General features: G+C 68.0%; 48 protein-coding genes and 2 tRNA genes (1 of these 50 only partly in view). 20 read left to right on the top strand and 30 right to left on the bottom strand.

The annotated features are described in order from the left end of the window. Positions 1 to 302: the 3' portion of a thiol-disulfide oxidoreductase DCC family protein gene (locus AC07R7_RS25520; RefSeq protein ID WP_494637138.1), read on the top strand. It extends 130 nt beyond the left edge of the window; only the last 302 of its 432 coding nucleotides appear in the window; the start codon falls outside the window, past its left edge; it ends in the stop codon at positions 300 to 302. Between the two features lie 119 nt (positions 303 to 421). On the opposite strand, the gene AC07R7_RS25515 is transcribed toward AC07R7_RS25520, so the two are convergent. Then, a complete protein-coding gene (locus tag AC07R7_RS25515; protein ID WP_494637136.1) occupies positions 422 to 2,956 on the bottom strand; it encodes an HWE histidine kinase domain-containing protein in 2,535 nt (844 codons plus the stop codon). After that, entirely contained in the window at positions 2,925 to 3,512 is a 588-nt protein-coding gene (locus tag AC07R7_RS25510; protein ID WP_494637134.1) for a biliverdin-producing heme oxygenase, read from the bottom strand. The genes AC07R7_RS25515 and AC07R7_RS25510 overlap by 32 nt, the downstream gene beginning before the upstream one ends. A 161-nt stretch (positions 3,513 to 3,673) precedes the next feature. Between AC07R7_RS25510 and AC07R7_RS25505 the strand changes: the two genes are divergently transcribed. After that, entirely contained in the window at positions 3,674 to 6,553 is a 2,880-nt protein-coding gene (locus AC07R7_RS25505) for a M16 family metallopeptidase (protein ID WP_494637132.1), read from the top strand. 35 nt (positions 6,554 to 6,588) lie between these two features. Then, on the top strand, positions 6,589 to 7,818 hold the full coding sequence (locus AC07R7_RS25500; RefSeq protein WP_494637130.1) for a flavin monoamine oxidase family protein: 1,230 nt from the start codon (positions 6,589 to 6,591) through the stop codon (positions 7,816 to 7,818). Here the strand turns inward: AC07R7_RS25500 and mscL are convergent. The 6 genes from mscL to aroA all read right to left on the bottom strand — a co-directional run bounded on the left by mscL (position 7,811) and on the right by aroA (position 14,736). After that, positions 7,811 to 8,230, bottom strand: a complete 420-nt coding sequence (gene mscL / locus AC07R7_RS25495; RefSeq protein ID WP_492841402.1) for a large-conductance mechanosensitive channel protein MscL — start codon at positions 8,228 to 8,230, stop codon at positions 7,811 to 7,813. The genes AC07R7_RS25500 and mscL overlap by 8 nt on opposite strands. Positions 8,231 to 8,312: 82 nt before the next feature. Further along, on the bottom strand, positions 8,313 to 8,603 hold the full coding sequence (locus tag AC07R7_RS25490) for an integration host factor subunit beta (protein WP_010921415.1): 291 nt from the start codon (positions 8,601 to 8,603) through the stop codon (positions 8,313 to 8,315). Between the two features lie 175 nt (positions 8,604 to 8,778). Continuing rightward, the gene (locus AC07R7_RS25485; RefSeq protein WP_494637128.1) at positions 8,779 to 10,740 is read right to left on the bottom strand and encodes a DUF3857 domain-containing protein; all 1,962 of its coding nucleotides are present in this window, start codon (positions 10,738 to 10,740) and stop codon (positions 8,779 to 8,781) included. A gap of 158 nt (positions 10,741 to 10,898) precedes the next feature. Further along, positions 10,899 to 12,608, bottom strand: coding sequence for a 30S ribosomal protein S1 (gene rpsA / locus AC07R7_RS25480; RefSeq protein ID WP_492888807.1), 1,710 nt, complete (start codon positions 12,606 to 12,608; stop codon positions 10,899 to 10,901). A 150-nt stretch (positions 12,609 to 12,758) separates the two neighbouring features. Further along, positions 12,759 to 13,403: a (d)CMP kinase gene (gene cmk / locus AC07R7_RS25475; protein ID WP_492888806.1), complete on the bottom strand. Its 645-nt coding sequence runs from the start codon at positions 13,401 to 13,403 to the stop codon at positions 12,759 to 12,761. Position 13,404: 1 nt separating this feature from the next. Continuing rightward, the gene (gene aroA / locus AC07R7_RS25470; protein ID WP_494637125.1) at positions 13,405 to 14,736 is read right to left on the bottom strand and encodes a 3-phosphoshikimate 1-carboxyvinyltransferase; all 1,332 of its coding nucleotides are present in this window, start codon (positions 14,734 to 14,736) and stop codon (positions 13,405 to 13,407) included. A gap of 117 nt (positions 14,737 to 14,853) precedes the next feature. Here aroA and AC07R7_RS25465 point away from each other — a divergent pair, with 117 nt between their 5' ends. From AC07R7_RS25465 to AC07R7_RS25450, 4 genes are all read left to right on the top strand, one after another. Further along, positions 14,854 to 15,318 (top strand): TIGR02300 family protein, encoded by a 465-nt coding sequence (locus AC07R7_RS25465; RefSeq protein ID WP_492888804.1) that lies wholly within the window; start codon positions 14,854 to 14,856, stop codon positions 15,316 to 15,318. A gap of 231 nt (positions 15,319 to 15,549) precedes the next feature. Beyond that, positions 15,550 to 15,625, top strand: a tRNA-Ala gene (locus AC07R7_RS25460). A gap of 188 nt (positions 15,626 to 15,813) precedes the next feature. Beyond that, the gene (locus tag AC07R7_RS25455; RefSeq protein ID WP_494637123.1) at positions 15,814 to 16,242 is read left to right on the top strand and encodes an Hsp20 family protein; all 429 of its coding nucleotides are present in this window, start codon (positions 15,814 to 15,816) and stop codon (positions 16,240 to 16,242) included. A gap of 84 nt (positions 16,243 to 16,326) precedes the next feature. Continuing rightward, positions 16,327 to 16,599, top strand: a complete 273-nt coding sequence (locus tag AC07R7_RS25450) for a DUF1150 family protein (RefSeq protein WP_492888802.1) — start codon at positions 16,327 to 16,329, stop codon at positions 16,597 to 16,599. Positions 16,600 to 16,633: 34 nt separating this feature from the next. Here the strand turns inward: AC07R7_RS25450 and ptsN are convergent, their stop codons facing one another. The 9 genes from ptsN to AC07R7_RS25405 form a co-directional block, all read right to left on the bottom strand. Continuing rightward, positions 16,634 to 17,098: a PTS IIA-like nitrogen regulatory protein PtsN gene (gene ptsN / locus AC07R7_RS25445; RefSeq protein WP_492841417.1), complete on the bottom strand. Its 465-nt coding sequence runs from the start codon at positions 17,096 to 17,098 to the stop codon at positions 16,634 to 16,636. Positions 17,099 to 17,184: 86 nt separating this feature from the next. Beyond that, positions 17,185 to 17,817: a ribosome hibernation-promoting factor, HPF/YfiA family gene (hpf, locus tag AC07R7_RS25440; RefSeq protein ID WP_492841419.1), complete on the bottom strand. Its 633-nt coding sequence runs from the start codon at positions 17,815 to 17,817 to the stop codon at positions 17,185 to 17,187. A 63-nt stretch (positions 17,818 to 17,880) separates the two neighbouring features. After that, positions 17,881 to 18,492, bottom strand: a complete 612-nt coding sequence (locus tag AC07R7_RS25435; RefSeq protein ID WP_492888801.1) for an exopolysaccharide biosynthesis protein — start codon at positions 18,490 to 18,492, stop codon at positions 17,881 to 17,883. A 37-nt stretch (positions 18,493 to 18,529) separates the two neighbouring features. Further along, on the bottom strand, positions 18,530 to 20,041 hold the full coding sequence (gene rpoN / locus AC07R7_RS25430; protein WP_494637120.1) for an RNA polymerase factor sigma-54: 1,512 nt from the start codon (positions 20,039 to 20,041) through the stop codon (positions 18,530 to 18,532). Positions 20,042 to 20,261: 220 nt separating this feature from the next. Next, a complete protein-coding gene (gene lptB / locus AC07R7_RS25425; protein WP_492841425.1) occupies positions 20,262 to 21,020 on the bottom strand; it encodes an LPS export ABC transporter ATP-binding protein in 759 nt (252 codons plus the stop codon). 8 nt (positions 21,021 to 21,028) lie between these two features. Further along, on the bottom strand, positions 21,029 to 21,601 hold the full coding sequence (locus AC07R7_RS25420) for an LptA/OstA family protein (protein WP_492841478.1): 573 nt from the start codon (positions 21,599 to 21,601) through the stop codon (positions 21,029 to 21,031). 61 nt (positions 21,602 to 21,662) lie between these two features. After that, positions 21,663 to 22,283, bottom strand: coding sequence for an LPS export ABC transporter periplasmic protein LptC (gene lptC / locus AC07R7_RS25415; RefSeq protein WP_494637118.1), 621 nt, complete (start codon positions 22,281 to 22,283; stop codon positions 21,663 to 21,665). Between the two features lie 8 nt (positions 22,284 to 22,291). Beyond that, positions 22,292 to 22,909: a ribonuclease D gene (locus tag AC07R7_RS25410; protein ID WP_494637116.1), complete on the bottom strand. Its 618-nt coding sequence runs from the start codon at positions 22,907 to 22,909 to the stop codon at positions 22,292 to 22,294. Between the two features lie 155 nt (positions 22,910 to 23,064). Further along, positions 23,065 to 23,151: transfer RNA gene (locus tag AC07R7_RS25405), tRNA-Leu, on the bottom strand. 169 nt (positions 23,152 to 23,320) lie between these two features. Here AC07R7_RS25405 and AC07R7_RS25400 point away from each other — a divergent pair. Next, complete coding sequence (locus AC07R7_RS25400) at positions 23,321 to 24,280, top strand: complex I NDUFA9 subunit family protein (RefSeq protein WP_494637144.1); 960 nt, start codon at positions 23,321 to 23,323, stop codon at positions 24,278 to 24,280. An 82-nt stretch (positions 24,281 to 24,362) separates the two neighbouring features. On the opposite strand, the gene AC07R7_RS25395 is transcribed toward AC07R7_RS25400, so the two are convergent. Further along, a complete protein-coding gene (locus tag AC07R7_RS25395) occupies positions 24,363 to 25,166 on the bottom strand; it encodes an undecaprenyl-diphosphate phosphatase (protein ID WP_492841431.1) in 804 nt (267 codons plus the stop codon). 227 nt (positions 25,167 to 25,393) lie between these two features. Between AC07R7_RS25395 and AC07R7_RS25390 the strand changes: the two genes are divergently transcribed. Both AC07R7_RS25390 and gltB read left to right on the top strand, forming a co-directional pair. Beyond that, complete coding sequence (locus AC07R7_RS25390; protein ID WP_494637114.1) at positions 25,394 to 26,842, top strand: NAD(P)-dependent oxidoreductase; 1,449 nt, start codon at positions 25,394 to 25,396, stop codon at positions 26,840 to 26,842. An 18-nt stretch (positions 26,843 to 26,860) separates the two neighbouring features. Continuing rightward, a complete protein-coding gene (gltB, locus tag AC07R7_RS25385) occupies positions 26,861 to 31,384 on the top strand; it encodes a glutamate synthase large subunit (RefSeq protein WP_494637112.1) in 4,524 nt (1,507 codons plus the stop codon). On the opposite strand, the gene AC07R7_RS25380 is transcribed toward gltB, so the two are convergent. Beyond that, complete coding sequence (locus AC07R7_RS25380) at positions 31,381 to 31,812, bottom strand: PaaI family thioesterase (RefSeq protein ID WP_494637110.1); 432 nt, start codon at positions 31,810 to 31,812, stop codon at positions 31,381 to 31,383. The two genes, gltB and AC07R7_RS25380, sit on opposite strands and share 4 nt — an antisense overlap. Before the next feature lie 119 nt (positions 31,813 to 31,931). On the opposite strand from AC07R7_RS25380, the gene AC07R7_RS25375 reads away from it, so the two are divergent. Both AC07R7_RS25375 and AC07R7_RS25370 read left to right on the top strand, forming a co-directional pair. Next, positions 31,932 to 33,560, top strand: coding sequence for a cisplatin damage response ATP-dependent DNA ligase (locus tag AC07R7_RS25375; RefSeq protein WP_494637108.1), 1,629 nt, complete (start codon positions 31,932 to 31,934; stop codon positions 33,558 to 33,560). 58 nt (positions 33,561 to 33,618) lie between these two features. Further along, positions 33,619 to 35,391: an ATP-binding protein gene (locus tag AC07R7_RS25370; RefSeq protein WP_494637106.1), complete on the top strand. Its 1,773-nt coding sequence runs from the start codon at positions 33,619 to 33,621 to the stop codon at positions 35,389 to 35,391. On the opposite strand, the gene AC07R7_RS25365 is transcribed toward AC07R7_RS25370, so the two are convergent. Together AC07R7_RS25365 and AC07R7_RS25360 are read right to left on the bottom strand one after the other, a co-directional pair. Continuing rightward, positions 35,388 to 36,638 (bottom strand): multidrug effflux MFS transporter, encoded by a 1,251-nt coding sequence (locus tag AC07R7_RS25365; protein WP_494637104.1) that lies wholly within the window; start codon positions 36,636 to 36,638, stop codon positions 35,388 to 35,390. The two genes, AC07R7_RS25370 and AC07R7_RS25365, sit on opposite strands and share 4 nt — an antisense overlap. 93 nt (positions 36,639 to 36,731) lie before the next feature. Beyond that, positions 36,732 to 37,892, bottom strand: a complete 1,161-nt coding sequence (locus AC07R7_RS25360) for a DegT/DnrJ/EryC1/StrS family aminotransferase (protein ID WP_494637102.1) — start codon at positions 37,890 to 37,892, stop codon at positions 36,732 to 36,734. A gap of 144 nt (positions 37,893 to 38,036) precedes the next feature. Between AC07R7_RS25360 and AC07R7_RS25355 the strand changes: the two genes are divergently transcribed. After that, positions 38,037 to 39,026, top strand: a complete 990-nt coding sequence (locus tag AC07R7_RS25355) for a mechanosensitive ion channel family protein (RefSeq protein ID WP_492841445.1) — start codon at positions 38,037 to 38,039, stop codon at positions 39,024 to 39,026. On the opposite strand, the gene AC07R7_RS25350 is transcribed toward AC07R7_RS25355, so the two are convergent. Next, positions 38,956 to 40,131: a trans-sulfuration enzyme family protein gene (locus AC07R7_RS25350; RefSeq protein ID WP_494637100.1), complete on the bottom strand. Its 1,176-nt coding sequence runs from the start codon at positions 40,129 to 40,131 to the stop codon at positions 38,956 to 38,958. The two genes, AC07R7_RS25355 and AC07R7_RS25350, sit on opposite strands and share 71 nt — an antisense overlap. 9 nt (positions 40,132 to 40,140) lie before the next feature. Beyond that, entirely contained in the window at positions 40,141 to 41,535 is a 1,395-nt protein-coding gene (locus AC07R7_RS25345) for a pyridoxal-phosphate dependent enzyme (protein ID WP_494637098.1), read from the bottom strand. A 138-nt stretch (positions 41,536 to 41,673) separates the two neighbouring features. On the opposite strand from AC07R7_RS25345, the gene AC07R7_RS25340 reads away from it, so the two are divergent. Continuing rightward, positions 41,674 to 42,108 carry a MarR family winged helix-turn-helix transcriptional regulator gene (locus tag AC07R7_RS25340; RefSeq protein ID WP_494637096.1) on the top strand — a complete coding sequence of 145 codons (435 nt, stop codon included), beginning with the start codon at positions 41,674 to 41,676 and terminating at the stop codon, positions 42,106 to 42,108. Further along, positions 42,105 to 42,341, top strand: a complete 237-nt coding sequence (locus tag AC07R7_RS25335; protein WP_492888789.1) for a zinc ribbon domain-containing protein — start codon at positions 42,105 to 42,107, stop codon at positions 42,339 to 42,341. Before AC07R7_RS25340 ends, AC07R7_RS25335 begins: the two co-directional genes overlap by 4 nt. 2 nt (positions 42,342 to 42,343) lie before the next feature. Here AC07R7_RS25335 and AC07R7_RS25330 read toward each other — a convergent pair whose 3' ends face one another. From AC07R7_RS25330 to AC07R7_RS25315, 4 genes are all read right to left on the bottom strand, one after another. Continuing rightward, entirely contained in the window at positions 42,344 to 42,577 is a 234-nt protein-coding gene (locus AC07R7_RS25330; RefSeq protein ID WP_492841455.1) for a hypothetical protein, read from the bottom strand. A gap of 151 nt (positions 42,578 to 42,728) precedes the next feature. Next, entirely contained in the window at positions 42,729 to 43,382 is a 654-nt protein-coding gene (gene fsa, locus AC07R7_RS25325) for a fructose-6-phosphate aldolase (RefSeq protein WP_492816370.1), read from the bottom strand. A 73-nt stretch (positions 43,383 to 43,455) separates the two neighbouring features. Beyond that, positions 43,456 to 44,340 carry a dTDP-4-dehydrorhamnose reductase gene (gene rfbD / locus AC07R7_RS25320; protein ID WP_494637093.1) on the bottom strand — a complete coding sequence of 295 codons (885 nt, stop codon included), beginning with the start codon at positions 44,338 to 44,340 and terminating at the stop codon, positions 43,456 to 43,458. Continuing rightward, positions 44,337 to 44,882 carry a D-glycero-alpha-D-manno-heptose-1,7-bisphosphate 7-phosphatase gene (locus tag AC07R7_RS25315; protein ID WP_494637091.1) on the bottom strand — a complete coding sequence of 182 codons (546 nt, stop codon included), beginning with the start codon at positions 44,880 to 44,882 and terminating at the stop codon, positions 44,337 to 44,339. The genes rfbD and AC07R7_RS25315 overlap by 4 nt, the downstream gene beginning before the upstream one ends. Positions 44,883 to 44,980: 98 nt before the next feature. Here AC07R7_RS25315 and AC07R7_RS25310 point away from each other — a divergent pair, with 98 nt between their 5' ends. Further along, positions 44,981 to 46,138, top strand: coding sequence for an AGE family epimerase/isomerase (locus AC07R7_RS25310; RefSeq protein ID WP_494637089.1), 1,158 nt, complete (start codon positions 44,981 to 44,983; stop codon positions 46,136 to 46,138). Here the strand turns inward: AC07R7_RS25310 and AC07R7_RS25305 are convergent. Both AC07R7_RS25305 and AC07R7_RS25300 read right to left on the bottom strand, forming a co-directional pair. Then, positions 46,122 to 47,432, bottom strand: coding sequence for a mannose-1-phosphate guanylyltransferase (locus AC07R7_RS25305; RefSeq protein ID WP_494637087.1), 1,311 nt, complete (start codon positions 47,430 to 47,432; stop codon positions 46,122 to 46,124). The genes AC07R7_RS25310 and AC07R7_RS25305 overlap by 17 nt on opposite strands. A gap of 94 nt (positions 47,433 to 47,526) precedes the next feature. Further along, positions 47,527 to 49,563, bottom strand: a complete 2,037-nt coding sequence (locus tag AC07R7_RS25300; RefSeq protein WP_494637085.1) for an NAD(+) synthase — start codon at positions 49,561 to 49,563, stop codon at positions 47,527 to 47,529. Positions 49,564 to 49,751: 188 nt separating this feature from the next. Here AC07R7_RS25300 and tkt point away from each other — a divergent pair, with 188 nt between their 5' ends. Beyond that, on the top strand, positions 49,752 to 51,713 hold the full coding sequence (tkt, locus tag AC07R7_RS25295) for a transketolase (RefSeq protein ID WP_494637083.1): 1,962 nt from the start codon (positions 49,752 to 49,754) through the stop codon (positions 51,711 to 51,713). A 55-nt stretch (positions 51,714 to 51,768) separates the two neighbouring features. On the opposite strand, the gene AC07R7_RS25290 is transcribed toward tkt, so the two are convergent. Continuing rightward, positions 51,769 to 52,956: a carbohydrate porin gene (locus tag AC07R7_RS25290; RefSeq protein WP_494637081.1), complete on the bottom strand. Its 1,188-nt coding sequence runs from the start codon at positions 52,954 to 52,956 to the stop codon at positions 51,769 to 51,771. A gap of 308 nt (positions 52,957 to 53,264) precedes the next feature. On the opposite strand from AC07R7_RS25290, the gene AC07R7_RS25285 reads away from it, so the two are divergent. From AC07R7_RS25285 to adhP, 3 genes are all read left to right on the top strand, one after another. Then, entirely contained in the window at positions 53,265 to 54,233 is a 969-nt protein-coding gene (locus AC07R7_RS25285; RefSeq protein ID WP_492888778.1) for a GAF domain-containing protein, read from the top strand. A gap of 187 nt (positions 54,234 to 54,420) precedes the next feature. After that, a complete protein-coding gene (adh, locus tag AC07R7_RS25280; protein ID WP_492888777.1) occupies positions 54,421 to 55,938 on the top strand; it encodes an aldehyde dehydrogenase in 1,518 nt (505 codons plus the stop codon). A gap of 68 nt (positions 55,939 to 56,006) precedes the next feature. Further along, positions 56,007 to 57,041: an alcohol dehydrogenase AdhP gene (gene adhP, locus AC07R7_RS25275; protein WP_492888776.1), complete on the top strand. Its 1,035-nt coding sequence runs from the start codon at positions 56,007 to 56,009 to the stop codon at positions 57,039 to 57,041. Positions 57,042 to 57,198 lie beyond the last annotated feature (157 nt).

The raw sequence follows: 57,198 nt of genomic DNA, 5'->3' as shown, positions 1-57,198 counted from the left end.
CCTATGGCCGTGAGCTCGCCCTGGCGCATGGCGTCGATCCTGAAACGCCCGAAAGCTTCCTGTTCCTCGACCACGGCCGCCCCCTGGCCAAGACCGCCGCCATCGGCGCCCTGCTGCGCCGGCTGGACGCCCCCTGGCGCTGGTTCGCGTTCATCGACCACCTGCCGCGCGGCCCGACCGACGCGGCCTATGACTGGATCGCGAGGAATCGCTACCGGCTGATGGGCAGGAGGGGCCGCTGCATGGTCCCGACGCCGCAGCAGCGAGGGCGGTTCGTGCTGGAATTGGATCCGCCGAGCTGACGGAAGGGGCGCTTCAGCGGGCCGCAATGGGTTGAAGGCCGCCGCCTCCTAGTGTCCCGATTCCGAAGTTCGCAAGCGCTTGAGGCAAGCTCCGACGAACTTCGGAATCGACAAGCACACTAAAACAACGCCGCCACACTTTCCGCGCTGTAGGGCTTCTGCAGCACCGGCGTCTCCTTGAACCGGTCTGGAAACGCAGCGCTGTCGCCGAAGCCTGTGCCGAAGGCGAAGGGCACGCCGGCGTCCTGCAGGGCTTCGGCCACCGGGAAGCTGGTCTCCTGGCCCAGATTGACGTCCAGGATCGCGAATGGCGGCGTCTCGTTACTCAGGGCCTCGAAAGCCTGGGCGACGCTGGAGGCGACGATGACCTGCTTGACGCCCAGCCGGACCAGCATGTCCTCAAGGTCGAGGGCGATGATCATGTTGTCCTCGAGCACCAGCATCCGCTCGGGGGCCCGCACCGGCGTGTCGGCGCGGCGCGGCTGGCTCACGGCCGCGGTCACGCCCTCGCTGGAGACGTAGCGGCCGGGGATGCGGATGCGGGCCCGCAAGCCCTCGGGCCGGTAGTCCAGCGCCACCTCGCCGTTCAGATCGTGCGGGATCGAGTGCTCGATGATCGTCGAGCCGAAGCCTCGGCGGGTCGGCGGCTTGACCGGCGGGCCGTCGCGCTCGCGCCAGTCGATGATCAGGTCGCCCTTGGCGTCGCGCGCCCAGTCGATCGCCACGTGGCCGCGCTGATCGCACAGGGCCCCATACTTGGCCGAGTTGGTCATCAGCTCATGGATGACCAGGGACAGGATCGAGAAGGCGTCCGGCGCCAGGGCGGTCGGCGCGCCCTTGAGGCGCACGCGTTCGGCCTTGCTGGACAGATAGGCCTCGGCCTCGGCGGTGATCAGGTCGCTGAGCGCGCCCGGTCCCCACTGATGGCGGGTGATCTGGTCGTGGGCCCGGGCCAGGGCCTGGACGCGGCCGCCGACCACCTCGGCGAACGCCTCGACCGTCGAGACCCCGGCCTTGCTCTGGCTGATCAGGCCGCGGATCAGGCCCAGGATGTTGCGCACCCGGTGGTTCAGCTCGGCGATCAGCAGTTCCTGGCGCTGGTTGGCGCGCTGGCGCTCCTCGTCGGCGAGATCGGTCAGGCGGAAGACGATCTCCAGCAGGCTGGTGCGCAGGCTCTCGGCGAGCGAACGTTCGACCGTGGTCCACGGCCGGCTCTGGCCCCGCACCGTCTCTTCCCAGGCCTCGAAGCTCTTGCGCGGGGTCAGGCGGTCTCCCAGGGGGCCGACCTGGACCAGCTTGGCCGGCTTGCCGGCCCAGACCAGGGTCTTGGCCTCCTCCTTGCGGAAGAAGATCAGGTAGTCGCGCGGCGCGCGCGACAGCGGCACGGCCATCATGCCGGCCGCCTTCTGCGACCAGACGGCCGCCGAGGGCAGCAGGCCGGCGATCTCGTTCGTCGCGAACACCGAATGGGTGTCCTTCTCCCGCAGCACCCGCAGCAGGGTGTGGACGTCGCTGGCGTCGGGCGTGGAGTCGCGCAGGGTCAGTCGTCCCTCGAGCCACAGAGCCAGGCCGTCGCAGCCGACCAGCCGGCACAGGTCGTCGAGGAACGGGATCAGACTGTCCGCCCCCTGGGGAGCGCTGACCACGGCGCTCATCATCCGATCGTGCAGATTGCGCGCCTCGGCCATGCGCCGGGTCTCGATCTCGCGCTCGCGGCTCTCCAGCGTCAGGGAGAACAGCTGGCCGAACAGCTCGGCGGCCGTGCGGCGCTCGTAGCTGATGTGCTTGGGCGCGTAGTGGTGGCAGGCGAACAGGCCCCACAGCTTGCCGTCGCGCAGGATGGAAATCGACAGCGAGGCGGCCACGCCCATGTTGCGCAGGTACTCGATGTGGATCGGGGAGACGGCCCGCAGCATGCTCATCGACAGGTCGACGGGCTCGCCGGCCGGGCTGGTCGGCGGGATGATCGGCGAGACCTCGGCGTCGACATCGGCGATGATCCGCAGCCAGTTGCGCTCATAAAGGGCGCGGGCCTGCACGGGGATGTCCGAGGCCGGGTAGCGCTGGCCCAGGAACGAGCCGACGCCCGGCCGCACCGACTCGGCGATCACCTCGCCCGCGCCGTCGTGGGCGAAGCGGTAGACCATCACCCGGTCGAACTCGGTCAGGGCCCGCACCTGGCGGGCGGCCTCGTGGCAGAAGTCCTCGAAGGTCGGTCGCGCGGCGATGCGGGTCGTCATCGAGCGCACGGCCGAGGCGGCCTCGATCAGGATATCGGGATGGCTGGGCTCGCCCTCGACGATCAGCAGGCGGCCGGAATAGTGCAGGGCAAGGTCGAAGTCCTCGCCGCCGTCGACCAGGGGCTGGCCGAACATCCGCTCGATCGCGTCGGCGCCGCGCATGATCTGCAGGCGGCCGCGGATGTTGTGGATGGCGTGACCGTCCAGCACCTGGCTCAGGGGCTTGCCGATCAGGTCGGCGGGGGCCAGGCCCAGATAGCGCAGGCTGGTGGTCGAGGCGTGAACCACCAGCCAGTCGGAATTGACGGCCAGCAGGAAACCGAACGGCTGCACCGAGCCGAGGGTGTGGATCGGCTCCCGGTCACAGTTGGTCAGATCGACCTCAAACCCCGACATGGGCGCCGGTTCGGACATTCAGGGCTCCAGGCGGGGCTATCGTCTCGAACGCGTCCGAGAAACACTGGAAGCCATATCGCGCCCCGGCCTCCACCTCGTCTGTCCGAGTCCCGACATTGGGTTTCTCAAGCCAGGCCAGAAATGATCGCCAGAGGTCGTCGCTCTCGCCCTGGGTCAGATAGGCCAGCGGCAGGCCGTGGCCGGAGGCGCGGACCTGACGGGCCAGGAAGCGGGCGCCCAGACGCGAGCCTTCCAGGACGTAGAGCAGGCCGGCCCCGAAGTCCGGCGATGGAACGAGGGCGGCGGCGAATGGCGGCGTGTCCAGGCCGAGGACGGCGAGATCTCGGGCCAGGGCGGTGCGGCGGACGCGCCCGGGCCAGTCGGGCAGCCATTCGGCGACCCCGGCCCGTTCCAGAGCCCGTTCCAGCGGCGCTATGGCCAGGGCCGAAGCCGAAAGGAACGCGCCATATCCCACGGTCGTCTCGATACGCCAGGCGGCGACCTGGGCGTCCAGGGCGGCATGGCTCTCGGAGGTGGCCGCGCGCAGGCGGTCGCGAAGCGAACTTTCGGACAAATTTCCCCCAGCCGGATCGAACCCGTCACGCGGAAGGGGCGACACAATCCGTCGTAACACTGACGTCGCCGATTGGTTCCGCCCACATGACAGGACAGTAAGGTTTACCACGTTGGGCGCGATGCTAGGGTCGAGCCCGACCGTTCAGGAGACCTTCGCGCATGATCCGCACCGCCAAGCTGGCCCTCATGGCCGCGGCCCTTTCCACCACGGCCCTCTCCACGCTGGGATGGGCGCCGATGGCCATGGCGGCCGCGAAGGCGAAGCCCCAGGCCAAACCGGCCGTCGCCGCCGCGCGTCCGCCGATCACCGTGCCGCCGATCGTCTACCAGCAGCGCGTGCTGGCCAACGGCATGAAGGTCTACACCTCGCGCGATGCGACCACCCCGAACGTCTCGGTGCAGGTCTGGTACGGCGTCGGCTCCAAGGACGACCCGCGCGGACGGTCGGGCTTCGCGCACCTCTTCGAACACCTGATGTTCAAGGCCACCCGCAACATGCCCAGCGAGACGCTGGACCGCCTGACCGAGGACGTGGGCGGCTTCAACAACGCCTCCACCTGGGACGACTTCACCAACTATTACGAGGTCGCGCCGGCCAACCACCTGGAGCGTCTGCTCTGGGCCGAAAGCGATCGCCTGAAGTCGCTGGTCATCGACGAGGCGGTGTTCGCCTCCGAGCGCGACGTCGTGAAGGAAGAGCTGCGCCAGCGCGTGCTGGCCGACCCCTATGGGCGCTTTTTCGCCCTGTCGATTCCGCAGCAGTCGTTCACCACCCACCCCTATCAGCGCCCGGGCATCGGCTCGATCGAGGAGCTGGACGCGGCGACGGTCGATGACGTCCGCGCCTTCCACGCCACCTACTATCGGCCAGACAACGCGGCCCTGATCGTCGTCGGCAATTTCGATCAGGCCAAGCTGGACGCGATGATCGACCAGTATTTCGGCTCCCTGAAGACGCCGGCCGGAACCATCCCGAAGGTCACCGTGGTCGAACCGCCCCGCACGGGGCCCAAGAGCGTCAACACCTACGGTCCCAACGTGCCGCTGCCGGCCCTGGCCATCACCTGGCTGGCCCCGGCCGCCGCCGACAAGGACACGCCCGCCCTGACCGTGCTGGACGCGGTGCTGTCGGCCGGCAAGTCCTCGCGGCTCTATGACAGCCTGGTCTACGACCAGAAGATCGCCCAGTCGGTGTTCTCCAGCGCCCCGAACAACGCCCAGCCGGGCCTGTTCTACGTCGGCGCGGTGATGGCGGGCGGCAAGACGGTCGCCCAAGGCGAAGCCGCGCTTCGCGCGCAAGTCGCCCGCGTCCGCGACGGCCTGGTCACGCCGGCCGAACTGGCCGAGGCCAAGGCCGGCCTGCTGGCCGACGCCGTCCGCCGCCGCGAGGAGATCGACGGCCGCGGCTTCGCGATCGGCTACGCCCTTGAAACCGAGGGCGATCCGGCCGTCGCCAACACCGCCCTGGCCAAGCTGCAGGCCGTCACCGCCGCCGACATCCAGCGGGTGGCGAAGAAGTATCTGGCCGACGATCGCCGCACGGTGATCCGCTACCTGCCGGAAAAGGACCGCCCGGCCGGCGAGAAGGACGCCACGCCGCCGATCCCCAAGGTCGCCTCGGTCAAGTTCGACGGCGCGGTCACCACGCTCGCGCCCGAAGGCGAGCGCGAGAAGCCGCCGGCCATCGGCGCGCCGGTGCCAGCCGTGATGCCCAGCCCGGCCGAAAAGACCCTGGCCAACGGCCTGCGGGTCATTGTCGCCAAGTCCAGCGACCTGCCGCTGATCACCGCCGACCTGACCGTCAAGGGCGGGGCCAGCTCGGATCCCGCCGGCCTGGCCGGTACGTCGAACCTGACCTCGGAGCTGCTGACCGAGGGCACCACCACGCGCTCGGCTACCCAGGTCGCCCGCGAGACCGAGGCCCTGGGCGCCAATCTCGAAGCCGGCTCGGGCTGGGAAGCCGCCTCGCTGACCCTCAGCGTCACGGCCAACAACGCCGCGCCCGCCATGGCCATCATGGCCGACGTCGCCGAGCACCCGGCCTTCTCCGCCGAGGAGCTGGACCGCGTCCGCACCGAGACCCTGGACGGCCTGTCGGTCTCGTTCCAGCGTCCGGGCACGCTGGCCGCCTTCGCCACCGCGCCCGTGCTCTACGCCGGATCGGCCTATGGCCACGTGGCCGGCGGCACGCCCGGCTCGCTGCCGAAGATCAAGCGCGCGGACCTGGCCAAGACCCACGCCGCCTACTGGCGTCCGGACAACGCGGTGCTGGTGCTGACCGGCAACCTGACGCCGGAGGCCGGCTTCGCCTTGGCCGAAAAGGCCTTTGGATCGTGGAAGAAGCCGGCCGCGCCGCCGCCGGCCCCGCCGGCCGCCCCGACCGGCTACGCGCCGCGCAACGTCGTCATCGACCTGCCCGGCACCGGGCAGGCGGCCGTGGTGCTGGCCAAGCCGGCCATCACCCGCGCCGACCCGAACTACTACCAGGGCGTGGTCGCCAACACGGTGCTGGGCGTCGGCTTCAGCTCGCGCCTGAACCAGGAGATCCGCATCAAGCGCGGCCTGTCGTACGGGGCCGGCTCCAGCCTGACGCCGCAAGGCCGTTTCGGCGGCTTCTCGGCCCGCGTGCAGACCAAGAACGCGTCGGCCGGCGAGGTCGTCACCCTGACCCGCGCCGAGCTGACGCGCCTGGGCGCCGAACCGGCCTCGGCCGGCGAACTGGCCGCGCGCAAGTCGGTGCTGGTCGGTAACTTCGGACGGGACCTCGGCACCTCGGAAGGCCTGGCCAACATTCTGGGCAACTACGCCGTCTACGGCGTGCCCCTGACCGAGATCCAGAGCTACGCCGCCAAGGTCGAGGCCGTGACGCCGGAGGAGGTCCAGGCCTTCGCCAAGGCCAAGCTGGACCCGGCCCAGATGAGCGTCATCGTCGCCGGCGACGCCAAGGCCATGGGCGCGGACCTGACCAAGGCCGCGCCGAACGCCACGGTGATCCCGGCCGACAAGCTGGACCTCGACGCGTCGAGCCTGACCAAATAAGGGAACGGCTGGTCCCACGATCCGATTGAGGTCTCATGGACGAGGTCGACATCGCGATCGTGGGCGCCGGCGCCGCCGGACTGGCGGCCGCCGAGGCCGTGGCCGCCAGCGGTCTGACGGGCGTGCTGCTGGAGGCCCGCGACCGTCTCGGAGGCCGCGCCCATACAATCCACACATCCGTCGGCCCCATCGACCTTGGCTGCGAATGGCTGCACTCGGCCGACGTGAACCCGCTGGTCGCCAGGGTCGGGGCCCTGGGCCTGACCCTCGACAAGACCCCGCCGCCCTGGGCGAATATCGCCGACAGCCCGATCTTCAGCCGCGAGGAACGCGCCCTATTCGGCGAAGCGTTCCAGGCCCTGGACGCGCGGATCGAGGCGGCGGCCCAGGACGGCGGTCCGGACCGGCCGGCGTCCGACCTGCTGGATCCGGACAGTCGCTGGACCCCGCTGCTGAACGCCTTCAGCGCCTTCTACAACGGCGCGGAGTTCGACCAGGTCTCTCTGCACGACTACGCCGCCTACGAGGACACCGAGGTCGATTGGCGGGTCGCCGAGGGTTATGGCGCCGCCATCGCGCGCCTCGGCGGCCACCTGCCGACGCGCCTGTCCTGCCCTGTCTCGATGATCCGTCATGACGGTCACCGCGTGGAGCTGGAGACGGCGCTGGGGACGATCTCGGCCAGGGCGGTGATCGTCTGCGCGCCGACCACGATCCTCGCCACGGGCGCCCTTCGTTTCATGCCCGCCCTGCCCGACAAGCTGGACGCCGCCGCCGGCCTGCCGCTGGGTCTGGCCGACAAGGTGTTCCTGCGGCTGGACGAACCGGAGATGTTCCCGCCGGAGACCCAGCTCTATTCCGACCCCCGCGTCACGGCGACCGGCGCCTATCACCTACGGCCGCTGCACAGGCCGATGATCGAGGTGTTCCTGGGCGGCGCCCACGCCCGCGCGCTGGAGGGCCAGGGACCCGGCGCGGCGGCGGCCTTCGCGGTCGACGGGCTGGTCGGCGTGTACGGCGGCGGCATCCGATCGAAGGTCCACGTGATCGCCGAGACGCACTGGGCCGCCGACCCTTTCGCCGGCGGCTCCTATTCCCACGCCCTGCCCGGCCATGCCGGCGCACGGGCTGTGCTGGCCGCGCCGGTCGACCAGCGCCTGTTCTTCGCTGGCGAGGCCTGCAGCCCCAACTTCTTCTCCACCGCCCACGGCGCCTGGCTGACGGGCCAGGCGGCGGCGCGAGCAGCGATCGCGAGCCTTACTTAGGCGTCGCCAGCAGGTCGCGGATTTCAGTCAGCAGCTTCTCTTCCGGCGTCGGGGCCGGCGGGGCGCTGGGCGCGGGCTGCTCGGCGTCCTGGCGGCGGATGCCATTGACCACCTTGACCAGCAGGAACACGACGAACGCGACGATGAAGAACTGGATCAGGGTGTTGATGAAGGCGCCGTACATGATCGAGACCTTCTCGACCGCCTCGGTGGCCGGATCCTCGGGCCGAAGCACCCATTCCAGCTTCGAGAAGTCGAGACCACCGGTCAGCAGCCCGATCGGCGGCATGATCACCTGGTCGACCAAGCTTTTCACGATGCCATTGAACGCCGCGCCGATGATCACACCGACGGCCAGGTCGATGACGTTGCCTCGGGCGATGAACTCGCGGAATTCCTTGACCACGCTCATGACGAAACTCTCGCTGCCTCAAATACGGCGCCGAGGCTGAGGGCGTTCGCGTCCCAGGGTCAACCCCGGGAGACAATCGTTCTTATTCGTCGCCGTCGGCGTTGAGGCGCGCGCGCAGTTCCTTGCCGCTCTTGAAGAACGGCACGTGCTTGGCGCGGACGTCCACCGCCTCGCCGGTGCGCGGGTTGCGGCCGGTGCGGGCGGGACGCGAGCGGACCGACAGCGCGCCGAAGCCACGCAGCTCGACGCGGCCGCCATCCTCCAGGGCCCCGATCATGCGCTCAAGGATCACGCCGACCACGCGTTCGACGTCTTTCTGCGTCAGGTGCGGATTTTCATTCGCGAGCCTGGCGATGAGTTCAGACTTGATCATCGATATCCCCGGAACGCCCTTGGGAGGAGAAAGGCGCGAGCGGACCTTTGCCCAACGATGGCTGAGTCTTCAAGGGGTTGCGTGAGATTCTCGAACGGGGTTCGGTTAATGGCCAAGAGGGTGGCAGCCGAAGGCGCGAGCGGTTTCGGCGTCCGCCACCCTCCATGAAAAGGTCTCACGAACCCTTCGGCGCGCGGATGATCAGGGCCTGCTCGGCCAGCCGGCGACGCACCCTGTTGGCCTCCTCGACCTGATCGAAGGGCAATTCGCGGCCGACGCTCTGGTCGGACTCGAAGAAGCGGGCCTTGCCGCCCTGCAGCTCCGAGATCCGGACGATGTCCGCGTTGGCGATCTTGCCGGTGTAGACCGGCCCCTTGACGGTGAAGCCCGCTCCGCCATTCGGCAACGTCACCTCGACGAGCGCCTTCTTGAAGCTGGGGAACGGCGTGGCGAACGGCGCGTCGGCGTTGGGGCCTGGTTCGCGGCGCGGAAACTGAGCGGCCTTACCCGAGCTGGACATCGGCAGGCGCCACTCCATCAAGCCGACGTCTTCGTTCAGCCGCCACTCCATGTCGGCGTTACCAGCGATGGTCAGGGTGACGGCGCCGTCCTCGGCGACCGACCAGTCGAAGGTCTCGATTCTCATCCAGCTGCTCGTCGCCGAGAAGCTCTGTCGGAAGCCGCGCTCGATGTCGGCGCGCGGCGCGTTCTCAATCACTCGCGCCATGGCCCGGGCCGCTTCGCCGCGCATGACCATGACCACCGTCGATTTGGCCGGCTTGTCGAGGCCGGCCGAGGCGTCGAAGCGCATGGTCGCGTCCAGGTCGGGTCGCGATGGCGATTGCTGGACGATCGGCTCCAGGGCGGCGCCCGAGGCCTTGATCGGCAGGCCCCACAGGAACGGCGGCGCGGCCAGGGTCTGGAGGCCCCCGCGATCACCCGAGCGCGTGCCGTCCAGCCAGTAAGCCTTGCCGTCGATCGTGGCGCGGACCAGCACGTGATTGAACTGGCTGGCCGAGGGCACGCGCTGGTCCATGCCGTCGGCGGCGGAACCGGCAAGGACCACGACCGGCTCGGCCTGGATGTCGAGGCCCTTCAGAATGGCCAGCAGCAGCGCGGTCTTGCCCTTGCAGTCGCCGAACCGGCGCGCCCAGGTCTCGTCGGCGCTGGCCGGCTTGTAGCCGCCGTCGCCCATGGCCAGCAGCAGGTAGCGGGTCTTGTCCTCCACCAGCCGCAGGGCCTTGAAGGCGCGGACCTTGGGGTCGGGACTGGCGGCGGCGATGGCGGCGATCTCGGCCTTCAACGGCGAGTCCGGCTTCAGCCTCACAGCCTCGTCGTAGAGCGGAGCCATCGGCGCGACCACGTCGGCCCAGCCGCGATAAGTCGCCGCCTGGATCTCGCCGACCTGCCGGAAGCGCGGCGGCGCGCCGGTCGGCGGCTTGGGCGCGATCGTTCCCGTCTGGTCGACCACCAGTTCGTTCAGCCCGTCGGCCCTGCCAATCTTCGGGTCGGGGAAGCCGGCCGTCGTCTTCCAGGCCAGCGGCGTCCCGTCGGCCCACAGCATCCGCACGCGGTAGCGGCCGATCGCGCCGGGCCAGCCCATGCGCTCGAAGTCGCTGACCCGGGGGCCCAGGATCGGATCGCGCCGCTCGATGCTGAACGACCAGTCGACCATGTCGCCGACCCGCAGGTCCTTGATCTGGATCGAGGCGGTCATGCGGCCATCCAGCATGGCCCGCTCCAGGTCCTTCTCTCGGCGCAGGACCAGGACGTCCTCGCCGTTTTTCAGCACGTCGATGCGTTGGCCGTCGCGGATGATCGCCAGGCCATGCAAGGTGACCTTGTCGCGGTCCGGCTGCCAGGTGATCGTCCGCGAGCCGGAGGACAACCCCTCGGGCTTGGTGACCCGCGCGATGCGGCGAACGTAGCGGAACAGGCCCTCCTGGCCGAGCAGGGCCTGGGTGTCGTCCAGCACCGCCTGCACGGCCGGAGCCTGGTCGTCGCCGGGCGGGGCCGGGACCTCGGCGACCTTCACCCATGGGGCCGGCGGACCGTAGGCGGGCTTGTCGTCGGCCCGGGCCGCGCTCCCCACGGCCAGAACCGAAACCGCGGCCACCGCCGCCCAACGCTGAAACACGCCACACCCCCGAAACGCTCAACCTCAGGCAATGTGTGGCAGGGTTTCGCGCAAAAGAAAACGGCGGCGGGATTACTCCCGCCGCCGCACACCCCAAAAAGAAACGGCGGCGGGATTGCTCCCGCCGCCGCCGGCTTCAGCCCACAAGGGGAAGAAGACTATTCCTTGGAAGCGCGCTCGCGCAGAGCGGCGCCCAGGATGTCGCCCAGCGAAGCGCCGGAGTCCGACGAGCCGAACTGCTCGATGGCTTCCTTCTCTTCGGCCATTTCCAGCGACTTGATCGACAGCGACACGCGGCGAGCCGCCTTGTCGATGTTGGTGATCTGAGCGTCGACGCGGTCACCCACGGCGAAGCGCTCGGGGCGCTGTTCCTGACGATCGCGCGACAGGTCCGACTTGCGGATGAAGGCGGTCATCGGGGCGTCGTCTTCACCGAAGCGGACTTCGATGCCGCCCGTAGTGACTTCCGTGACGGTGACGGTCACGGTCTGGTTCTTGCGGTAGGTGTCGCCCGACATCGGGTCGCCAGCCAGTTGCTTGATGCCCAGCGAGATGCGTTCCTTCTCGACGTCGACGTCGAGAACCTTCGCCTTGACCAGGTCGCCCTTCTTGTAGCGGGCCATGGCTTCTTCGCCCGGGACGCTCCAGTCGATGTCCGACAGGTGCACCATGCCGTCGATGTCGTTGTCGAGGCCGACGAACAGACCGAATTCGGTCGCGTTCTTGACTTCGCCTTCGACGGTCGAGCCGACCGGGTGCGCTTCCAAGAAGGCTTCCCACGGGTTGGCCAGAGCCTGCTTCAGGCCCAGCGAAACGCGGCGCTTGGACGGATCGACGTCCAGCACGACCACGTCGACTTCCTGCGAGGTCGAGACGATCTTGCCGGGGTGGACGTTCTTCTTGGTCCAGGACATTTCCGAGACGTGCACCAGGCCTTCGACGCCGGCTTCCAGCTCAACGAACGCGCCGTAGTCGGTGATGTTGGTGATGCGGCCCGTGAACTTGGCGCCGACCGGGTACTTGGCTTCCACGCCGTCCCACGGATCCGACTGCAGCTGCTTCATGCCGAGGCTGATGCGCTGGGTGTCCGGGTTGATCTTGACGATCTGGACCTTCACGGTGTCGCCCACGGCGAGCACCTGGCTCGGGTGGTTGACGCGCTTCCAGCTCATGTCGGTGACGTGCAGCAGGCCGTCGATGCCGCCCAGGTCAACGAACGCACCGTAGTCGGTGATGTTCTTGACGACGCCTTCGCGGATTTCACCCTCTTGCAGCTGCGACACCAGTTCGGTGCGCTGCTCGGCGCGGGCTTCTTCCAGGATGGCGCGACGCGAGACGACGATGTTGCCGCGCGGACGGTCCATCTTCAGGATGGCGAAGGGCTGTTCCTTGCCCATCAGCGGACCGACGTCGCGGACCGGACGGATGTCGACTTGCGAGCCCGGCAGGAAGGCCGAAGCGCCGCCCAGGTCGACGGTGAAGCCACCCTTCACACGGCCGACGATGGCGCCCATGACGGGTTCGTTCTTGGCGTAGACGCCTTCCAGACGGGTCCAGGCTTCTTCGCGCTTGGCCTTTTCGCGGCTGATGACCGCTTCGCCGAGGGCATTTTCCAGGCGCTCCAGGAAGACTTCGACCGAATCGCCGATCTTGATGGTCGCCTTGCCGGCTTCGTCGACGCCGAATTCCTTCAGCTGAATACGACCTTCGGTCTTCAGACCGACGTCGATGATCGCGAAGTCCTTTTCGATCCCGACGACCTTGCCTTTGACGACGGTGCCTTCCGCGAAATCGCGGCCGCCCATCGAGTCGTTCAGCAGCGCTTCGAAATCGTCGCGCGTCGGGTTGAAGCTCATATCGTCAGCCATGCTGATTTTTAGTCTCGTAGGTTGGGGGAAGCCCTATGGCGAGCGCCGCCGGAGAAAGCGGTTCTCGGGATTCCGGATGAAGTGGGTTTTCTGCGGTCCCGCGATGTTCTCTCTATCGCGGCGAGGTCGGCGGTGGATTTGCCCTACCAGCTAGAGCCGGTGATGGGCGCGCGCGTCCTCGACGATACGGCGGGCCGCATCGAAGGCCTGCTCTATAGTCATTTCCGACGTATCGAGCAAGACGGCGTCTTGCGCCTGGGTCATCGGCGCGTCCTTGCGGCCGCCGTCGCGCGCGTCGCGCTTGTGGATATCGGCCAGGATGTCCTCGAAATCCACGACCTCGCCCTGTTCCGTCAGCTGTTTCCAACGCCGCTGGGCGCGAACCTCGGGACGCGCGGTGACGTACAGCTTGGCCGGCGCGCGGGGAGCGATCACCGTGCCGATGTCGCGCCCATCCAGCACCGCGCCGGGCTCGCGCCGGGTGAAATCACGCTGCAGATCGAACAGAGCCGCGCGAACGCCGGGATGGACGGCCACGCGGCTGGCGGCCTCGCCGGCCGCGCGCGTCCGCACCTCGGCGCGGTCCAGGTCCGAGAGATCCAGGGCGCGCGCCACGCCCTCGGCCGCGATCGGGTCGTCCAGATCTCCCGCCCCGGCGAGCACGCCCACGCCCACGGCGCGGTACAACAGGCCGGTGTCGAGCAGGGGATAGCCGTAAAGCGCCGCCAGGCGTCCGGCGATAGTGCCCTTGCCCGAGGCGGCGGGGCCGTCGACGGCGATGACGAACCCCCCCACGTCAGGCTTCCGCCAGGGTCGCGCCCAAGCCGCGCATCAGCTCGGCGAAGCCCGGGAAGCTGGTGGCGATCATGCCCGGCTCGTCAACCGCCACGCCTTCCTGGGCGGCCATGCCCAGGATCAGGTGGCTCATGGCGATCCGGTGGTCGCCGTGGGTCTCGACGATCGTCCCGCCGCGCGGCGGCTGGCCGGTCCCGCGGACGATGAAGCCCTCCGGCTCCTCCTCCACGTCGACGCCGCAGGCTTCGAGGCCCGCCGCCGTCAGGGCGATGCGGTCGCTTTCCTTGACGCGCATCTCGCCGACGCCGCGCATCACCGTCTCGCCTTCCGCGAAAGCGGCGGCGATGGCCAGGATCGGATATTCGTCGATCATCGACGGCGCGCGCTCGGGCGGAACGATCACGCCCTTGAGCCTGGAGTAGCGGGCGGTGATGTCGCCGACCTCCTCGCCGCTGGCGACGCGCCGGTTCGAGATCACCAGGTCGGCGCCCATTTCCCGCAGCGTCGTGAAGAGACCGGTGCGCAATTCGTTGAGCATCACGCCCTCGACCGTCACTTCCGAGCCCAGAACCAGCAGGCCGGCCACCAGCGGGAAGGCCGCCGACGAGGGGTCGCCCGGAACGGCGACATGCGCGCCGGTCAGCTTCTGGCCTTCCGGCAGGCGAATATGACGGAAGGTCTTCTCGCCAACGACCCGGTCCTCGACGATCACCTCGGCCCCGAAGGCGCGCAACATGCGCTCGGTGTGGTCGCGGGTGGCTTCGGGTTCGATGACCTCGACGCCGCCCTCGGCGTGCAGGCCGGCCAGCAGCACGGCCGACTTCACCTGGGCAGAGGCCATCGGCAGGGTGTAGTTCAGGCCGCGCAGATTGCCGCCCTTCAGCGTCAAGGGCAGGCGGCCCCTGTCGCGGCCCAGCCAGGTCGCGCCCATGCGGGCCAGCGGATCCAGCACCCGGCTCATCGGGCGGCTGCGCAGCGAGCTGTCGCCCGTGAAGGTGGCGCACATCGCAAAACCTGCCGCCGCGCCCATGATCAGGCGCACGCCGGTGCCAGCGTTGCCGCAGTCGATCACGTCGGCCGGCTCCTCGAACCCGCCCTTGCCCTCGATGCGCCAGCGGCCGACGCCTTCCTGCCCGACCCGCGCGCCGAAGGCCCGCATGGCCCGCGCGGTGGCGAGCACGTCGTCGCCTTCCAGCAGGCCTTCCACCGTCGTCGTCCCGGTCGCCAGCGCGCCCAGGATCATCGCTCGGTGGGAAATGGACTTGTCACCCGGGGCCCGCACGATCCCTCGCAGAGCGCCTGCGGGCGCGCTCTTCAATCCAGCCGACGACATGCCGAGACCGGCTCCTTGGTGCTTGGTGGTTTTCGCGAAGGGGTTTGCTTTTGACAGCGGGCTCTCGTCATGGCAAGTGACCGGCCGCTTTTCCCATCCGGATCAAAGGGTCGCCACTTGGCCAATCCCGAATTGGGCGCAAAACAAATTTGCCCCAACTGCCAATCCAAATTCTACGATCTCGGCCGTCGTCCGGCCGTGTGCCCCAAATGCGGCGAGTCGTTCGACCCGGAGGAGGCGCTGAAATCGCGCCGCGTCCGCGCTCGCTCGATCACGCCGGATTATGACGCCGAGGACGAGAAGCCCGCCCCCGCGCCCAAGGACGAGGACGGCTTCGAGGACGAAGTCGATGAAACGCCCGAAATCGACAAGGTCGAGCCGGACGTCATCGAGACCGACGACGAAGACGCCGAACCCGGTGCCGCCCCCGCGGGCGGTGATGACCTGGGCGTCGACTTCGCCGAGGACGAGGATCTCGCCGAAGACGAGGCCGACGACGTTCCGTTCCTGGAGGACGAGGACGACGAGGACAATCTCGACGACGAGATCGAAGGCCTGCCCGGCGAGGGCGACGAAGACTAATCCGCCAGGTTAGTCTCTCTGGTTGGTAGCCGGTTTCGGACATGCGAAACCGGCTATCCACAGGGGTTTTCCGGGGTGCGACACTTTTCTCGAAAAAAGTTTGAGAAGAGACTTGATCCCGAAAAAATCCCGGACTAGTTTCCGCGCCTCTTCGGGGGGCGACGCAAGTCGGAAACGCCGAAGAGACCAAGGATTTCCGAGAGTTACCGCAAGGTTCTCGAAGAAAAATCTGGGGCTATAGCTCAGCTGGTAGAGCGCTTGAATGGCATTCAAGAGGTCAGCGGTTCGACTCCGCTTAGCTCCACCATCAAGGCCCGGACGGAAACGTCCGGGCCTTGTCCATTTCTGGACCCGAATTCAGCCGGCTCCTCCCGCCCCCCGCCACCTCTTGAAGTGATTGGCCACGGCCTCCACATCTAGAGCCGTGTCGTGGGGATCGGCGCCGATCCTCGGGTTTATCTCCGCGAACGAAGTCGCTTAAGCGAGGACTTCGCGATGAACCGAATGATCATGTTCGACAGCCCCTTTCTGCTGGGCTTCGAGCACACCCGAGATCTCATAGAGCGCGCAGCCAAGGCCGCCTCGGAAAGCTATCCGCCCTACAACGTCGAGCAGGCCGACAACGGCGGCGTGCGCATCACCCTGGCCGTGGCGGGCTTCTCGCCCGATCAGCTGCAGGTGACGGTCGAGGGCGGCCAGCTGGTCGTCGCCGGCAAGCGCGACAGCGGCGACGGGCGCGGAGAGGCCGAGCGGGCCTTCCTGCACCGCGGGATCGCCGCGCGGGGCTTCGTGCGCACCTTCGTCCTCGCCGAGGGCATGGAGGTGACCGCCGCGACCCTGGAACACGGCCTGCTGCACATCGATCTGGCCCGGCCCGAACCCGAGCGCCTCGTGAAGAAAATTCCCATCCGCAGCGCGGGCTGAGAAGCCGCGCGGAACCCGCCTCGCCGCTCTGGGCTCTGAACCGGCCGGAGAAAGGCGCGTTCCCTAATCAAGGAGGTGGTCATCATGACGCCCAACACGCACTACAACAGCCCGCTCTTCACCAGCGAAGCTTTCGCGGCCCTTGGCGCGCCCGACCTCGTCTATGTCCGGCCGATCAAGGCGGCCGAGATCCTCGCCGACGTCCCCGAGGGCGTGCAGGACTTCAACCTGGCGCCCGACCAGACCCTCTATGCGGTGTGCCGCGCGGACGGCGCGCGCCTGGCCGTGATGATCGACCGCGACACCGCGATCGCCGCCGCCCTCGCCCACGAACTGGCGCCGGTTTCCGTCCACTAACGGTTTGAAGGGCCGCCCGGCGTGGGCGGCCCTTTTAGGCGGCCGTGCTGGTCGCTTCCTGGGTCAGCAGCACATGGATCGCGTCCGCCGAGCGCGCCTGGCGCAGAGCCGACCGCGTTTCAGGCTGACGCATCATCCGGGCCACCCGCGCCAGGGCCCTCAAGTGCTGGGCGTTGGCGTCGCGGGGCGCGAACAGGGCCACCAGAAGATCGACGGGCTTGTCGTCCAGGGCGTCGAAGGCCACCGGGGTGTCCAGACGCACCACGACCGCGCGGACACGATCCAGGCCGTCCACGCGCGCATGCGGAATGGCGACGCCCTCGCCGACGCCGGTCGAGCCGGCGGCTTCGCGGTCCATCAAGCCTTCAAGCGTTGTATGGGCGTCGACACCCAATACGCGGGCGGCGACGTCGGCGACCAGGGAAAGAGCCTGGCGCTTGCCGGGCGCGCCAGCGCGCAGCGCCACCGCTCCGGGGTCCAGAAGATCGCCAATGGTCATGGACGTACAAAGCTCGCTAGATGCCGACCGCCTTGGCGCCGTCGCCGCGAATCCGCCGCGACGGCGCCAGACCATGAAGGATCCGGTTAGCTCGCGGTTGACCCGTGCCCGTTCAGCGACTTCGTGCGTTCGGGGTCGATCCAGCCGATATTCCCGTCTGGACGCCGATAGACCACGGACAACCCGCCGTGGGCGGCGTTCCTAAACACGATTGCCGGGTATGCGGTCAAGTCCAGTTCCATGACAGCCATGGAAACGGTCATTGTCTTCACCTCGGCCTGGGTCTCCGCGATGACCATGCCCGCGGGCGCGCCCGTCGGGTGGCCGGCTTCCACATCCCAGTCGTGCTCTTCGCCCTCGTCGACTTCCGGGGCCTTCAGGACGAACATCGCGGCGTTCTCGACCTGCTTGGCCGTGGCCGCCGGCGAGTGGCTCTTCAGCCGCCGCTTGTACCGCCTGATGCGGGTGTCGATCTTGGCCAGGGCCGAGTCGAACGCCGCGTGCGCGTCGCCTCCCGAACCATGGCTGATAAGCTGCTGACCCGAAGCCAGCTTTACCGAGCAATCGACACGGAAGGCGTAGCCGTCCTTGCTGACCACGACCTCGGCGTTGCCACCGCGATCGAAGTATTTCCCAATGCTCAGGGCGATTTCGTCGGAGACTCGCACTCGCAGAGCCTCACCAACGTCGACATGCTTGCCGGAAACTTGGACTTGCATGTGACTACAACGCGCCTGTCGCAGGCGGGTGTCAAGCGGCGCCTTAGACGCCTGTGGACGACCTCAGACGAGCCCCGAAAAGACGCTCAGAAGCTTGCGTACGGCCATCACGACAACGTGCGCGCTGACGAACAGAAGCGCCCCGCTACCGACAGCCATCAGGTAGCCGAGCAGGGCCAGAACGCCGTCGCGCTGGAGCAGCGCCAGGGCCAGGACGGCGACCGTCGCGCCGGGCGCCAGGTTGCCCAGTGGGATGGGCAGGACCAGCACCAAGGCCAGCAGGGTGCAGACCACGCCGATCGCCCGTTCGCCCAAGGGTGCGAACATCGGCCGCAGGCGCGGACGGGTAATCAGCTCCATGCTGCGCACGATCGGCGCCAGGCGGCGGAAGAGCCCGCGCAGGTCGTCGCGCTTCAGGGGCTTCTCGATCAGCCCCCTTGGCAGCCACGGCGTATCCGCGCCCATGGCGATCTGCGGCGCCAGGAACAGGATCGGCAGCGACAGGATGGTCGAGGAGCCAGGCGGCAGCGGCAGGGTGTTGAGCAGGCCGAAAACCAGCAGCATGGCCCCGAAGGCGCGGCTGTCGAACGCCTCCAGCATCTCGCCCACGGTCAGGACGGGCCGGCTGTCCTCGCCGAAACCCTCGATGACATCCGCGAGCGACTTCTCGTGCATTCCAACCTTCCAGGCGGCAGTAAACGCGGAAGGGGGACTAGACCGCTTCCTTCATCCGACGGCGACGCTCCACCGACGAAGGGATCCGCATGGCCTCGCGGTACTTGGCCACGGTCCGGCGGGCGATGTCGACCCCGGCGGCCTTGAGAATTTCGACGATGGCGTCGTCGGAGTGGACGTCGGCCTCGGTCCTCTCGGCGTCGACCAGGCCCTTGATCTTGTGGCGGACGCTGGCGGCCGAGTGAGCCTCGCCGCCCTCCGACGACTGGATGGCCGAGGTGAAGAAGAACTTCAGCTCGAACACGCCGCGCGGGGTGGCGATGTACTTGTTCGAGGTGACCCGGCTGACCGTGCTCTCATGCATGCCAATGGCGTCGGCGACGGTCTTCAGGTTCAGCGGGCGCAGGTGCTCGACGCCGTAGGCCAGGAAGCCGTCCTGCTGGCGGACGATCTCGCTGGAGACCTTCAGGATGGTCTTGGCGCGCTGGTCCAGGCTCTTCACCAGCCAGTTGGCCGTGGCCATGCAGTCCGAGACGAAGGTCTTTTCCTGGTCGGTCCGCGCGCCCTTGGCGACGCGGGCGTGGTAGCGCTGGTCGACCAGCACGCGCGGCAGGGTGTCGGTGTTGAGCTCGACGTGCCACATGCCGCCCAGGCCCTCGCGGACCATGACGTCGGGCACCAGGGTCTCGGCCGGTTCGCTGTGATAGGCCGCGCCGGGGCGCGGGTTCAGCGAGCGGATCTCGGCGACCATCTCCCGCAGGTCCTCGTCGTCGACGCCGCAGAGGCGGCGCAAGGAGGCCATGTCGCGCTTGGCCAGCAGCTCGAGATTGTCGAGCATGGCGGCCATGGCGGGGTCGTAGCGGTTCTGGTCCTTCAGCTGCAGCGCCAGGCACTCGCGGACGTCGCGGGCGAAGACGCCGACCGGCTCGAAGCCCTGCAGGGTGGCGAGCGTTTCCTCGACCATCTCCAGCGGACAACCCAGGCGCTCGGCCAGCTCGATGACGTCAAGGCGCAGGTAGCCGCCTTCGTCGACGGCGTCGATCAGGATCTCGGCGACGGCGTTGCGGGCCGGCGACAGCGCGGCCTGGACCAGTTGCGTGCGCAGATGGGCGGCCAGGGTCGGGATGTCGGTCAGGGCGCGTTCGTAGTTGTCGTCGCCCTCGAAGGAGCCGCCGCCACCGGCGCGCGACCAGTCGATCTGGCCGCCGGCATGTTCGGCGCCGTGCTCGGAGCCAGCTTCGGCGCCATCGCCCGTGGCGCGTTCGCCCGGCGAGACATCCTCGTGCGGCGTGTCCATCTCGCGGCCAGCCGTGGTGTCGGCCACGACGTCGACATGGGTCAGGCTGGCGTCGCGAACGGCCTCGACCTCGCCCGCGGGCTCGTGATCGCCCTCATCGCGTTGCAGGAGCGGGTTACGCTCCAGCTCCGCCTCGACGAAGGCGTCGAGCTCGATGTTCGACAGCTGCAGCAGCTTGATGGCCTGCTGCAGTTGCGGGGTGATGACGAGGCCCTGACCCTGACGGATCTCGAGGCGGTGGCTGAGCGCCAATGCGCCCTCCTGACAAATCGAAAACTTCGATCGCCATTGAAGGGCCTGTTTGGTTAACGGGTCGCCAACGCCTGCAATTCTCGGGCCGGTGCGACGTTCCGTCCCGGAAAATATCATGCCAGAGGCGTTAGCCCTTACGGGCCAAGGACTTGATCCGGGTGCGGAGGCTTAACGCGGACGCCCTTCGTCGACCCCCGCGCGCCCTGCTCACCGCGTCTTTTTAATCCCCGAGCCGGGGCTCGCTGAAGCTGTCGCCCAGATAGACGCGCTTGACTTCCGGGTTCTCGACGATCTCGCGCGGCGAGCCTTCGAACAGAACCTCACCGGCGTGGATGATCGAGGCGCGGTCGATGATGTCCAGCGTCTCTCGCACGTTGTGGTCGGTGATCAGGATGCCGATGCCACGGCTCTTGAGATAGCCGATCACATCGCGGATGTCGGCGATGGCCAGCGGATCGATGCCGGCGAACGGCTCGTCCAGCAGCATGAACGACGGCTCGGAGGCGAGCGCCCGGGCGATTTCCACGCGGCGGCGCTCACCGCCCGACAGGGCGACGGCCGGCGACTTGCGGATGTGGGTGATGCGCAGCTCTTCCAGGATGCCGGTGACCTGCTCGCGAGCCTTGCGCGGGTCCCTCTGGCGCATCTCGACCACGGCCATGACGTTCTGCTCGACCGTCATGCCCCGGAAGATCGAGGCTTCCTGCGGCAGATAGCCGACGCCGAGACGGGCGCGCTGGAACATCGGCTGGGCGGTGATGTTCTCGCCGTCCAGATAGATCGCGCCGTAGTCGGCGGCGATCAGACCCGTGATCATGTAGAAGCAGGTCGTCTTGCCGGCGCCGTTCGGGCCCAGAAGGCCGGCGACCTCGCCGCGCTTGAGGCGCAGGGAGACGTTCTTGACGACCGGACGGTCGCCGAACGACTTGCCCACGGAATCGACGAACAGGCCGTCCATGTCGTTGGAGGTCAGGGTCATGGAGGATCCTAGCGCGGGGCGGCGGGCTGGGCGGGCGCGGCCGGCGCGTCGTTCTTCTTGTCGTCCTGGTAGAACACCGCGCGGACCCGGCGCTGGGAGGCCTTGGCCGAAGGGTTCGACTCCAGCCTGGCGTCGTTGGTCTTGGTGTTGACCGTCAGCTTGTCGCCGCGCGCCACGTCCTTGCCCTTCACCAGCACCACGTCGCCGGTGACGATCGCGATGTTGTTGTCGAAGGTGTAGACGGCGCGGTCGCCGCGGGCGGTCTGCGTGTCGCTGACCATGTAGACTCCGCCCTCGGCTTCCATGCGCTGGGCCGCGCCGCAGGCGTTAGCCCCGTCCGCCGTCGTCCCCGCCTTGCGGGCGCTGTACACGGTCACCTTCTGGGCGCGCAGGCGCGAGCGGTTCTGCAGGATCTCCACGTTGCCCGTGAAGATCGTGATGCACTTGCTGTTGATGGTTTCCTGATTGTCGGCGGAAACATCGACCGGCGTGCTCGAATCTTGGGCGTAGGCCGCGCCGCTGGCCCCAATCCCACCAAGGATCAACGCGGTCGTCACCGCCGCCGCCGTCCGTCGCTTCATCAGAACCATGTCCTCATCCGTCGCGGCCGCATCCGAAGCGAACCTGCGCCATTGATCTTCTTTACTGCCGTTCGAACCGGGCGCGAACCCCACCCCGGAAGATGACGCGATCGCCCTTGTCATATACGGAGTAGGCGTTGGATTGCACCTGCCCACTGGGGCCTTCGCCGTTCATTGTCGTCTCGCCGGTCACGTCGCCGGTCTTGGTGTCGACGAACGACTCCTCGGACGCGAAGCGGTAACCCGTGCCATCGTCCAGACGGACGTCGTCCTTCAGGTTCAGGCCGAAATTGTCCTGGCGATAGACGCCGTGCTTGGCGGTCATCCGCGTCGGCGTCGGCGAGCCCAGGTCCAGGGTCAGAGCCGGCTCGTCCAGGATGATGCGGCGCGGATCGTTGTCGTCGCGGATCGCCGAGCGCGCGGTGATCATGAAGCTGCGGCCGTCGGTCGACTGACCGTAGAAGCGCGGCGTGATCAGGCGGATCTCGGTCTTGGCCTCCGCAGGCGGGTGCGTGGCGGCCATGTAGGTTCGCCAGCCAACCTGCGAGGCGACGATCATCAGCAGGCCCGCGATCGCGGCCGGCAGGATGATGCGCGCGGCCAGAACGCGGCGCGAGCGGCGACGCCAGCGCGCGAGGTCGGCGCTCATCGTTCGTCCGGTCATGACCGCGGTCGGGTGCATCGCGTCCGTCAGCTATGGGCGAAGATGTCCATCTCTTCCCAGCCGGCCAGGTCGAGCGAGGCGCGGTGGGGGAGATAGTCGAAAGCGTGTTGGGCCAGGGCCATGCGGCCTTCGCGCTCCAGCATGGCGTTCAGCTTAAGCCGCAGCGCGTGCAGGTGCAGCACGTCCGAGGCGGCGTAGGCCACCTGGTCGGCGCTCAGCGACGGCGCGCCCCAGTCCGACGACTGCTGCACCTTCGACAGCTCCACGCCCAGCAGCTCGCGCGTCACGTCCTTCAGGCCGTGGCGGTCGGTGTAGGTGCGGGCCAGCTTCGAGGCGATCTTGGTGCAATAGACGGGTGCGGTCACCACGCCCAGATGGAGTTCGAACATGGCGATATCAAAGCGGCCGAAGTGAAAAAGCTTCAGCACGGCCGGATCGGTCAGCAGAGCCTTCAGGTTCGGGCAGTCGTAGGTCGCGCGATTCAGGCGCACCACGTGCGCGTCGCCGTCGCCCGATGACAGCTGGACCACGCACAGCGGGTCACGGCCCAGGCGCAGACCCATGGTCTCCGAATCGATGGCGATGACGCCAGCGCCGGCGAAGGCGCCGTCGGGCAGGTCGCCCTCGTGAACGAAATTAGCCAAGTCTCAAACTCCGGCGATCATATCGCGCCCGCGCGAGCGCGTTCAACCACGCGTCCGAGTGGAACGCGCGACACTTATACTCACGATGAACGAATTAGCATCCGGAGGATTTTTTGGCGCCACCCCCGCTTCCCGAAAGAAGCTCAGTTAAGGGGTGGTGCCCAGGAGAGGACTCGAACCTCCACGACCTTTCGGTCACTGGCACCTGAAGCCAGCGCGTCTACCAATTCCGCCACCTGGGCCCGCTGTCGCAACCGGTTAGGTCGCCGCGAGGCCGGGACGTTTAGGGAAAGCTTCCGACGCCGTCAACAGACAAAAATCGATAAGTCGCGATTTCATTGCGAAGCCGCTCCCAGTCGTCTAATTCCCCCGTTATCGCGGTAGAGTCATCGCATGCGACGAGGAATGAAGATGCAAGGTCTGGTCACGGTGTTCGGCGGCTCCGGTTTCGTGGGCGGCCAGGTCGTGCGGGCGCTCGCCAAGGCGGGCCATCGCGTGCGGGTGGCCGTGCGCCAGCCCAATCTCGCCTATCGTATGCGGATGCTGGGCGACGTCGGCCAGATCGAGGTGGTCCAGGCCAATGTCCGCAATCCAGCCTCGATCGCCCGCGCCCTGGATGGCGCCGAGGCGTGCGTGAACCTGGTGGGCGTGCTCTGGGAGAGCGGTCGCCAGAAGTTCCAGTCGATCCATGTCATGGCCGCCCAGAACGTGGCCCAGGCCGCCGCCAAGGCCGGCGTGAAGCATCTGGTCCACATGAGCGCCCTGGGCGCCAACGCCGAGTCGGAGTCGAAGTACTTCCGCACCAAGGCCGAGGGCGAGGCCGCCGTCCGCGCCGCCTTCCCGGGCGCGACCATCATCCGTCCTTCGCTGGTGTTCGGCGTCGACGACAAGTTCTTCAACAGGTTCGCCCAGATCGCCGCCCTGTCGCCGATCATGCCGCTGGTCGGCGGCGACAGCCGCGTCCAGCCGGTGTTCGTCGGCGACGTCGCCGCCGTGATCGCCAAGGCCGCCGCCAACCCGGCCGCGGTCGGCGTGACCTACGAACTGGGCGGGCCGACCGTCTACACGATGCGCGAGATCATGCAGCTCATCCTGACCGAGACCGGCCGCGCCCGGCCGCTGGCCCCGCTGCCCTGGCCGGTGGCCTCGCTGATCGGCGCGCTGGGCGACATGGTCGCCGGGATCCTGCCGCCCCCGCTGACGACCGATCAGGTCGAGATGCTGAAGATCGACAATGTCGCCGAGCATGGCCTGCCGGGCCTGGCCGAGGCCGGCGTGGTCGGCACGAGTGTCGAGGCCGTGGTCCCGACCTATCTCTACCGCTACCGCAAGGGCGGCCAGTACGCCGAGACCCCGGCGGGCGCGTTCTAGGCGACACGCGCCTAACCAAGACGACAAAGGGCGGACGCCGGGAGGCGCCCGCCCTTTTTCTTTCGCTGGCGTCGCCGTTGGCTCAGGGGCGCAGGTAAAGCACCGCTAGGCCGCCGACGCCGACGACGATCCGCCACCAGGCGAACGGAGCGAGGCCGCGCTTGCCGATGAAGTCGAGCATGTACTTCACGACCACCAGGCCCGACAGGAACGACACGACGAAGCCGATGGCCACCACGCCGACATGGCCGGCGTCCAGGGCGTCACGGTTCTTGTAGACGTCCAGGGCGAAGGCCCCGACCATGATCGGAATGGCCATGAAGAAGCTGAATTCGGCCGCGGCCCGGCGCTCGATGCCGAACAGCATGGAGCCGACGATGGTCGAGCCCGAGCGCGACACGCCGGGGATCAGCGACAGGCACTGGAACAGGCCGACGATCAGCACCTTGTGCAGCGGCAGGTTCATGGCGTCGTGATCGACGGCCGGCGGCGCCTTCTTGTCGATGAATAGCAGGATCGCCCCGCCGATCAGCAGCGACCAGCAGATGATCAGCGGGCTCTCGAACAGGAACGTCTTGATCAGGTCATGCAGCAGCAGGCCCGCCGCGAAGGCCGGGGCCACCGCGATGATGACGCTGAGCGCGAAGCGCCGCGCCTCGGGCTTGGTGGGCAGGCCGATCAGCACGCCCCACAGCTTCTGAAAATAGAGGGCGACCACCGCCAGGATCGCGCCCAGCTGGATCAGCACGATGAAGGTGTCCCAGGACGGGTCCTTCAGCCTCATGGCTTCCTTGGCCAGCAGCAGGTGGCCGGTCGAGGAGACGGGTATGAACTCCGTCAGCCCCTCGACCAGACCCAGAATGATTGCGTTCAGCCAGTCAGGCATTGTTCGGCTCCAAACCCGCCCCGGCGTGCGCCCGACACGGTAAATAGGTCGTAAATCCACAAAGTGGACTATTTCAGAGGTGTGTTGCGAGGCGATTGCAAAATCCCCACCCTTGGTGAGGATATATAAGTCTATTTATTTGACCATGACATTCTTCTTGCCCGAAAGAGTCCGTATGAGGCCCGCCTGAGCAATTTTTCTCCCGTGACGGGGATGAGGGAAGTCGCATGGCCGAGCGCATGCTGAAATTCACCACGGTGACCCGCAAGACGCCCGAAAAGCGCGCGGCGACTGAGCGTTCGGGCGACTTCCACGAGATCTACGCCGACTTCATCGACGCGAAGGCCACCGAGCAGGCCTCGCGCTGCTCGCAGTGCGGCGTGCCGTTCTGTCAGACCCACTGCCCGCTGCATAACAACATCCCCGACTGGCTGCGAATGACGGCCGAGGGCCGCCTGGAAGAAGCCTACGCCCTGTCGCAGGCGACCAATTCCATGCCGGAAGTGTGCGGCAGGATCTGCCCGCAGGATCGCCTGTGCGAAGGCAACTGCGTTATCGAGCAATCCGGTCACGGCACCGTGACGATCGGCTCCGTCGAACGCTACCTGACCGACAAGGCCTGGGAGATGGGCTGGGTGAAGCCCTTGGTCGCCGGTGAAGCGCGCGGCCAGTCGGTCGGCGTGATCGGCGCGGGCCCCGCCGGCCTGGCGGCGGCCGAGATGCTGCGCGAGGCCGGCTACGACGTCACCGTCTATGACCGCCACGACCGCGCTGGCGGCCTGCTGATCTACGGCATCCCCGGCTTCAAGCTGGAGAAGGATGTTGTCGAGCGCCGCACCCGGCGCCTGGCCGACGGCGGCGTCGACTTCAAGCTCGGTTTCGAGGTCGGCAAGGACGCCACGCTCGAGGATCTGCGCGAAAAGCATGACGCGGTGCTGATCGCCGTCGGCGTCTACGCCGCGCGCGACCTGACCGTTCCGGGCGGCGGCAGCAAGGGCGTGGCGCCCGCCCTGGACTATCTGATCGCCTCCAACCGCGTGGGCCTGGGCGACAGCGTGCCGGCCTACGAGTCCGGCGAGCTGAACGCCGAGGGCAAGGACGTGGTCGTGGTCGGCGGCGGCGACACCGCCATGGATTGCGTTCGCACGGCCATCCGCCAGGGCGCCAAGTCGGTCACCTGCCTCTATCGCCGCGACAAGGCCAACATGCCAGGCTCGATGCGCGAGGTTTCGAACGCCGAGGAAGAGGGCGTCACCTTCGAATGGCTGGCCGCCCCGCGCGCCCTGTCGGGCGAGGCCGAAGCCGTCACCGGCGTGCGCGCCATCCGCATGCGCCTGGGCGCGCCGGACGCCTCGGGCCGCCAGAGCCCCGAGGAAATCCCCGGCGGCGACTTCGACCGTCCGGCCCAGCTGGTGCTGAAGGCCCTCGGCTTCGAGCCCGAGAACCTGCCGCAGGACTGGTCGGCCCCCGATCTGAAGGTCACCCGCTGGGGCACGGTCAAGGCCGACGTCCGCAATCAGATGACCAATCTGGACGGCGTGTTCGCCGCCGGCGACATCGTGCGCGGCGCCTCGCTGGTCGTCTGGGCGATCAAGGACGGCCGCGACGCCGCCGACGCCATCCACCGCTACCTGCAGGCCAAGGTCGGCGCCTCCGCGCTGATCGCGGCGGAATAAGAGAGAGGATCTAAGACCATGAACGAGATGGACCTCTATCTGAAGAACCGCCAGGCCCTGATCGACGGCCACGCCTATGACCCCTCGACCGAGCGCGACGCGTGCGGCGTCGGCCTGGTCTGCGCCATCGACGGCCAGCCGCGCCGCGAAGTCGTCGAACTGGCGATCAAGGCCCTCAAGGCCCTCTGGCACCGGGGCGCGATCGACGCCGACGGCAAGACCGGCGACGGCGCCGGCGTTCTGGTCTCGGTCCCGCAGGACTTCTTCATCGACCAGGTGCGCCGCACGGGCCACGCCCTGCGGTCGGGCCCGATCGCCGTCGGCCAGATCTTCCTGCCGCGCACCGATCTCGGCGCCCAGGAGGCCTGCCGCACCATCGTCGAGGCCGAGGCTCTGCGCTTTGGCTTCTACATCTATGGCTGGCGCCAGGTGCCGGTCGACACCTCGGTGATCGGCGAGAAGGCCAACGCCACCCGTCCGGAAATCGAGCAGATCATGCTGGCCGGTCCGGCCGGCCTGGAAGGCGAGGCGCTGGAGCGCGCCTTGTTCCTGTGCCGCAAGCGCATCGAAAAGCGCGTCCACGGCCAGAATATCAGCGACTTCTACATCTGCTCGCTGTCGGCCAAGTCGCTGATCTACAAGGGCATGTTCCTCGCCGAGCACATCGACGAGTTCTATCCCGACCTGAAGGACGACCGCTTCGCCGCCGCCGTGGCGATCTTCCACCAGCGCTATTCGACCAACACCTTCCCGCAATGGCGCCTGGCCCAGCCCTTCCGAATGCTCGCCCACAACGGCGAGATCAATACGATCAAGGGCAACGTCAACTGGATGAAGTCCCACGAGATCAAGATGGCCGCCCAGGCCTTCGGCGAGTTCGGGGATGACGTGAAGCCGGTGATCCAGCCGGGCGGCTCGGACAGCGCCAACCTCGACAACACCTTCGAGGTGCTGGTGCGCGCCGGCCGCGACGCGCCGATGGCCAAGGCCCTGCTGGTGCCGGAAGCCGCCAATCCGAAGATGAAGGACGCCCACAAGGCGCTCTACTCCTACTGCAACGCGGTGATGGAGCCGTGGGACGGTCCGGCCGCCCTGTGCGCCACCGATGGCCGCTGGGTCGTGGCCGGCAAGGACCGCTCGGGTCTCCGACCCTTGCGCGTGGCCTATACCGATGACGGCCTGGTCATCATGGGCTCGGAAGCCGGCATGTGCGGCGTCGAGGAAGCCCGCATCACCCGCAAGCTGGCCATCTCGCCCGGCCGGATGATCGCCATCGACCTGGCCGAGGGCCGCCTGTACGGCGAGAACGAGATCATCGACGAACTGGCCGAACGCCACCCCTACACCGAGTGGCTGGGCAACATGGTCGATCTCGAAAAGCAGATCGGCCCCGGCCCCGAGCCGCGCAAGTTCGGCCGCGAGGAGCTGACCCGCCGCCAGGCCGCCGCCGGCTATAGCCTCGAGGATCTGGAAATGATCCTGGCCCCCATGGTCGAGGAGGGCAAGGAAGCCATCGGCTCGATGGGTGACGACACGCCGCTGGCGGTGCTGTCCGAGAAGTACCGTCCGCTCAGCCACTACTTCCGCCAGAACTTCAGCCAGGTGACCAACCCGCCGATCGACCCCCTGCGGGAGACCGGCGTCATGAGCCTGAAGACCCGCTTCAAGAACCTGGGCAACATCCTCGCCCAGGACGCGGCGCAAGCCGACGTCTACGTGCTGGAAAGCCCCGTGCTGACCACCGGCATGTACGAGCGGATCCACGGCCTGCTGGGCGAGAAGAACGTCGCGGTCATCGACTGCACCATGCCCCTGCCCGCGCCCGAGGCTCGGGATGGCGACGCCCTGCGCGCCAATCTCGACCGAATCCGGGCCGAGGCCGAGGACGCCGTGCTGCGCGGCTGCGGCGCCATCGTCCTGACCGACGAGGCCAGCGCCGAGACCCGCGTCGCCCTGCCGATGATCCTGGCCACCGGCGGCGTCCACGCCCACCTGGTGGGCAAGGGCCTGCGCTCGTACGTGTCGATCATCGTCCGCTCGGCCGAGTGCCTGGACACCCACTATTTCGCGGTGCTGGTCGGCGTCGGGGCCACGGCGGTCAACGCCTACCTGGCCCAGGAAAGCTTCCAGGACCGCCTGGAGCGCGGCCTGATCGGCGACAAGACGCTGCGCGACGTCTGCGTCAACTTCAAGACGGCCATCGAGGGCGGCCTGCTGAAGATCATCTCCAAGATGGGCATCAGCGTCATTTCCTCGTACCGCGGCGGCTACAACTTCGAAGCCGTCGGCCTTTCGCGCGCCCTGGCCGCCGAGTTCTTCCCCGGCATGCCCTCGCGTATCTCGGGCATCGGCCTGGCCGGCATCGAGAGCAAGACGGTCGAGTTGCACCGCAAGGCCTGGGGCAAGGCCGCCGTGACCTTGCCGGTCGGCGGCCTCTACAAGGCCCGCCGTTCGGGCGAGGCCCACGCCTTCGAAGCCCGCCTGATGCACACCCTGCAGACGGCCTGCGACACCGGCGACTACGAACTCTATCGTCGCTGGTCCAACGGCCTGCGCACCCAAAAGCCGATCCAGCTGCGCGACCTGCTGGACTGGCGTTCTGACCGCAACCCGATCTCGACCGACGACGTCGAGAGCGTCAACGAGATCCGCAAGCGCTTCGTGACGCCGGGCATGAGCCTGGGGGCGCTTGGCCCCGAGGCCCACGGCGCCCTGAACATCGCCATGAACCGCATCGGGGCCAAGTCGGTCTCGGGCGAGGGCGGCGAGGACAGCGCGCGCTACAAGCCGCTGCCCAACGGCGACAACCCCAACAGCGCCATCAAGCAGGTGGCCTCGGGCCGGTTCGGCGTCACCGCCGAATATCTGAACCAGTGCGTCGAACTGGAGATCAAGGTCGCCCAGGGCGCCAAGCCCGGCGAGGGCGGCCAGCTGCCCGGCTTCAAGGTCACCGAGATGATCGCCCGCCTGCGTCACGCGACGCCCGGCGTGATGCTGATCAGCCCGCCGCCGCACCACGACATCTATTCGATCGAGGACCTGGCCCAGCTCATCTATGACCTGAAGCAGATCAACCCGATCGCCCGCGTCACCGTGAAGCTGGTCGCCGCCACCGGCATCGGGGCCATCGCGGCCGGCGTGGCCAAGGCCAAGGCGGACGTGATTCTGGTCGCCGGCGGCGTCGGCGGCACGGGCGCCTCGCCCCAGACCTCAGTGAAGTACGCCGGCGGTCCGTGGGAAATGGGCCTGTCGGAAGCCAACCAGGTGCTGACGCTGAACAACCTGCGCCACTCCGTGGTCCTGCGGGCCGACGGCGGCATGCGCACGGGCCGCGACATTGTCATCGCCGCCATGATGGGCGCCGAGGAGTTCGGCATCGGCACCGCCTCGCTGGTGGCGATGGGCTGCATCATGGTCCGCCAGTGCCACTCCAACACCTGTCCCGTGGGCGTCTGCACCCAGGACGAGGCCCTGCGCGCCAAGTTCACCGGCACGCCGGACAAGGTCATCAACCTGTTCACCTTCGTGGCCGAGGAGGTTCGCGAGATCCTGGCGGGCCTGGGCTTCCGGTCCTTGCAGGAAATCGTCGGCCGCACCGACCTGCTGGCGCAAGTGTCGCGCGGCGGCGAGCACCTGGACGACCTCGACCTCAACCCGCTGCTGGTCCGCGCCGATCCCGGCGCGAACAAGCCCTACAACACCGTCGTCGGCCGCAACGCGGTGCCGGACACGCTGGACGCCCAGATCGTCCGCGACGCCGCGCCGCTGCTGGAACGCGGCGAGAAGATGCAGCTGACCTACACGGTCCGCAGCACCGCCCGCACCATCGGCACGCGCACCTCCAGCCACATCGTCCGCAAGTTCGGGATGAAGGGCCTGCCCGCCGGCCACCTGACCGTTCAGCTCAAGGGCTCGGCGGGCCAGAGCCTGGGGGCCTTCGCGGTCCAGGGCCTGCGCATCGAGCTGACCGGCGAGGCCAACGACTATGTCGGCAAGGGCCTGTCGGGCGCGACGATCGTGATCAAGCCGGCTCGTGGCCTGGCGGCTCCGGAGACCAACACCCTGATCGGCAACACCGTGCTGTTCGGCGCCACCTCGGGCCGGCTGTTCGCGGCGGGCCAGGCGGGTGAGCGCTTCGCGGTCCGCAACTCGGGCGCCACCACCGTGGTCGAGGGCTGCGGCGCCAACGGCTGCGAGTACATGACCGGCGGCCAGGTGGTGATCCTGGGCCCGACGGGCGGCAACTTCGGCGCGGGCATGACGGGCGGCATGGCCTTCGTGCTCGACCAGCACGACCGCTTCGAGGATCTCATCAATCCCGACAGCATCGTCGTGCAGCGCCTGGCCTCGCCCTATTGGGAAGGCGTGCTGCGCTCGCTGATCGCCGAGCATGCCCGCGAGACGGACTCGGTGTTCGCCGCCACCCTGCTGCGTGACTGGGACCGGGTGCGGAACCAGTTCTGGCAGGTCTGCCCGAAGGAGATGATCAGCCGCCTGCCTCAACCGCTGGCGGCCGAGCAAGCGGTGCACGAACGGGCTTAAGCCGCTGCTTTAGCCTCGAGCACCTTGAAGGTCGCGCGGGCGCGCGCGACGGGATCCCCGTCCGCGCGCACCGTCGCCTCGGCGAAGCAGATCGAGCGGCCCAGCTTGACGAAGTCGGTGTCGAACGTGAGCCACTGCCCGAGCTTGGCCGAGCCGAGATAGTCCAGCGTCAGCGACACGGTGACGAGACCGCTCGCCCCCTGGCCCGCGGCCGCCAGGTTGACGCCGAGCGACAGGCCCATGGCGTTGTCGGCCAGCGCCGCCAGGAAGCCGCCGTGCGGCATGCTCCGCGAATTGCAGTGCTCCGGCCGCACCCGGACGCCCAGCACCAGCCGGTCCGGCGCCGAACGGGCATAGAGCGGCTCCCAGGGACTGGTGAGCGGGCTCTTGCGGCTATGAGGGACGAAGCCCTCGGGGATCTCGTCCATGCTCGCCTCGGGCAATTTCAAACAATTGTTTTAATCTAGCATCGACCGCCCCCTTGCGCGAGGGGCTGGCGCATCGCGATATGGCGCGAGCTGAACGGAAACGGGCCGACCGACATTCCATGTCCATGCGCGCCTTCGCCCATCTGCTCGACCGGCTGTCCCTGACCAGCTCGCGCAACGCCAAGCTGACCCTGATCGCCGACCACCTGCGCCAGACCCCAGACCCCGATCGCGGATACGCCCTGGCGGCCCTGACCGGGGCGCTGTCGTTCAACGCCGCCAAGCCGGCCTTCATCCGCAAGGCCGTCGAGGCGCGGATGGACGCCCAACTGTTCGCCTGGTCCTACGACTATGTGGGCGATCTCGCCGAGACCGTCGCCCTGGTCTGGCCCGCCCCCTCTTCCAGACAATGGCCCGGGGCCAACCGGCCGCCGGAACTGTCCGAGGTGATCGAGGCCCTGCGCTCGGCCTCGCGGACCGAGGTCCAGCGGCTGATCGAGGGCTGGCTGGACGCGCTGGACCCCGACGGCCGCTGGGCGCTGCTGAAGCTGATGACCGGCGGGCTTCGCGTGGGGGTCTCCTCGCGTCTAGCCAAGCAAGCCTGCGCTAATTTCGGCGGCGTCGAGGTCGGCGAGGTCGAGGAAGTCTGGCATGCTCTTGAACCGCCTTACGGCGATCTTTTCGCCTGGCTGGAAGGCCGCTCCGAACGTCCGTCGCCGGACGCGCCGGGCCGCTTCCGGCCGGTGATGCTGGCCCAGCCGATCGACGAGGCGGTCGACTTCGCCAAGCTGGATCCGGCCGCCTACGTCGCCGAGTGGAAGTGGGACGGCATCCGCGTCCAGGCCGTATCCGAGCGCGGCGAGCGGCGGCTCTACACCCGCACCGGCGACGACATCTCCGCCAGCTTCCCGGACGTGGTCGAGGCCCTGGACTTCGAGGGCGCGATCGACGGCGAACTGCTGGTGCTGCGCGACGGCGCCCTGGCTCCGTTCGGCGACCTCCAGCAGCGGCTGAACCGCAAGACGGTCGACGGCAAGCAACTGGCGGCGTTCCCGGCCGGCATCCGCGCCTACGACCTGATGCTGGACGGCGAGGAGGACGTGCGCGCCCTGCCCTTCATCGAGCGCCGCGCGCGGCTGGAGGCGTTCGTGGCGCGGCTCTCGACCACCCGCATCGACCTGTCGCCCCTTCAACCGTTCGAGACCTGGGAGGCGCTGGCCGCCCTGCGCCTGGATCCGCCCGAAGGCGACGCGAGGCTCTCCGAAGGCCTGATGCTCAAGCGCCGCGACAGCGTCTACGAGCCCGGCCGCCCCAAGGGGCCGTGGTTCAAGTGGAAGCGCGACCCTCACCTGATCGACGCGGTGCTGATGTACGCCCAGCGCGGCCATGGCAAGCGGTCCAGCTTCTATTCCGACTACACCTTCGGCGTCTGGCGCGAGGACGAGGAAGGGCGCCGCGTCCTGACCCCAGTCGGCAAGGCCTATTTCGGCTTCACCGACGAGGAGCTGAAACGGATCGACAAGTTCGTCCGCGACCACACGATCGAGCGCTTCGGTCCCGTGCGCTCGGTCCGCGCCGACCTGGAGTTCGGCCTGGTGTTCGAGGTCGCCTTCGAGGGCCTGCAGCGCTCGACGCGGCACAAGTCCGGGGTGGCGATGCGCTTCCCGCGCATCAACCGCATCCGCTGGGACAAGCCCTCGCGCGAGGCCGACGAACTCAGAACATTGGAAATCATGCTGGATCCTTGATCGGCGTTCACGTCTCGTTTGCCATGTGCCCCTACGCAAGATTGCGAGGAGTACGCCGATGTCCCCCTTCCTTGCGTCACTGCTGCCGCACCTGCGGGTCAACGCCATCGAGCGTTACCGCCAGGTCTATTCCCGCGTCGGCCTGACCGCGCTGCTGAGCTGGGCGTTGAGTCTGATCGGCCGCCCCGACCTGATCCCGTTGTGGCTGGCCGCCAGCCTGTCGGTGCAGGCGCTGGAGTTCGTCGCCGTCCGGCCGTTCGTCAAGGGCCGCTTCCCCGAGCGCCATCTCCAGGCGCGGATCGTGCTGATGCTAGTCGCCATGGTGGCCATGGCCTCCGTGCATGCGGGCGCGGTGCTGATCTTCTGGCAGAGCGGTCAGCCGCCGCTGATGGCCCTGGCCCTGATGGTCCTGGTCGGCGGGGCGCTGAACAATGTCGCCTCGGGCGTCGACAGCCGGCCTCTGTTCTATCTGGGCGTGACGCCCTATGCGCTCAGCATGGCCGCCATGCCGGCCCTGGCCTGGAATTCCGCCCGCGGGCTGGTGACCATCCTGGCGGTGTGCGTCGGCTTCTTCATGCTGGCCGTCCACACGATCTGGAGCCGGATGCACAACGACCGCCGCGCCGTGGTCGCCGCCCGCGAGGAGGCCGACCGTCGCCGCATCCAGACCGAGGAGGCCCTGTCGGAACGCACCGCCATGGCCGCCATCGTCAGTCACGAACTGCGCACGCCTCTGTCGGCGATCCTGGCCGGCGCGCACATGATCCGCGCGGGAACCACTCCGGCCCAGATCCACGCCACGGCCGATCTGATCGTCGACGCCGGGCACCTGATGACCGGCCTGCTGACCGACATGCTGGACCAAGCCAAGATCGAGGCCAGGGCCATGAGCCTGGAGGACCGCGACTTCGACGCCCTGGGCGCGATCCGCGACGCCACCCGCTTCTGGAGCGCCAACGCCCGCGCCAAGGGCCTGACCCTGCGCGAGCCGCCCGGCGAGCAGCCCTCGGCCTGGGTGCGCGGCGACCCGTTCCGACTGCGCCAGATCCTCAACAACCTGCTGTCCAACGCCGTGAAGTTCACCGAGGACGGGGTGATCACCCTGCGCCTCTGCGCCCACCCCGCCGAGAACGGTCGGGTGCGGGTGGTCATCGAGGTCGAGGACAGCGGCCCCGGCATCACCACGGACGCGATGAGCCGGCTGTTCACGCCCTACGCCCAGGCCTCGCAGGAGACGGCGCGGACCTATGGCGGTACGGGACTGGGCCTGGCGGTCAGCCGCCAGTTGGCCAGACTGATGGGCGGCGAGTTGGACGCCCGCCCGGGTCCGGAACGCGGCGCGATCTTTCGCCTGACCCTGACCCTGCCCGCCGGCCAGGAACAGGAGGCTCCCCGCCCGGTCGCCCAGCCCGAGCGCGCGACGCCGGACATCGGCGCCTTGCGAATCCTGGCCGTCGACGATCACGAGGTGAACCGTCGGACGCTCGCCCTGGTTCTGGAGCCCCTGGGTGTCGAACTGACCACCGCCCCGGACGGGCTGGAGGCGCTGAAGCATCTGGAGGCCCGGGCCTTCGACGTGGTGCTGATGGACGTCAACATGCCGGGCCTCGACGGCCGCGAGGCCACGCGCCGCCTGCGGGCGGGTCGCGGCCTCAATCACGACACCCCGGTGATCGGCTTCAGCGCCGGGGTGGCCGACGAGGAGGTCCAGGCCTGCCGCGCGGCCGGCATGACGGACTGGCTGGCCAAGCCGCTGGATATCCGGGCTCTCTACGCGGCGCTGGACCGCGCCAAGCCCGAGGAATTGGCCAAAGGAAGCCGCCTAAGCTAGTGCGCCGCCGCCGGTGTCGCGGCGGAGGCGCCGGTCTGGAACAGGCGGCCCTTCTCGGTGGCCAGCACCGTCACCAGGCCCGCCAGGCCAAAGCCGGTGAAGCCGAGGGTCAGAGGGACGGTCGTGCCGTCGAACATCTGGCCAATGATGAAGCCGAACAACGCGCCACCGATCGTGGTGATGAAACCCTGGATCGAGGCGGCCGCGCCCGCCACATGACCCAGCGGCTCCATGGCGATGGCCCCGAAGTTCGACATGACCAGACCGAAGCAGAACATCATGCCGGCCTGCATCAGGGAAAAGCTCAGCAGGGTCTCGTGGCCGGTGATGGCGATCACCGCGTGAGCGGCGGCGAAGGCGATAAAGCCGATCAGCGCCCAGTGCGAGACCTTGCGCATGCCCAACTTCCCGACGATCCGGGAATTCAGCAGCGACGAGACCGCCATGGTTCCGGCGATGGCCGCGAAGATCAGCGGAAAGGTGTCGCCCGCGCCCAGCACCTGCGCGAACACCTGCTGAGCCGAGTTGAGGAAGCCGAACAGCCCGCTCAGCACCAGGGCGGCGGCGATCGTGTAGCCCATGGCGATACGGTCGGTCAGGGCGATCCTGAAGGCCGAGGTGACGCCGGCGACCGAGATTGGGATCCGGTCCTCCGGATGCTGGGTCTCGGGCAGCTTGACCGCCGCCCAGGCCATGACGAAAAGGCCGAAGATCGACAGCACGCCGAAGATCCAGCGCCACGAGGCGAACAGCATGATCGCCTGACCCAGCGAGGGCGCGATGATCGGGGTGGCCAGGAAGACGATGAAGGCCAGCGACATCACCCGCGCCATCTGGCGGCCGGCATAGCAGTCGCGGACGATCGACACCGACAGCACCCGCGTTGACGCCGCGCCGAGGCCAGTCAGGAACCGGGCGATCAGCAGCATCTCGAACGAGGTCGAGAAGGCGCAGAGGGCGGCGAAGAGCGTGTAAAGCGTAAGGCCGACCATCAGCACCGGCTTGCGGCCATAACGGTCGGCCAGAGAGCCATAGGCCAGCTGCGCCACGCCGAAGCCCAGCAGGTACGAGGTGATCACCCACTGGCGGGCGTTCGGATCGTGAACGCCAAGGGCCTCGCCGATGTGCGGCAGGGCAGGCAGCATCGAGTCGATGGCCAGCGCATTGGTGGCCATCATCGCCGCGATCAGGGTGACGAACTGGCCAAAGCCCATGCCGGGATGCGGCGATGGCGCGGTGTCGGACATGGATTTTCTCGCGCGGGCTGACGCCCCGGCACGAGACGCATGAGGGCGGCATATAGGGCCTGGCGCGCGAGACGCCAGACCTGATTGTCTCGATCAGCCGTTGAAAGCCCGGATCGCCTCGATGATCTTCGCCTGGTCGGCTTCGCCGAGATAGGGGTGCATCGGCAGGGCCAGAACGGTCTCGGCCTTGGCTTCCGTCACGGGCAGGCCGCCCGCGCCGCGCGGGAAGGCCGCGTACGGCGCCTGCACGTGCATCGGGACGGGATAGTAGACCGCGGTAGGAATGCCTTGCGTCTTCAGGTGCGCGGCCAGGCCGTCGCGGTTGGCGTGCTCGATCACGTACTGAGCCCAGACCGAGACGCCGCCTTCGATCACGGCCGGGGTCGCGATCACAGCGCCCTTCAGGCCCTGCGCATAGCGGTCCGCCACCCCCTGACGCAGGGCGATCTCCTCGGCGAAAATCGCCAGCTTCTCGATCAGGATCGCCGCCTGGATCGTGTCGAGGCGCGAGTTCATGCCGATGCGGGTGTTCAGGTACTTGGGGTCGTGGTCGAAGGTCTTGCCCTCGAGATCCGGGCCGACCGCCTTGCCGTGGACACGGTAGCTGTCCATCAGGTCCCACAGGCGGGCGTCATTGGTCAGCACCGCTCCGCCGTCGCCGTAGCAGCCCAGCGGCTTGGCCGGGAAGAAGCTGGTGGTGGCGACATCGGCCCAATGCAGCGGGTGATGGCCGTTCAGCGTGCAGCCGAAACCCTGGGCGCTGTCGGCGATCAGCTTCAGGCCCTCGCGGTCGCAGATCGCCTTGATCGCCGGGTAGTCGGCGGGCTGGCCGAACAGGTCGACGGCGATCACCACCTTGGGCGTCAGCTTGCCCTCGGTCTTCACGGCGGCGATGGCGGCTTCGAGCTTGGCCGGGTCGAGATTGTAGGTGTCGGGCAAGACGTCCACGAACACCGGGGTCGCATCGACCCACGGCACGACTTCCGGCGTCGCGGCGAAGGTGAAGGAGGGGCAGAACACCGCATCGCCCTCGCTCACGCCCCAGGCCATCAGCGGCAGGGCGATGGCGTCGGTGCCATTGGCGCAGGACAAGGCCAGCTTGGCCTGGCTAAATTCGGCCAGCTTGGCCTCGAACGCGCGAACTTGCGGGCCCATGACATAGGCGCCGCTGTCCAGCACCTTGGCGATGGCGGCGTCGATCTTGTCGCGGATCCGGCGCTGCTGCGCGGCGAGGTCGATGAAGGGCATGCTCATGGGCGCAGCCTCTAGTGTCCGATCGCGACGATTTCGAGCCAATTGATGTAACCGACTGTTTCCACGCCACGAGGACGATCAAGCGGAACCGCGGGCTCGTCTTGTCGTTGACCGAACGTGGCGGGGGCGCCTATCGAGAACTCCATGCAGACCAAGCCCAGCATCATCCCGGCGGATACGTCCCTGCCGTCGCTCGCCAACGTGAAGGCCGACGAGACCATGTTCGGACATTTCCTGGACTGGCTGGGCAAGCTGGCGGTGAACCTGGTGGTCGCCGCCCTGATCCTGCTGGTCACCTTCTGGGTGGCCGGCTGGGCGGCGCGGGTCATCCGCAGGGGCCTGGGCCGGGTACATCGGAACAATCCCGACCCGACCCTGGAGAGCTTCGGCGCCTCGCTGGTGCGCTATGCGGTGATCGCCGTCGGCCTGGTGGCGGTGCTGCAGCAGCTGGGCGTGCAGACCACCTCGATCATCGCGGTGCTGGGCGCGGCGTCGCTGGCCATCGGCCTGGCCCTGCAAGGCGCCCTCTCGAACGTCGCGGCGGGGGTGATGATCCTGCTGTTCCGGCCCTACCGCGTGGGCGACTATATCGAGACGGTGACGCGCCAGGGCACGGTGAAGTCCCTGGACCTGCTGTTCACCGAGATCGCCACCCCCGACAACGTCAAGGTGATGATCCCCAACAGCAAGGTGTTCGGCGACGTGATCCTGAACTATTCCAGCCACCGCAGCCGTCGGGCCGACGTGTTGTTCAAGGTGCCGCTGAAGACGGACCTCGTCATGGTCCTCAAGCGCCTGCGCGAGCGGGCCGAGAGCGACGCGCGCATCCGCAAGGAGCCGGCGGTGATGATCGAGGTCGTCGACCTGTCGGAAGCGTTCGCCCAGGCCGCGATCCGCGTCTGGACGGCGGCCGCCGACTTCGGCCCGGTCAAGACCGACCTGATGCTGGCCGCCCATCTGCTGGCCGAGGACCCCGCTCGCGACGATCTTCCGCCGCCGCGCCCGACCAAGGCCAAGGATCCCTCACCCGCCATGCCGGGCGAGGGAGAGCACCATCACCTGCTCAGCCTGATAAAGCCGCGTCGAGGTCGGAAATCAGGTCCCGGCAAGACTCAATCCCCACCGAAAGCCTGATCAGGCCGTCTGAAATGCCCAGCGCGAGGCGCTGGGCGGGCGGAATCGAGGCGTGGGTCATGATGGCCGGATGCTCGATCAGGCTCTCGACCCCGCCGAGACTCTCGGCCAACGTGAAGAGCTGCGTGCGCTCCAGCATCCGGCGCGCGGGGGCGAGGCCGCCTTTGACCTCGGCCGAGATGACGCCGCCGAAACCGCCGGTCATCTGGCGCCTGGCCAGGTCGTGCTGCGGGTGGCTTTCCAGGCCTGGATAGATGACGCGCTCGATGGCTGGGCGCCGCTCCAGCCACCGGGCGATCTCAAGGGCGCTGTCGCAAGCGCGCTGCATCCGCAGGGCCAGGGTCTTGACCCCGCGCAGCGCCAGGAAGCTGTCGAACGGGCCGAGCACCGAGCCGACGGCGTTCTGCAGGAACTTCATCTTGTCGGCGAGCTCGGCGTTGTCGCCGACGACCGCCACGCCCGCGACCACGTCGGAGTGGCCGTTCAGGTACTTGGTCGCCGAGTGCATGACAATGTCGAAGCCCAGCTCCAGCGGCCGCTGAATGAACGGGCTGGCGAAGGTGTTGTCGGCGACGGTGACGAGGTCGTGTTTCTTGGCCAGGGCCGCGATGGCGGCCAGGTCCGCCAGGCGCAGCATCGGGTTGGTCGGGGTCTCCACCCAGATCATCCGCGTCGCCGGGGTGATCGCCGCCTCGACGGCCGCCAGGTCCGCCATGTCCACGAAGCTGAAGGTCAGGCCGGCCGAGCGCTTGCGCACCTTGTCGAACAGCCGGAACGAGCCGCCATAGAGGTCGTCGCTGGCGATCACGTGCGCGCCGCTGTCCAAGGTCTCCAGGATCGTGGAGGCCGCCGCCAGGCCCGAGGCGAAGGCGAAGCCCGCCGTCCCGCTCTCCAGGTCGGCGATGCAGCGCTCGAAGGCGAAGCGGGTCGGGTTGTGGCTGCGGCTGTATTCGAAGCCCTTGTGCTCGCCAGGACTGGCTTGAGCGTAGGTCGAGGTGGCGTAGATCGGCACCATGACCGCGCCGGTGGTCGGGTCGGGAAACTGGCCGCCGTGGATGGTCCGCGTGGCGAAGTCCAGGCGGTTCTTGCCGGGGATGTCGGTCATGCGGGTCCTTCAGGCGCTGAGGCGCAGATGGTTGATCAGGTCGACTCGGGTGATCACACCTAGGAACTCCTCCCCGTCGACCACAAGCGCTACCTCGTCGCGATCGAACACCTCGGGCAGGTCATCGACGCTCTGATGGGCCTGCAGGGTGTTGATCGCGCGGGTCATGGCCGCGCCGACCAGGGTCTTGAAGCGCGGAGCCTCGTCGCCCGCCTCGGCCGCGGCCAGCACGTCGCTCTCGTCGAGGATGCCGACCAGCTTGCCGTGGTCGACCACGGGCAGTTGGCTGATGTCGGACGAACGCATGCGGTTGTAGGCGGTCAGTAGCGTGTCGTCGGGTCCGATGGCGATGACGCCGCCCTCGGCGTAGCGCTTTGCGATCAGGTCGCGCAGGTCGCCGTGCAGTTCTCGGCCGTCGAAGCCGTGCGCCGCCAGCCAGAAGTCGTTGAACATCTTGGTCAGGTACTTGCCGCCGGTGTCACAGACGAAGGTCACGACCCGCTGGGGCTCGGTCTGCTCGCGGCAGTATTTCAGCGCCGCCGCCAGCAGGCAGCCCGAGGACGAGCCCCCGAGAATCCCTTCCTTCTTCAGCAACAGTCGGGCGGTGTCGACGCTCTCGCGGTCGCTGATCGAATAGGCCTGGGAGACCAGATCCATCTGGGCGTTGTCGGGAATGAAGTCCTCGCCGATGCCCTCGACGATCCAGCTGCCGGCCTCGCCGAAGGTCCCGGTCTCCACATAGTCGCGCAGGATCGAGCCGACCGGATCGGCCAGCACCATCCTGGTCTTCGGCGAGTGGGCCTTCATGTAGCGGCCAATGCCGGTGAGCGTGCCGCCCGAGCCGACGCCGACGACGATGGCGTCGATGTCGCCCTCCATCTGGGTCAGCAGCTCGGGCGCCGTGGTGGTCTCGTGCGCCAGCGGATTGGCCGGGTTCTCGAACTGGTTGGCGTAGAGCGACCCGGGGATCGACTGGGCTAGGGCCAGGGCCATGTCCTGATAGTATTCCGGGTGGCCCTTGCCGACGTCGCTGCGGGTCAGGCGCACGTCCACGCCCATGGCCCGCAGGTGCAGGATCTTCTCCCGCGCCATCTTGTCGGGGACGATCAGGATCAGCTTGTAGCCCTTGAGGGCCGCCACCTGCGCCAGGCCCAGGCCCGTATTGCCGGCCGTCGCCTCGATGATCGTGCCGCCGGGCTTCAGCCGGCCGTCGGTCTCGGCCGCCTCGATCATCGAACGGGCGACGCGATCCTTGATCGAACCGCCCGGGTTCTGGTTTTCGAGCTTGAGAAAAAGCCGGCACGGGCCGGTGTCGAGGCGTCGGACCTCGACCATGGGCGTGCGGCCGATCAGGTCGAGCGCGGAACCGGCAATGCCGGGAAGGCCCAATTTAGGGTCGTTCATGGCGCAGCTCCGCTGCCTGGTGAAACGATTTCCCCCAGCTAGGCCTGTTTTTTAAAAGAAGGGAAGAGGGCCAGGGCCGTCAGACATAGGGGTTCGTTCGGGATTTACGAAGGATCACACCCCTCATAGCCTCGTTATATGACCGACGTCTTCGCCGCCGATTTCGAGGATCTGTTCCGCGCGACCTACCGGGCCGCCGTCCGGCGCGTGCGCGACAAGCGCGAACGGCTATCGCCCGAAACCGTGGCGCTGCTGGACCATCTGGCCGCCGCCGGGCCGCTGACCGCCGGCGAGCTGGCCCGCCATGTCGACCGCGCGCCCAGCACCCTGACCGAGATGGTCGATCATCTGGTCGATAAGGATCTGCTGACCCGAGACCGCGATCCGGCCGACGCCCGCCGCAGTCTGGTCTGGCTGACCGACGCCGGCCAGGCCGCCTTGCTGGAGAGCCGCAACGTCCTGGACCTCGACGCGCTGGCCGCCGCCGGCGCCCATCTGTCGCCCCAGCAGCGCCAGGCGCTGATCGATCATTTCCGGGCGTTCGTCGCCCAGCTGAGAGGAGCCCGCCCATGAGCCACGCTTGCGAAAGCTGCGGCATGCCGATCGAGTCCGGTCCCTATTGCCAGTACTGCGTCGACGAGAGCGGCGCTCTGCAGGACTTCCCGACCCGCTTCGAGCGCATGGTGCAGTGGCAGGAGCGGCGCGGCAGCCCGCGCGCCCAGGCTGAAACCGAGACGATCATCTACATGTCGAAGATGCCGGCCTGGAAGGACCATCCCGAGGTCCAGGCGCGCCTTTCGGCTTAAGGTCAGGCCGTCCCGGCCGTGCCACGCTGGTTCAGCCACTCGCTGGCGAACTTGCGGGAAAGGCAGACGTCCTCGAACACCACCCGCCGCAACTGGCCCAGGAACTCGGGCGCGTCGTGGACGATCACGAACGGAAAGTCATTGGCCGACAGGAAACCGTGGAGGAATCGCGAGAAGCGGTCGGCCTCTTCGGGGCCGGCCAGGCGAACTTCGGTCTCGGCGACGGTCGGAACCATGTGCGTGGCCCTCTGTGAACGGACCAAGACTTAACGCACGAACTCGCATTTGCGAACCAGCTTCGCCCCTGCGAAATAAACTGTGATCACTTGATCGCCTCCCGGGCGAGTGAAACCCCGCCCGGAACGCGCAATCCCTTACAGGACAGCCTTAGAGGATCGACTGGCCGGTCGAGGCCCAGTCCTTCAGAAACTGCTCGAGACCCTTGTCGGTCAGCGGGTGCTTGTAGAGCTCGGCGAACACCGCCGGCGGGATGGTGACGACGTCGGCGCCGATGATCGCGGCTTCCTTGACGTGGGCGGCGTTGCGCACCGAAGCGGCCAGAATCTCGGTCTCGTAGCCGTAGTTGTCGTAGATCGCGCGGATGTCGCGGATCAGGTCCATGCCGTCGAAGCCATAGTCGTCCAGACGGCCGATGAACGGCGAGATGTAGGTCGCGCCGGCCTTGGCGGCCAGCAGGGCCTGGGTCGGCGAGAAGCACAGGGTGACGTTGGTCTTGATCTCTTCGTCGGCGAAGGCGGCGCAGGCGATCAGGCCGTCGCGGGTCAACGGGATCTTGACCACCACGTTCGGGGCGATCTTGGCCAGCTTCTGACCTTCGGCGATCATGGCGTCCGCCGTGGTGGCGGCCACTTCGGCGCTGATCGGACCCGGGACGATGTCGCAGATCTCGGCGATCACTTCCAGCATCGGACGGCCCGACTTGGCGATCAGGGTCGGGTTGGTGGTCACGCCGTCGATCAGGCCGGTCGAGGCCAGGTCGGCGATCACCTTGGTGTCGGTGCTGTCGAGGAAGATCTGCATGGTCGCTCGCGCTGCTCTTCTATGTCGGGAGTTGCGCCGGTTTAGCCCGAGCGGCGGCGTCACGCCAGACTTGTCAGACCCACACGGCAGGGTCCGCCACGAGCCGGTCGGCCGTGCGCTCGACGGCCGTGCGCCAGGCTTCGGGCCTGAAGCCGAACACCTTCTGGAGCTTGCCGGTGTCCAGAGGCGAGCGCGGCGGGCGCGGCGCGGGCTCGACGAAGGCGGCCTGGCTCGTCCGTTCCAGGCGCGCCTTGGCCAGCGGATCGCGGTCGATCGCCGCCTTGGCGAAATCGAAGCGGCTGGTCTCGCCGGCATTAGCGAAGTGGAACAGGCCGAACGCCGGGTCCTCGGCGGACGCTTTCGCCCAGCGCGGCGCGGTCGCGATCAGGAAATCGGCCAGGGCCTCGCCGTCGGTCGGTGTTCCGAACTGGTCGGCGACGATCCTCAGCACCTCGCGCTCACGCGCCAGGCGCAACATGAAGTTCACATAATTTCGACCATACCTGGAAAAGACCCACGAGATTCGCAGCACCGTCGTCCGAGGATAGGCCAGCACCGCCTGCTCGCCGGCCAGCTTGGAGCGGCCGTAGACATTGATCGGCCGCGCCGCGTCGGTCTCGACATAGGGGCGATCGGTCAGACCGTCGAACACCGCATCGGTCGACAGGTGCACGAACGGCACGTCCCGCTCGGCGCAGGCGGCGGCCATGGCGCCGGGTGCGGTGGCGTTGACCGCGAAGGCCTCGTCGGGCCGCGCCTCGGCGGGGTCGACATGGGTAAAGGCGGCGGTGTTGAGCACGAGGTCACAGTCGGCGGCCAGGATCGCGGCGCGGACAGCCGAGGAATTTTCCAGGTCGCAGTCGACGCGGGAGAGGGCGATGACGTCTGCTCGCCCCTGGGCGGCGGCCTGAACCGCCGTGGCCACCTGACCCGTTCGGCCAAACTGCAGAATCTTCATTTCAGGGCGGGAACCCGCTCGCCCAACACCTGGCCGATGAAGGTCCTCAGGTTGCCACCTTTGAACAGATAGCCCGGCAGGCCCGCGCGGGCGCCCGCCTCCACGTCGATATGACGGTCGCCGATGATCACCGCCTCGTCCGGCGCGAGGCTCCAGTCGGCCAGGCCGCGAAGTATCATGCCGGGATTGGGTTTGCGGTCCGGATGGTCGGCCACCCGGTATTCTTCCACGACGGCCGTCTCGTGGAACGGCGAGTGATAGAAGGCATCGATCCGACCGCCTCGTTCGGCCAGTTGGTCCTGCATGGCGGCATGGAACCGGTCCATCTGCGTCTGGTCGAAATAGCCACGACCGATGCCCGACTGGTTGGTCACCACCAGCACCTTGAGCCCCGCCTGGGTCATCGCCGCCACCGCCTCGCGAGCGCCGTCGATCCAGGTCAGCTTGGCGGGGTCGGAGACATAGCCGTGGTCGACGTTCAGCACGCCGTCCCGATCCAGGAACACGGCCTTCAGAGGAGGGAGAGCGGCAGGGCTGGTCATGACGCGAGCACTACTCCGAGCGGCGGCGAAACACCACGCCTCCGTCTTGGCCTCGTCGCGCAAGCTCCCTAGAAGAAGGCGATCCTCTGGAGCTCTCGATGACCGCCTTCGCCGACGCCGCCCGCCTGCGCGACCGCCTGAAGACCTGGGCCCTGGAAGCCGCTTATCCGCTGTGGTGGGAGACCGGCGCCGACCATGTGAAGGGCGGCTTCTTCGAGAAGATCGATCTCGACGGCCATCCGGTGGACGGCCCGCGTCGCGGCCGCGTGCTGCCCCGGCAGATCTTTTCCTACGCCCTGGCCGGCGAGCTGGGCTGGACCGGCCCGTGGCGCGAGGCGGTCGCCCATGGCCTGGCCTTCTACCTGAAGGCCTACCGCCGGCCCGACGGCCTGTTCCGCGCCCTGGTCGGGCCGAACGGCGAGAGCCTCGACGACACCGCCGATCCCTACGACCAGGCCTTCGCCATGTTCGCCCTGGCGGCCGTGGCCAAGGCGCTGCCGGACCGTAAGGCCGAAGCCAAGGCGGTCGCCGTCCATGTCCGCGACATGTTGTACGCCGAGCGCAAGCACCCGCTGGGCGGCTTCCACCAGACCACCCCGCCGACCACGCCGCTGCAATCGAACCCGCACATGCACCTGTTCGAGGCGATGCTGGCCTGGAACGAGGTCGACGACGATCCGGCCTGGCGCGCCCTGGCCGACGAGATCGGCGACCTGGCGCTGACCAAGTTCATCCACGCCGAAAGCGGCCAGATTCGCGAGTTCTTCGACCTCGACTGGAACCCCGCGCCGGGCGTCGAGGGCCGCATCTGCGAGCCGGGCCACCAGTTCGAATGGGGCTGGCTGCTGCTGCGCTGGGGCAGGCTGGCCGGCCGCGACGACGCGATCGCCGCCGCCCTGAAGATGATCGAGGCCGGCGAGACGCACGGCGTGGACCTGGCGCGCGGCGTGGCGGTCAACGCCCTGCTGGACGACTACGCGATCCACGACGACAGCGCCCGTCTCTGGCCCCAGACCGAGCGGATCAAGGCCTCGGTGCTGGCCGCCCAGATCACCGGCGAGGCCCGCTGGTGGGACATGGCCGCCGCGGGCGCGGAGGGCCTGATGACCTATCTGCGCACGCCCGTCCCCGGCCTGTGGCGCGACAAATACCAGCCCGACGAGACGTTCGTGGAGGAGCCGGCGCCGGCCAGCTCCTTCTACCACATCACCTGCGCGATCGCGGAATTCGACCGGGCGGTCAGCGCGGTTTCGTAACCAGGAGTGTGGCGGCGCCGACGGCGCGCGCCCGGACCTCGGCGTTCAGCGGGATCAGGGCGCCGGCGGCGTAGACGTCACCGTCCATCTCCAGCACGCCTTCCAGCACCTGCACGGTCGACGCCGGCAAAGCCACCACATCGCCGCCCGGAACGCGGCGCAACTCGACGTCGAAACTGTCGGTCGAGACCAGGGTCTCGGTCCCGTTCGGCGCGGCGCTCTTGCGCGAGGCGATCGAACGGCCCTTGGCCTTCAGGCCATCGACCAGGGTCTTCACCGCTTGGCTGTCCTTGCGGTGGCAGACGAGAACCGCGTCGGCCTCAACCACCACGACGATGTCGCTGACGCCGATCACGCCGACATAGGGTCCCGTGGTGCGGACCAGGACGTTCGTGGCGCCGTGCAGGTCGACGTCGCCGTCATGGGCGTTGCCGTCATGGTCCCGGATCGACGCTTCCCAGATCGCGTCCCAGGCGCCCAGGTCCGACCAGGCGAAGGCGGCGGGCGCGACGGCGGCCTTCTGGGTGCGCTCCATCACCGCGTAGTCGAGGGAGATCTTCTTGGCTTGGCCGAAGGCTTCGCGGTCCAGGCGACCGACTCCGGCCTCCAGCGTCAGAGCGGCGGCGCAGGCCTTGGCGGCGTCAGCGACGGTCGGCTCGAAGGCCTCGAACTCGCCCATCAGCGTGGCGGCCTTGAAGGCGAAGTTTCCGCTGTTCCAAAGATAGCCTTCAAGCACATAGCGCTCGGCGGTCTCGCGGTCCGGCTTCTCGACGAAGGCGGCGACGGCGTTGACCGAGCCGTCCAGCAGCGCGTCGCCGGGACGGATGTAGCCGAAGCCGGTCGCCGGCGACGTCGGCCGCACGCCGAAGGTGACGATCAGGTCGCTCTCGGCGGCCCGAGCCGCGATCACGGCGGCTTCGCCGAAGATCTCCGGCTCGGCGATATGGTGGTCGGCGGCCAGCATCAGCACGACGCCGTCCGGGTCCTGGCCTTGCACGTAGGCGGCGGCGGCGGCCACGGCCGGGGCGCTGTCGCGGGCTTCGGGCTCGACCAGGATGGTGACGAAGACGCCGATCTCGGCGGTCTGCTCGGAGACGAAGCCGACCATGGCCTCGCCGGTGACGATGACGATCTCGGCGACGCCGGGAATGTCCTTCACCCGCAGCACCGTTTCCTGGAACGACGAGCGATCGCCGACCAGCTTCAGGAACTGCTTGGGCTGGTCGCTGCGCGACGCGGGCCAAAGTCGCGTGCCTGAGCCGCCGCACAGGATCACCGGATAGATCGATGCCAAGTTAAACCCCACCACGTCGTAGTCTTTGACCCCTGATAGGGCCTTATTGCGAAGGGTGCTTAAAGGCAAAGCGTGACGGAACGAAGAGTTTTCGTCAGCTTGGCGTCCCCGCGTGCAGTTCCGTCAACCATGCGTCCGCGGTGACATCGGACGGCATCCGCCAGTCGCCGCGCGGCGACAGCGCGCCACCCGATGAGATCTTGGGACCGTTCGGCACGGCCGAGCGCTTGAACTGGTTGGCGAAGAACCGCTTCAGGAAGAGCTCCAGCCAGGTCTTGATCTCGGCCAGGTCATAGGCGCGGCGGGCGTCTTCCGGCAGGCCGACCGGCCAGCCGCCGGCCTCGGCGTCATGCCAGGCGGTCCAGGCCAGGAAGGCGATCTTGGACGGGGCCATGCCGTAGCGCGTCATGTAATAGAGGTTGAAATCCTGCAGGGCGTAGGGGCCGACGAAGCTCTCGGTGGCCTGGGTCTTCTCCCCCGGCACCAGTTCCGGCGAGATTTCGGTGGCCAGGATGTCCTCCAGCAGCCCCGTCGTGGCCGCGTCGACGTCACCGGAATGGGCCACGAAGCGGATCAGGTGCTGGATCAGCGTCTTGGGCGCCCCGCAATTGGGGTTGTAGTGGCTCATGTGGTCGCCGACGCCGTAGGTGCACCAGCCCAGGGCCAGCTCGGACAAGTCGCCGGTGCCGACCACCAGGGCGGCGTTGTGGTTGGCCAGGCGGAACAGATAGTCGGTGCGCAGGCCCGCCTGAATGTTCTCGAACGTCACGTCATAGACTGGTTCGCCACGCCCGAACGGGTGGTCGAGGTCCTTCAGCATCTGGGTCGCGGCCGGACGGATGTCGAGCTCGGCGGCCGTCACCCCCATGGCCCGCATCAGCGCCCAGGCATTGTCCTTCGTGCGATCCGAGGTCGCGAAGCCCGGCAGGGTGTAGGCCAGGATGTTGGTCCGAGGCAGTCCCAGTTGGTCGACCGCCTTGGCCGCCACTAGCAGAGCCTGGGTCGAATCGAGGCCGCCGGAGATGCCGATGACCAGCTTTTTCAGACCCGAAGCCTCGAGCCGCCGGGCCAGCCCCTGGACCTGGATATTGTAGGCCTCGTAGCAGTTCTCGCGCAGCTTGGCGGGATCAGAGGGCGTGAATGGAAAGCGCTCTATCGGTCGGACAAGGGCCAGGTCGCCGGCCGGCGGCTCGAAGGCGAAGCCCACGGTCCGGAACGGCGCCTTGGGCGGCGAAAGCGCCATGGCGTCGCCGAAGCTGCCGACCCGCATGCGTTCCTGGCGCAACCGGTCGATGTCGATATCGGCATAGGTCCAGGCCGGGCCGGTCGAGAACCGCGGGCTCTGCGCCAGCAGGGCGCCCATCTCGTGGATGTCGACATGGCCGTCCCAGGCCAGATCCGTCGAGCTTTCGCCCGCCCCGGCCGCCGAATAGACATAGGCCGCGATCATCCGCGACGACTGACTGGCGCACAGCAGACGACGCGTCTCGGACTTGCCGATGGTGATGTTGCTGGCCGAGAGATTCAGCAAAATCTCCGCTCCGGCCATGGCCTGGGCGGTGCTGGGCGGGGTCGGGGTCCAGACGTCCTCGCAGATCTCGACGCCGACGGTGAACGGCGTCACGCCCTCGCCGCGGAACAGGACGTCGGTCCCGAACGGCGCGCTCTGACCAGCCAGGGTCAGAAGCCTGCCCGTCACGCCAGCGCCCGGCGTGAACCAACGGCGCTCGTAGAACTCGCGATAGTTGGGCAGGAAGCTCTTGGGGACAACGCCCAGCACCTTGCCGCCCTGGATCGCCACGGCGGTGTTGTAGAGCCGCCCGCCGTCACGCAACGGCGCGCCGACCACGATCATCGTCGATAGGCTCGCGCTCTCCTCGACCAGGGTCGCGATCGCCGCCTCGACCGCGTCCAGCAGCACGTCCTGCTGCAGCAGGTCATCGATCGTGTAGCCGGTCAGGCCGAGCTCGGGGAACACGATGACCGCCACGCCGGCCGCGTGCGCCTCTTGGGCCAGAGCCAGTACGCTGCGCGCATTGGTCGCCGGATCGGCCAGCTTCACCTTCGGTACGGCGGTGGCCACGCGGACGAAGCCGTGGCGATAGGGCGAGAAGAACGACGGACTACCCAAGGAACCGGCCTTTCAGGGTTATGCTTAAATTGAGCATAAGTCGGACTTCACCTATAACGCCCCCGGACGATGTTGCATAGCGTCCTCAACATGTCGCCAGAAGCCCCGCGCGGGTTGACCCCCGGGCGCACCCATGCGAGTGCGCCCCTCGCGCAGCCCCGCAAAACATAGAAAAGACGGAAGCCCCCATGCCCGTTTCGCCCATCAAGATGGCCGACGCGATCCGCGTCCTTTCCATGGACGCCGTGCACAAGGCCAAGTCCGGCCACCAAGGCATGCCGATGGGCATGGCCGATGTAGCCACGGTCCTGTGGGGCAAGTTCCTGAAGTTCGACGCGTCTCAGCCGAACTGGCACGACCGCGACCGCTTCGTGCTGTCGGCCGGCCACGGCTCGATGCTGCTCTATTCCCTGCTTCACCTGACCGGCTTCAAGGCCGTGACGATGAAGGAGATCGAGAACTTCCGTCAGTGGGGATCGCTGACCCCCGGCCACCCGGAAGTGCACCATACTCCGGGCGTCGAGACCACCACCGGCCCGCTGGGCCAGGGCCTGGCCACCGCCGTTGGCATGGCCATGGCCGAGGCCCACCTGGCGGGCCGCTTCGGTCATGACCTGGTCAACCACCGCACCTGGGTGATCGCCGGCGACGGCTGCCTGATGGAGGGTGTCAGCCACGAAGCGATCAGCATCGCCGGCCGCCTGAAGCTGAAGAAGCTGACGGTGCTGTTCGACGACAACAACACCACCATCGACGGCGAGGCCACCATCGCCGAGACCGGCGACCAGGTCGCCCGCTTCAAGGCCGCCGGCTGGGCCGTGAAGGTCGTGGACGGGCACGACCACGGCAAGATCGCCGCCGCCCTGCGCTGGGCTGTCAAGCAGGACCGCCCGACCATGATCGCGTGCAAGACGCTGATCTCGAAGGGCGCGGGTCCGAAGGAAGGCGACCCCCACAGCCACGGCTACACCCTGTTCGACGACCAGATCCGCGACGCCCGCGTCGCCATGGGCTGGGACGCCGAGCCGTTCACCGTGCCGGGCGACATCGCCACGGCCTGGAAGAGCGTCGGTCGTCGCGGCGCCAAGGTCCGCAAGGCCTGGGAGGCCAAGCTGGCCGCCTCGACCCACGCCTCGGACTTCAAGCGCGCCATGGCCGGCGAGCTGCCCGCCGGCGCCTTCGAGGCCCTGGACGCCCACATCGCCAAGGCCCTGGAGACCAAGCCCGTCAACGCCACCCGCGTCCACTCGGGCGCGGCCCTGGATCACCTGATCCCGTCGATCCCCGAGATGATCGGCGGCTCGGCCGACCTGACCGGCTCGAACAACACCCTGGTCAAGGGCATGGGCGCGTTCGACGCGCCGGAATACACCGGCCGCTACGTCCACTACGGCGTGCGCGAGTTCGGCATGGCCGCGGCCATGAATGGCATGTCGCTGCACGGCGGCGTGATCCCGTATTCGGGCACCTTCCTGGCCTTCGCCGACTACAGCCGCGCCGCCATCCGCCTGGGCGCCCTGATGGAAACCCGCGTCATCCACGTGATGACCCACGACTCCATCGGCCTGGGCGAGGACGGTCCTACCCACCAGCCGGTGGAACAGGTCGCCTCCCTGCGCGCCATCCCGAACCTGCTGGTCTTCCGTCCCGCCGACGCGGTCGAAGCCGCCGAGTGCTGGAAGGTCGCCCTGCAGCATCCGCGCACCCCGTCGGTCATGACCTTGTCGCGCCAGAAGACCCCGCATGTCCGCCTGTCGGGCGGCGATCTGTCGGCCAAGGGCGCCTATGAGCTGCTGGCCGCCGAAGGCGGCGAAGCGGAAGTGACGATCTTCGCCTCGGGCACCGAGGTCGGCATCGCCGTCGCCGCGCGCGACATCCTGCAGGCCAAGGGCAAGCCGACCCGCGTCGTCTCGACCCCCTGCTGGGAGCTGTTCGCACAGCAGGACGCCGCCTACCAGGCTTCGGTCATCGGCACGGCGCCGGTGCGCGTCGCCGTCGAAGCCGGCATCAAGATGGGCTGGGAGCGCTTCATCGGCGAGGACGGCAAGTTCGTCGGCATGAAGAGCTTCGGCGCCTCGGCCCCGTTCGAGCGTCTCTACAAGGAGTTCGGCATCACCGCCGAAGCCGTCGCCGAAGCGGCCGGCGCCTAAGCTCCTCTTTTCTTGTCATCCCGGAAGCGTCGTAGAGGCTGTCCGGGATGACAGTTTAAAAGGACACCCCGATCCGCAGGATCGCCACCAGGGCGTGGCCCACACCGCTTTCGGCGCCAGGATCCATCAAGTACTGGATGTCTGGCTGGATCGTGACCGGACCGACCTTGTCCGCATAGGTCACTTCGATCGCGCTTTCAGCGTGCCGCAGGCGCAAGCCAGCATCGATGGCGTTGTCGCGGTACTTTCCCGACAGGAACGCCTGGTTGACGCCGATCGAGAAGGCGCTGTCGGGCCGGCTCTCGAAGACGTGCTCCACCAGCATGCCCGCCTGCCAGCCGCCCCTGAAGGCGGTGGTGTCGCCGTCGGAGACGCCCAGGCGGGCGAAGGCGGTGGTCCTGCGCACATCCGCCTCGCCCGTCAGATGGCGCTCCAGCAGCACATAGGCGCCCTGCGCCGTCGCCGGGGCGGGATCGCCGGACGGGGCCAGGAAACGGATGTCGTCCTGCTTGTCGGTATAGCGCCACGCGCCGAACGCCAGCTTGCCCCGACCCTGCCAGCCAGCCTCGGCGATCAGCAGCAGGCCGTTGTCGAGCGAGGTCTTGATCCCGCCCGGGTCACCCAGCACGCCCGCATTGGCGTTCAAGGCCGCCGCCTGGGCATAGACATGCTCGTTCGGCGTCCAGCGCATGCGCACGGCCAGGGCCGTGGAGGGGAAGATCGACGGACCATTCGGACCGGTGGCCGCCAGCTCCGAGCCAATGCCGAACGCTGGAGCCAGCAGCAGGCCGGCGCTGTCGTTGGCATAGAATTCGCTGTTGAGATCGTAGAGGCCGGCGCGGACCGACGCCTTGTCGCCGAAGCCCTGCTCGACCCAGGCCTCGAACAGGCGGGCGCGCTGGCGGGCGACCTCGATGTTGTCGACGCCCTGCAGTGTGCCCGCGTCGTCATTGGGCGTGGCGCCGCTGTTGTTCAGAAGCTCGAAATGAGCGCTCGCGCCTTTCCAGCCAACGGCCTTGTCGAGGTCAAGGTCGCCGAAGATCTGCAGGTCGTCCAGAACACGGCCGCGCTTGGCGAGGCCCCCGCTGACCGTGCCGGCGAGGTCGGCGGTATAGCTTCCGCTGAGCTTGAAGGCGCGATCCTCGGCGTGGGCGGCCAGGGCGGCCAGGCTCCAGGCGGCGATCAAGAGCGCCGCAGCGGCGGCCGCGCGATTGACGGCTCGGTTGGTCGTAGTCTGGCGCATTCTCAGCCCCCGCTGACCCGACACTCGATCGGGCGGTACGGTTATCGTTCGGAAGGGGGCGCCATCCGGTAAACCCGGCCTGTGACGTGTCGTCGCACGCCGCTCAAGCGCAAAGGTAAGAACCTGCGGAAGACTGCTGGCGATAGTCCAGAATCATGGGCTGCGGATTCTCGCGTAGGCGTGACGCTTCTCGCCGGGACCAGTTGTCACGCGCGGCGGATTCGAAGAAGGATTGCAATGGCTTGAGATGAAGCCGCACACTACGCCTAATCACACCGAATAGAGGTGCGCGGCTCAGGGAGGAGCGGGTGCCGGAAACCGTCAAGAAAAGGCATGCCGCCCATGTGCGCGACGTGCTGGCCGACGGTTCCGCGGCGGCGCGATCGGCGCTGGCCGCATCCTGGAAGAGATCGTTCTCCTGGTATGGCTTGAACCCCGAGGACATGACCGCGCCGCGCGTTCTGAGCGAGCGCGAATTGCGGGAGGCGCGAGAGCGCATCGAACCGCTCCTGGACGCGGCTCAGTCGACGCTCGACAGGCTGTTCCTGGCCGTGGGCTCCACCGGGTGCTGCGTTCTGTTCACCGATCGCCAGGGCGTTCCCGTCGATCGGCGTGGCGCGGACGTCGACGACGAGACCTTCCACCGCTGGGGTCTGTGGACCGGGGCGGTGTGGAGCGAGGAAGCCGAAGGCACCAACGGCATCGGCACCTGCCTGGCCGAGGAGCGCGCGCTCACCATCCACCGCGATCAGCATTTCCATGCGCGCAACACCGCGCTGAGCTGCACGGTGGCGCCCATCTACGATCACCAGGGACGGTTGGCCGGCGCCTTGGATGTCTCGTCGTGCCGGGCCGATCTCACGGAAGGCTTCGTCGGCCTGATCTCGGCCGCCGTTCTGGATGCGGCGCGGCGCATCGAGCTCGAGCATTTCCGGCGAATGTTCGTGGGCGCGCGATTGATCGTGGTCGAGGGAACCAAGCACGGCGGCGGCGTGGTGGCGGTCGATCGCGATGACCTGGTGATCGGCGCGACCCGCGATGCGCGTCTCAGCTATGGCCTGACCGACGCGCGCCTGGCCGGCCGACTGCACGTGGACGAACTGCTCTTTCCAGAGTCGGCTCTGGAGCAGGACCTGCTTCACCTTGAACGGTCGGGGGTGCAGCGCGCCCTGGCCCTGACCTCGGGCAACGTCTCCGCCGCGGCGAAGGCTCTGGGTGTCAGCCGGGCGACCCTGCACCGCAAGTTGGCGCGTCTGGGCCTGACCCAACGCCGCTAGAGCGTGGCAGCCGAAAGTGTGAGCGGTTTCGGCGCCTGCCACGCTCTAAGTGTTCGAGATAGAGCCCGGAAACTGTCTCACCCATGCGACAGTCGCTCTCGGCGGTTGGGCGCCAGGCCTGACAAACGTCGAGGCGTTGGCGGATGCTTTCCTCTTGACGCCGAACACGGCGCGACAGGAGGAAGCCATGACCAAAGCCGAGTTCACGCGCACAGCCAAGCCGCCGTTCAAAGCGCGCTATGGCAACTTCATCGGCGGCCGATGGGTCGAGCCGACCGCGGGCCGCTATTTCGAGAACACCTCGCCGGTCAACGGCCGCGTCCTCTGCGAGATCGCCCGCTCCGACGCCGCCGACATCGACCTGGCCCTGGACGCCGCGCACGCCGCCAAGGCCGCCTGGGGCGCGGCCAGCGTCACCGAACGCGCCAACCTGCTGACCCGCATCGCCCAGGTGATGGAAGACAACCTGCCGCTGCTGGCCGCCGCCGAGACCTGGGACAACGGCAAGCCGATCCGCGAGACGACCGCCGCCGACCTGCCGCTGGCGATCGACCACTTCCGCTACTTCGCCGGCTGTATCCGCGCCCAGGAGGGCGGCATCTCCGAGATCGACCACGATACGGTCGCCTATCATTTCCACGAGCCGCTGGGCGTGGTCGGCCAGATCATCCCGTGGAACTTCCCGCTGCTGATGGCCTGCTGGAAGCTGGCGCCGGCCCTGGCGGCCGGCAACTGCGTGGTGCTCAAGCCCGCCGAGCAGACGCCGGCCTCGATCCTGGTGCTGGCCGAGCTGATCGCCGACATCCTGCCGCCCGGCGTGCTCAACATCGTCAATGGCTTTGGCCTGGAAGCCGGCAAGCCCCTGGCCTCCAGCCCGCGCATCGCCAAGATCGCCTTCACGGGCGAGACCTCGACCGGTCGGCAGATCATGCAGTACGCCAGCCAGAACCTGATCCCGGTCACCCTGGAGCTGGGCGGCAAGTCGCCGAACATCTTCTTCAAGGACGTGATGGCCGAAGACGACGACTATCTCGACAAGGCCATCGAGGGCTTCGTGATGTTCGCGCTCAACCAGGGCGAGGTCTGCACCTGCCCCAGCCGGGCGCTGATCCACGAGGACATCTACGACGCGTTCATGGCGCGCGCCCTCAAGCGCGTCGAGGCGATCACCCAGGGCGATCCGCTGGACCCGACCACCATGATCGGCGCCCAGGCCTCTGGCGAGCAGCTGGAGAAGATCCTCAGCTATATCGACATCGGCCTCGCCGAGGGCGCCGAACTGCTCGCCGGCGGCGCGCGCAGCGACCTGCCGGGCGATCTGGCCGGCGGCTTCTACGTCAAGCCGACGGTGTTCAAGGGCCACAACCGGATGCGGATCTTCCAGGAGGAGATCTTCGGCCCGGTGCTGTCGGTCACGACGTTCAAGACCGACGAAGAGGCCCTGGCGATCGCCAATGACACGCTCTACGGCCTGGGCGCCGGGGTCTGGAGCCGGGACGCCAATCGCTGCTACCGCTTTGGCCGCGCCATCCAGGCGGGCCGGGTCTGGACCAACTGCTACCACGCCTATCCCGCCCACGCGGCGTTCGGCGGCTACAAGTCGTCAGGCATCGGCCGTGAGAACCACCGGATGATGCTGGACCATTATCAGCAAACCAAGAACATGCTGGTCAGCTATAGTCCCAAGAAGCTCGGCTTCTTCTAGCGCCCCGACTTGACGCGGCGTCGGCATACCCCGGCGCCGCAACCTCTTCGATATGGAAGGATATCATCATGGCCAAAACCATGAAGGCCGCGGTCGTGCGCGAATTTGGCAAGCCGCTGATCATCGAGGACGCGCCGATCCCCGAGCCGGGTCCCGGCGAGATCCAGGTCCGCATCCAGGCTTCCGGCGTCTGCCACACCGACCTGCACGCGGCGGAGGGCGACTGGCCCGTAAAGCCCAACCCGCCCTTCATTCCTGGTCACGAGGGCGTCGGCTTCGTCTCGGGCGTCGGCGCCGGGGTCAAGATCGTGAAGGAAGGCGACCGCGTCGGCGTGCCCTGGCTCTACAGCACCTGCGGTCACTGCAAGCATTGCCTGGGCGGCTGGGAAACCCTGTGCGAGTCCCAGCAGAACACCGGCTATTCGGTCAATGGCGGCTTCGCCGACTATGTCGTGGCCGATCCCAACTTCGTGGGCCATCTGCCCAAGGCGATTTCGTTCAACGAGATCGCGCCGGTGCTTTGCGCGGGGGTCACGGTCTACAAGGGCCTGAAGGTCACCGACACCAAGCCCGGCGACTGGGTGGTGATCTCAGGCGTCGGGGGCCTGGGCCACATGGCGGTGCAATACGCCAAGGCCATGGGCCTGAACGTCGCGGCGGTCGATATCGACGACGCCAAGCTGGACCTGGCCCGCGCGCTGGGCGCGACCGTCACGGTCAATGCCCGGACCGTCGCCGACCCGGCGGCGGAGATCAAGAAACAGACCAGCGGCGGCGCCCAGGGCGTGCTGGTCACGGCGGTTTCGCCGATCGCCTTCAAGCAGGCCCTGGGCATGGTCTCGCGCGGCGGGACGGTGGCGCTGAACGGACTGCCGCCCGGCGATTTCCCGCTCTCGATCTTCGACATGGTGCTGAACGGGATCACCGTGCGCGGCTCGATCGTCGGCACTCGCCTGGACCTGCAGGAGGCCCTGGACTTCGCCGCCGACGGCAAGGTCAAGGCCACGATCAGCACCGCGCGCCTGGACGACGTCAACACGGTCTTCGACCGCATGCGCAACGGCCAGATCGAAGGCCGCGTCGTGCTGGACCTCAGCCAGTAAGGCGCGGGGCCTCATGAGGGGCGTGACGGGGTGCGCCGACACTCCATCGCGCCCCTTCACACGTCAGAAAAAATGCCAAGGGGAGTAGGCGGCGTGAGCGACGGACAGGTTTTCCCGGTTTCCGAGGAACTGGCGCGGGGCGCCCATATCGACGCGG

It is taken from the genome of Caulobacter sp. GW821-FHT05F04 (assembly GCF_059419665.1).
Note: the sequence above shows the minus strand (reverse complement) of the source record. Positions and strands in the feature narration are given on the sequence as shown.

Bases quoted from the DNA above. Each gene is read 5' to 3' on its own strand.
- AC07R7_RS25455 (WP_494637123.1), top strand. From the start codon at position 15,814: ATGAACCGAATGATCATGTTCGACAGCCCCTTTCTGCTGGGCTTCGAG.
- hpf (WP_492841419.1), bottom strand. From the start codon at position 17,817: ATGCAAGTCCAAGTTTCCGGCAAGCATGTCGACGTTGGTGAGGCTCTG.
- AC07R7_RS25390 (WP_494637114.1), top strand. From the start codon at position 25,394: ATGGCCGAGCGCATGCTGAAATTCACCACGGTGACCCGCAAGACGCCC.
- AC07R7_RS25340 (WP_494637096.1), top strand. From the start codon at position 41,674: ATGACCGACGTCTTCGCCGCCGATTTCGAGGATCTGTTCCGCGCGACC.
- fsa (WP_492816370.1), bottom strand. From the start codon at position 43,382: ATGCAGATCTTCCTCGACAGCACCGACACCAAGGTGATCGCCGACCTG.
- AC07R7_RS25345 (WP_494637098.1), bottom strand. From the start codon at position 41,535: ATGAACGACCCTAAATTGGGCCTTCCCGGCATTGCCGGTTCCGCGCTC.
- AC07R7_RS25355 (WP_492841445.1), top strand. From the start codon at position 38,037: ATGCAGACCAAGCCCAGCATCATCCCGGCGGATACGTCCCTGCCGTCG.
- tkt (WP_494637083.1), top strand. From the start codon at position 49,752: ATGCCCGTTTCGCCCATCAAGATGGCCGACGCGATCCGCGTCCTTTCC.
- AC07R7_RS25360 (WP_494637102.1), bottom strand. From the start codon at position 37,892: ATGAGCATGCCCTTCATCGACCTCGCCGCGCAGCAGCGCCGGATCCGC.
- AC07R7_RS25335 (WP_492888789.1), top strand. From the start codon at position 42,105: ATGAGCCACGCTTGCGAAAGCTGCGGCATGCCGATCGAGTCCGGTCCC.
- AC07R7_RS25370 (WP_494637106.1), top strand. From the start codon at position 33,619: ATGTCCCCCTTCCTTGCGTCACTGCTGCCGCACCTGCGGGTCAACGCC.
- AC07R7_RS25505 (WP_494637132.1), top strand. From the start codon at position 3,674: ATGATCCGCACCGCCAAGCTGGCCCTCATGGCCGCGGCCCTTTCCACC.
- AC07R7_RS25365 (WP_494637104.1), bottom strand. From the start codon at position 36,638: ATGTCCGACACCGCGCCATCGCCGCATCCCGGCATGGGCTTTGGCCAG.
- rpsA (WP_492888807.1), bottom strand. From the start codon at position 12,608: ATGGCTGACGATATGAGCTTCAACCCGACGCGCGACGATTTCGAAGCG.
- lptB (WP_492841425.1), bottom strand. From the start codon at position 21,020: ATGACCCTGACCTCCAACGACATGGACGGCCTGTTCGTCGATTCCGTG.
- AC07R7_RS25380 (WP_494637110.1), bottom strand. From the start codon at position 31,812: ATGGACGAGATCCCCGAGGGCTTCGTCCCTCATAGCCGCAAGAGCCCG.
- AC07R7_RS25375 (WP_494637108.1), top strand. From the start codon at position 31,932: ATGTCCATGCGCGCCTTCGCCCATCTGCTCGACCGGCTGTCCCTGACC.
- rfbD (WP_494637093.1), bottom strand. From the start codon at position 44,340: ATGAAGATTCTGCAGTTTGGCCGAACGGGTCAGGTGGCCACGGCGGTT.
- ptsN (WP_492841417.1), bottom strand. From the start codon at position 17,098: ATGACCATTGGCGATCTTCTGGACCCCGGAGCGGTGGCGCTGCGCGCT.
- AC07R7_RS25490 (WP_010921415.1), bottom strand. From the start codon at position 8,603: ATGATCAAGTCTGAACTCATCGCCAGGCTCGCGAATGAAAATCCGCAC.
- AC07R7_RS25290 (WP_494637081.1), bottom strand. From the start codon at position 52,956: ATGCGCCAGACTACGACCAACCGAGCCGTCAATCGCGCGGCCGCCGCT.
- AC07R7_RS25500 (WP_494637130.1), top strand. From the start codon at position 6,589: ATGGACGAGGTCGACATCGCGATCGTGGGCGCCGGCGCCGCCGGACTG.
- AC07R7_RS25515 (WP_494637136.1), bottom strand. From the start codon at position 2,956: ATGTCCGAACCGGCGCCCATGTCGGGGTTTGAGGTCGATCTGACCAAC.
- AC07R7_RS25350 (WP_494637100.1), bottom strand. From the start codon at position 40,131: ATGACCGACATCCCCGGCAAGAACCGCCTGGACTTCGCCACGCGGACC.
- AC07R7_RS25400 (WP_494637144.1), top strand. From the start codon at position 23,321: ATGCAAGGTCTGGTCACGGTGTTCGGCGGCTCCGGTTTCGTGGGCGGC.
- lptC (WP_494637118.1), bottom strand. From the start codon at position 22,283: ATGCACCCGACCGCGGTCATGACCGGACGAACGATGAGCGCCGACCTC.
- AC07R7_RS25315 (WP_494637091.1), bottom strand. From the start codon at position 44,882: ATGACCAGCCCTGCCGCTCTCCCTCCTCTGAAGGCCGTGTTCCTGGAT.
- AC07R7_RS25450 (WP_492888802.1), top strand. From the start codon at position 16,327: ATGACGCCCAACACGCACTACAACAGCCCGCTCTTCACCAGCGAAGCT.
- mscL (WP_492841402.1), bottom strand. From the start codon at position 8,230: ATGAGCGTGGTCAAGGAATTCCGCGAGTTCATCGCCCGAGGCAACGTC.
- adh (WP_492888777.1), top strand. From the start codon at position 54,421: ATGACCAAAGCCGAGTTCACGCGCACAGCCAAGCCGCCGTTCAAAGCG.
- AC07R7_RS25310 (WP_494637089.1), top strand. From the start codon at position 44,981: ATGACCGCCTTCGCCGACGCCGCCCGCCTGCGCGACCGCCTGAAGACC.
- gltB (WP_494637112.1), top strand. From the start codon at position 26,861: ATGAACGAGATGGACCTCTATCTGAAGAACCGCCAGGCCCTGATCGAC.
- AC07R7_RS25435 (WP_492888801.1), bottom strand. From the start codon at position 18,492: ATGCACGAGAAGTCGCTCGCGGATGTCATCGAGGGTTTCGGCGAGGAC.
- AC07R7_RS25330 (WP_492841455.1), bottom strand. From the start codon at position 42,577: ATGGTTCCGACCGTCGCCGAGACCGAAGTTCGCCTGGCCGGCCCCGAA.
- AC07R7_RS25395 (WP_492841431.1), bottom strand. From the start codon at position 25,166: ATGCCTGACTGGCTGAACGCAATCATTCTGGGTCTGGTCGAGGGGCTG.
- adhP (WP_492888776.1), top strand. From the start codon at position 56,007: ATGGCCAAAACCATGAAGGCCGCGGTCGTGCGCGAATTTGGCAAGCCG.
- aroA (WP_494637125.1), bottom strand. From the start codon at position 14,736: ATGTCGTCGGCTGGATTGAAGAGCGCGCCCGCAGGCGCTCTGCGAGGG.
- AC07R7_RS25420 (WP_492841478.1), bottom strand. From the start codon at position 21,601: ATGAAGCGACGGACGGCGGCGGCGGTGACGACCGCGTTGATCCTTGGT.